54 protein-coding genes and 3 tRNA genes (2 of these 57 only partly in view) are annotated in these 56,577 nt (G+C 66.6%); 43 read left to right on the forward strand and 14 right to left on the reverse strand.

Features of this window, described 5'->3' with window-relative positions; genetic code table 11:
• From I6J77_RS05250 to rpsB, 7 genes are all read right to left on the reverse strand, one after another.
• A protein-coding gene (locus I6J77_RS05250; protein WP_204110819.1) for a 1-deoxy-D-xylulose-5-phosphate reductoisomerase crosses the window boundary here: on the reverse strand, positions 1–37 show its 5' end (the start). Its footprint begins 1,139 nt before the window's first position; the window shows 37 of its 1,176 coding nt (coding positions 1–37); the start codon lies at positions 35–37; its stop codon lies beyond the left edge, outside the window.
• 1 nt (position 38) lies between these two features.
• Complete coding sequence (locus tag I6J77_RS05255; protein WP_204110820.1) at positions 39–857, reverse strand: phosphatidate cytidylyltransferase; 819 nt, start codon at positions 855–857, stop codon at positions 39–41.
• A 9-nt stretch (positions 858–866) separates the two neighbouring features.
• The gene (gene uppS, locus I6J77_RS05260) at positions 867–1,607 is read right to left on the reverse strand and encodes a polyprenyl diphosphate synthase (protein WP_204110821.1); all 741 of its coding nucleotides are present in this window, start codon (positions 1,605–1,607) and stop codon (positions 867–869) included.
• Positions 1,608–1,624: 17 nt separating this feature from the next.
• On the reverse strand, positions 1,625–2,182 hold the full coding sequence (frr, locus tag I6J77_RS05265) for a ribosome recycling factor (RefSeq protein WP_007804466.1): 558 nt from the start codon (positions 2,180–2,182) through the stop codon (positions 1,625–1,627).
• Positions 2,183–2,254: 72 nt separating this feature from the next.
• Positions 2,255–2,977 carry a UMP kinase gene (pyrH, locus tag I6J77_RS05270; RefSeq protein ID WP_007804467.1) on the reverse strand — a complete coding sequence of 241 codons (723 nt, stop codon included), beginning with the start codon at positions 2,975–2,977 and terminating at the stop codon, positions 2,255–2,257.
• A gap of 189 nt (positions 2,978–3,166) precedes the next feature.
• Complete coding sequence (gene tsf / locus I6J77_RS05275; RefSeq protein WP_056717954.1) at positions 3,167–4,045, reverse strand: translation elongation factor Ts; 879 nt, start codon at positions 4,043–4,045, stop codon at positions 3,167–3,169.
• Positions 4,046–4,147: 102 nt separating this feature from the next.
• On the reverse strand, positions 4,148–5,011 hold the full coding sequence (rpsB, locus tag I6J77_RS05280) for a 30S ribosomal protein S2 (protein ID WP_204110822.1): 864 nt from the start codon (positions 5,009–5,011) through the stop codon (positions 4,148–4,150).
• Positions 5,012–5,326: 315 nt separating this feature from the next.
• On the opposite strand from rpsB, the gene map reads away from it, so the two are divergent.
• The 3 genes from map to I6J77_RS05295 all read left to right on the forward strand — a co-directional run bounded on the left by map (position 5,327) and on the right by I6J77_RS05295 (position 9,319).
• Positions 5,327–6,091, forward strand: coding sequence for a type I methionyl aminopeptidase (gene map, locus I6J77_RS05285; RefSeq protein WP_056764248.1), 765 nt, complete (start codon positions 5,327–5,329; stop codon positions 6,089–6,091).
• Positions 6,092–6,175: 84 nt separating this feature from the next.
• Complete coding sequence (glnD, locus tag I6J77_RS05290) at positions 6,176–8,809, forward strand: [protein-PII] uridylyltransferase (protein WP_204110823.1); 2,634 nt, start codon at positions 6,176–6,178, stop codon at positions 8,807–8,809.
• Positions 8,810–8,869: 60 nt separating this feature from the next.
• Positions 8,870–9,319: a CopD family protein gene (locus tag I6J77_RS05295; protein ID WP_204110824.1), complete on the forward strand. Its 450-nt coding sequence runs from the start codon at positions 8,870–8,872 to the stop codon at positions 9,317–9,319.
• A 74-nt stretch (positions 9,320–9,393) separates the two neighbouring features.
• On the opposite strand, the gene I6J77_RS05300 is transcribed toward I6J77_RS05295, so the two are convergent.
• Positions 9,394–10,410, reverse strand: coding sequence for an NAD-dependent epimerase (locus tag I6J77_RS05300; protein ID WP_056764251.1), 1,017 nt, complete (start codon positions 10,408–10,410; stop codon positions 9,394–9,396).
• A gap of 247 nt (positions 10,411–10,657) precedes the next feature.
• Here I6J77_RS05300 and thrS point away from each other — a divergent pair, with 247 nt between their 5' ends.
• The 9 genes from thrS (at position 10,658) to I6J77_RS05345 (ending at position 18,592) form a co-directional block, all read left to right on the forward strand.
• Complete coding sequence (gene thrS / locus I6J77_RS05305) at positions 10,658–12,559, forward strand: threonine--tRNA ligase (RefSeq protein WP_204110825.1); 1,902 nt, start codon at positions 10,658–10,660, stop codon at positions 12,557–12,559.
• A 55-nt stretch (positions 12,560–12,614) separates the two neighbouring features.
• On the forward strand, positions 12,615–13,139 hold the full coding sequence (infC, locus tag I6J77_RS05310; protein WP_304437728.1) for a translation initiation factor IF-3: 525 nt from the start codon (positions 12,615–12,617) through the stop codon (positions 13,137–13,139).
• A gap of 312 nt (positions 13,140–13,451) precedes the next feature.
• On the forward strand, positions 13,452–13,649 hold the full coding sequence (gene rpmI / locus I6J77_RS05315) for a 50S ribosomal protein L35 (protein WP_007512063.1): 198 nt from the start codon (positions 13,452–13,454) through the stop codon (positions 13,647–13,649).
• An 11-nt stretch (positions 13,650–13,660) separates the two neighbouring features.
• Positions 13,661–14,020: a 50S ribosomal protein L20 gene (gene rplT / locus I6J77_RS05320; protein WP_007804486.1), complete on the forward strand. Its 360-nt coding sequence runs from the start codon at positions 13,661–13,663 to the stop codon at positions 14,018–14,020.
• Between the two features lie 283 nt (positions 14,021–14,303).
• Positions 14,304–15,299 carry a phenylalanine--tRNA ligase subunit alpha gene (pheS, locus tag I6J77_RS05325; RefSeq protein WP_204110826.1) on the forward strand — a complete coding sequence of 332 codons (996 nt, stop codon included), beginning with the start codon at positions 14,304–14,306 and terminating at the stop codon, positions 15,297–15,299.
• Between the two features lie 95 nt (positions 15,300–15,394).
• Positions 15,395–17,824 (forward strand): phenylalanine--tRNA ligase subunit beta, encoded by a 2,430-nt coding sequence (gene pheT / locus I6J77_RS05330; RefSeq protein WP_204110827.1) that lies wholly within the window; start codon positions 15,395–15,397, stop codon positions 17,822–17,824.
• 1 nt (position 17,825) lies between these two features.
• A complete protein-coding gene (gene ihfA / locus I6J77_RS05335; protein ID WP_007804491.1) occupies positions 17,826–18,125 on the forward strand; it encodes an integration host factor subunit alpha in 300 nt (99 codons plus the stop codon).
• The gene (locus I6J77_RS05340) at positions 18,106–18,462 is read left to right on the forward strand and encodes a MerR family transcriptional regulator (RefSeq protein WP_007804493.1); all 357 of its coding nucleotides are present in this window, start codon (positions 18,106–18,108) and stop codon (positions 18,460–18,462) included. Before ihfA ends, I6J77_RS05340 begins: the two co-directional genes overlap by 20 nt.
• Positions 18,463–18,515: 53 nt before the next feature.
• Positions 18,516–18,592, forward strand: a tRNA-Pro gene (locus tag I6J77_RS05345).
• Positions 18,593–18,701: 109 nt separating this feature from the next.
• Here I6J77_RS05345 and serA read toward each other — a convergent pair.
• A complete protein-coding gene (gene serA, locus I6J77_RS05350) occupies positions 18,702–19,934 on the reverse strand; it encodes a phosphoglycerate dehydrogenase (RefSeq protein ID WP_204110828.1) in 1,233 nt (410 codons plus the stop codon).
• Between the two features lie 119 nt (positions 19,935–20,053).
• Between serA and I6J77_RS05355 the strand changes: the two genes are divergently transcribed.
• A complete protein-coding gene (locus tag I6J77_RS05355) occupies positions 20,054–21,448 on the forward strand; it encodes an FAD-binding oxidoreductase (protein WP_204110829.1) in 1,395 nt (464 codons plus the stop codon).
• 88 nt (positions 21,449–21,536) lie between these two features.
• Positions 21,537–22,505, forward strand: coding sequence for a prolyl aminopeptidase (gene pip / locus I6J77_RS05360; RefSeq protein WP_204110830.1), 969 nt, complete (start codon positions 21,537–21,539; stop codon positions 22,503–22,505).
• Between the two features lie 127 nt (positions 22,506–22,632).
• Here the strand turns inward: pip and upp are convergent, their stop codons facing one another.
• The 3 genes from upp to I6J77_RS05375 all read right to left on the reverse strand — a co-directional run bounded on the left by upp (position 22,633) and on the right by I6J77_RS05375 (position 25,462).
• Complete coding sequence (gene upp, locus I6J77_RS05365; protein ID WP_056764263.1) at positions 22,633–23,277, reverse strand: uracil phosphoribosyltransferase; 645 nt, start codon at positions 23,275–23,277, stop codon at positions 22,633–22,635.
• 103 nt (positions 23,278–23,380) lie between these two features.
• Entirely contained in the window at positions 23,381–23,740 is a 360-nt protein-coding gene (locus I6J77_RS05370; protein WP_204110831.1) for a PsiF family protein, read from the reverse strand.
• A 225-nt stretch (positions 23,741–23,965) separates the two neighbouring features.
• Positions 23,966–25,462 (reverse strand): aminotransferase class III-fold pyridoxal phosphate-dependent enzyme, encoded by a 1,497-nt coding sequence (locus tag I6J77_RS05375; protein WP_204110832.1) that lies wholly within the window; start codon positions 25,460–25,462, stop codon positions 23,966–23,968.
• A 283-nt stretch (positions 25,463–25,745) separates the two neighbouring features.
• On the opposite strand from I6J77_RS05375, the gene I6J77_RS05380 reads away from it, so the two are divergent.
• The 13 genes from I6J77_RS05380 to secF all read left to right on the forward strand — a co-directional run bounded on the left by I6J77_RS05380 (position 25,746) and on the right by secF (position 38,788).
• A complete protein-coding gene (locus I6J77_RS05380; RefSeq protein WP_204110833.1) occupies positions 25,746–26,675 on the forward strand; it encodes an ABC transporter ATP-binding protein in 930 nt (309 codons plus the stop codon).
• Positions 26,676–26,688: 13 nt separating this feature from the next.
• Positions 26,689–27,468, forward strand: coding sequence for an ABC transporter permease (locus tag I6J77_RS05385; RefSeq protein ID WP_239309198.1), 780 nt, complete (start codon positions 26,689–26,691; stop codon positions 27,466–27,468).
• A gap of 44 nt (positions 27,469–27,512) precedes the next feature.
• Positions 27,513–28,730, forward strand: a complete 1,218-nt coding sequence (locus I6J77_RS05390) for a sensor histidine kinase (RefSeq protein WP_204110835.1) — start codon at positions 27,513–27,515, stop codon at positions 28,728–28,730.
• A gap of 45 nt (positions 28,731–28,775) precedes the next feature.
• On the forward strand, positions 28,776–29,378 hold the full coding sequence (locus tag I6J77_RS05395; RefSeq protein ID WP_204110836.1) for a response regulator transcription factor: 603 nt from the start codon (positions 28,776–28,778) through the stop codon (positions 29,376–29,378).
• A 632-nt stretch (positions 29,379–30,010) separates the two neighbouring features.
• A tRNA-OTHER gene (locus tag I6J77_RS05400) sits at positions 30,011–30,080 on the forward strand.
• Positions 30,081–30,150, forward strand: a tRNA-Met gene (locus I6J77_RS05405). It abuts the tRNA gene before it with no gap.
• Between the two features lie 414 nt (positions 30,151–30,564).
• Complete coding sequence (locus tag I6J77_RS05410) at positions 30,565–31,689, forward strand: slipin family protein (RefSeq protein WP_204110837.1); 1,125 nt, start codon at positions 30,565–30,567, stop codon at positions 31,687–31,689.
• A gap of 138 nt (positions 31,690–31,827) precedes the next feature.
• Positions 31,828–33,051: an RtcB family protein gene (locus I6J77_RS05415; RefSeq protein WP_204111403.1), complete on the forward strand. Its 1,224-nt coding sequence runs from the start codon at positions 31,828–31,830 to the stop codon at positions 33,049–33,051.
• A 105-nt stretch (positions 33,052–33,156) separates the two neighbouring features.
• The gene (queA, locus tag I6J77_RS05420; protein WP_204111404.1) at positions 33,157–34,188 is read left to right on the forward strand and encodes a tRNA preQ1(34) S-adenosylmethionine ribosyltransferase-isomerase QueA; all 1,032 of its coding nucleotides are present in this window, start codon (positions 33,157–33,159) and stop codon (positions 34,186–34,188) included.
• A gap of 18 nt (positions 34,189–34,206) precedes the next feature.
• A complete protein-coding gene (gene tgt, locus I6J77_RS05425) occupies positions 34,207–35,361 on the forward strand; it encodes a tRNA guanosine(34) transglycosylase Tgt (protein ID WP_204110838.1) in 1,155 nt (384 codons plus the stop codon).
• A 130-nt stretch (positions 35,362–35,491) separates the two neighbouring features.
• A complete protein-coding gene (gene yajC / locus I6J77_RS05430; RefSeq protein WP_007804525.1) occupies positions 35,492–35,824 on the forward strand; it encodes a preprotein translocase subunit YajC in 333 nt (110 codons plus the stop codon).
• A 108-nt stretch (positions 35,825–35,932) separates the two neighbouring features.
• Entirely contained in the window at positions 35,933–37,816 is a 1,884-nt protein-coding gene (gene secD / locus I6J77_RS05435; RefSeq protein ID WP_056764278.1) for a protein translocase subunit SecD, read from the forward strand.
• 9 nt (positions 37,817–37,825) lie between these two features.
• Positions 37,826–38,788 (forward strand): protein translocase subunit SecF, encoded by a 963-nt coding sequence (gene secF, locus I6J77_RS05440; RefSeq protein ID WP_204110839.1) that lies wholly within the window; start codon positions 37,826–37,828, stop codon positions 38,786–38,788.
• Between the two features lie 191 nt (positions 38,789–38,979).
• Here the strand turns inward: secF and murU are convergent, their stop codons facing one another.
• The gene (murU, locus tag I6J77_RS05445) at positions 38,980–39,684 is read right to left on the reverse strand and encodes an N-acetylmuramate alpha-1-phosphate uridylyltransferase MurU (protein WP_204110840.1); all 705 of its coding nucleotides are present in this window, start codon (positions 39,682–39,684) and stop codon (positions 38,980–38,982) included.
• The gene (locus I6J77_RS05450; RefSeq protein ID WP_204110841.1) at positions 39,681–40,694 is read right to left on the reverse strand and encodes an aminoglycoside phosphotransferase family protein; all 1,014 of its coding nucleotides are present in this window, start codon (positions 40,692–40,694) and stop codon (positions 39,681–39,683) included. The genes murU and I6J77_RS05450 overlap by 4 nt, the downstream gene beginning before the upstream one ends.
• A gap of 134 nt (positions 40,695–40,828) precedes the next feature.
• On the opposite strand from I6J77_RS05450, the gene I6J77_RS05455 reads away from it, so the two are divergent.
• The 16 genes from I6J77_RS05455 to I6J77_RS05530 form a co-directional block, all read left to right on the forward strand.
• On the forward strand, positions 40,829–41,317 hold the full coding sequence (locus I6J77_RS05455) for an SUF system Fe-S cluster assembly regulator (protein ID WP_007804535.1): 489 nt from the start codon (positions 40,829–40,831) through the stop codon (positions 41,315–41,317).
• Positions 41,318–41,325: 8 nt separating this feature from the next.
• Positions 41,326–42,792 carry a Fe-S cluster assembly protein SufB gene (sufB, locus tag I6J77_RS05460; RefSeq protein WP_200946058.1) on the forward strand — a complete coding sequence of 489 codons (1,467 nt, stop codon included), beginning with the start codon at positions 41,326–41,328 and terminating at the stop codon, positions 42,790–42,792.
• A 134-nt stretch (positions 42,793–42,926) separates the two neighbouring features.
• Positions 42,927–43,679 carry a Fe-S cluster assembly ATPase SufC gene (gene sufC, locus I6J77_RS05465; RefSeq protein WP_056764284.1) on the forward strand — a complete coding sequence of 251 codons (753 nt, stop codon included), beginning with the start codon at positions 42,927–42,929 and terminating at the stop codon, positions 43,677–43,679.
• Entirely contained in the window at positions 43,676–44,995 is a 1,320-nt protein-coding gene (gene sufD / locus I6J77_RS05470) for a Fe-S cluster assembly protein SufD (protein WP_204110842.1), read from the forward strand. The genes sufC and sufD overlap by 4 nt, the downstream gene beginning before the upstream one ends.
• Before the next feature lie 123 nt (positions 44,996–45,118).
• A complete protein-coding gene (locus I6J77_RS05475; RefSeq protein ID WP_204110843.1) occupies positions 45,119–46,363 on the forward strand; it encodes an aminotransferase class V-fold PLP-dependent enzyme in 1,245 nt (414 codons plus the stop codon).
• Between the two features lie 87 nt (positions 46,364–46,450).
• Positions 46,451–47,365, forward strand: coding sequence for an acyltransferase (locus I6J77_RS05480; protein ID WP_204110844.1), 915 nt, complete (start codon positions 46,451–46,453; stop codon positions 47,363–47,365).
• 1 nt (position 47,366) lies between these two features.
• Positions 47,367–48,296: a 2-dehydropantoate 2-reductase gene (panE, locus tag I6J77_RS05485; RefSeq protein ID WP_204110845.1), complete on the forward strand. Its 930-nt coding sequence runs from the start codon at positions 47,367–47,369 to the stop codon at positions 48,294–48,296.
• A 64-nt stretch (positions 48,297–48,360) separates the two neighbouring features.
• Positions 48,361–48,909 carry a GNAT family N-acetyltransferase gene (locus I6J77_RS05490; RefSeq protein WP_204110846.1) on the forward strand — a complete coding sequence of 183 codons (549 nt, stop codon included), beginning with the start codon at positions 48,361–48,363 and terminating at the stop codon, positions 48,907–48,909.
• A complete protein-coding gene (locus I6J77_RS05495) occupies positions 48,906–49,220 on the forward strand; it encodes a non-heme iron oxygenase ferredoxin subunit (RefSeq protein WP_204110847.1) in 315 nt (104 codons plus the stop codon). The genes I6J77_RS05490 and I6J77_RS05495 overlap by 4 nt, the downstream gene beginning before the upstream one ends.
• Positions 49,221–49,388: 168 nt before the next feature.
• Positions 49,389–50,030 (forward strand): PepSY-associated TM helix domain-containing protein, encoded by a 642-nt coding sequence (locus I6J77_RS05500; protein ID WP_204110848.1) that lies wholly within the window; start codon positions 49,389–49,391, stop codon positions 50,028–50,030.
• 14 nt (positions 50,031–50,044) lie between these two features.
• Positions 50,045–50,560 (forward strand): DUF2271 domain-containing protein, encoded by a 516-nt coding sequence (locus tag I6J77_RS05505; RefSeq protein ID WP_204110849.1) that lies wholly within the window; start codon positions 50,045–50,047, stop codon positions 50,558–50,560.
• Between the two features lie 29 nt (positions 50,561–50,589).
• Positions 50,590–51,402 (forward strand): DUF4198 domain-containing protein, encoded by an 813-nt coding sequence (locus I6J77_RS05510; protein ID WP_056717971.1) that lies wholly within the window; start codon positions 50,590–50,592, stop codon positions 51,400–51,402.
• Positions 51,403–51,407: 5 nt separating this feature from the next.
• On the forward strand, positions 51,408–52,430 hold the full coding sequence (locus tag I6J77_RS05515; RefSeq protein ID WP_204110850.1) for an FAD:protein FMN transferase: 1,023 nt from the start codon (positions 51,408–51,410) through the stop codon (positions 52,428–52,430).
• Positions 52,427–54,118, forward strand: a complete 1,692-nt coding sequence (locus tag I6J77_RS05520) for a sulfite reductase flavoprotein subunit alpha (RefSeq protein ID WP_204110851.1) — start codon at positions 52,427–52,429, stop codon at positions 54,116–54,118. Before I6J77_RS05515 ends, I6J77_RS05520 begins: the two co-directional genes overlap by 4 nt.
• Before the next feature lie 184 nt (positions 54,119–54,302).
• Entirely contained in the window at positions 54,303–56,483 is a 2,181-nt protein-coding gene (locus I6J77_RS05525) for a M1 family metallopeptidase (RefSeq protein WP_204110852.1), read from the forward strand.
• Positions 56,483–56,577, forward strand: the 5' portion of a protein-coding gene (locus tag I6J77_RS05530) for a hypothetical protein (protein WP_204110853.1). The gene runs 823 nt beyond the window's last position; only the first 95 of its 918 coding nucleotides appear in the window; it begins with the start codon at positions 56,483–56,485; the stop codon falls past the right edge of the window. The genes I6J77_RS05525 and I6J77_RS05530 overlap by 1 nt, the downstream gene beginning before the upstream one ends.

The raw sequence follows: 56,577 nt of genomic DNA on the forward strand, positions 1-56,577 counted from the left end.
TCGAGCCGGTGGCGCCGAGTACGGCAATGTCCTGCATGTCAGATGTCCAGCAACAGCAGGCCGGCGGCGAACACCGGCAGCGCGGCGAATACGCTGTCCAGTCGATCCATCAGGCCGCCGTGGCCGGGAAAGATGCTGCCCGAATCCTTTACCTGGGCGTGCCGCTTCATCAGGCTTTCCAGCAGGTCGCCCACGATCGATATCGCCACCGTGGCAGCGGCCAGCACCGCCAGCGCAAGCAGCGAGCTCCCGCGCACGCCGAGCAGCCAGCCACCCACATCGGCGACCAGCACGCCGGCGACCATCGCGCCGTATGCACCGGCCCAGGTCTTGCCGGGACTGATCTGCGGCGCCAGCTTGCGCTTGCCGAAGGTGCGGCCGCTGAAATACGCGCCGATGTCCGAGGCCCACACGATCACCAGGGCCAGCAGGGTCCACCAGTGACCGTGCGGCAGGCGGCCGTGGATGCTGGTGAGTGCGACCCAGGTGGGGAAGATCACGAAGACGCCGGCGATCAGCTTCAAGGTCAGGTTCTCGCGCGTGGGCGCGGCGCCGAACGTGAAATGGCGCAGCCACAGGCAGGCCACCACCCACCAGGCCACGCCGACGGCGAGCAGCCACGGTGTCCATGCGCTGCCCCGGGCAAGCCAGAGCAGGATGAAGACGCCGGCAGCCGCGAGCAGCAGCACGATCCGCGCCGAACGGTTCTTCAGTCCGCTCAGCTGGGCCCATTCCCACCAGGCGGCGAGGAAGGCCAGCGCGACGATCGCACCGAAGATGCCGGTGGACGGCAGCAGGATGATCAGGATCGCCAGCGGCGCGAGCACCAGGGCGGTGAGAATGCGCTGAAGCAGCATGGGAATCCTCTAGGAAACTGGGGTGACCTGCTCGCCGGTACGGCCAAAACGGCGCTCCCGGCGGGCATAGTCTTCGATGGCCCGGCGCAGGCAAGCCTGGTCGAAATCGGGCCACAAGGTATCGGTAAAGTACAGCTCGGCGTACGCGACCTGCCACAACAGGAAGTTGCTGATGCGGCATTCGCCGCCGGTGCGGATGAACAGGTCCAGCGGCGGCAGTTCGGCCAGGCTCATCCACCGGCCAAGTCGGGCCTCATCGATGTCGTCCGCGCGCAATTCGCCGCGAGCCACCGCGGCGGCGGCTTGGCGGCTGGCCTGCACGATGTCCCAGCGGCCGCCGTAGCTCACCGCGATGTTCACCTGCAGCCGGTCGTTGCCGGCGGTGCGCGCCATCGCCGCCTGCATCCGCTCGCGCAGGTTCGCCTCGAAGGCGTCGAGATTGCCGATGAAGCGCAGCCGCACGCCGTGGCCGTGCAGTTCGTCCACTTCCTTGTCCAGTGCCCGCACGAACAGCCCCATCAGCGCGCCCACTTCTTCCTGCGGGCGTTGCCAGTTTTCGCTGGAGAACGCGAACAGGGTCAGCGCCTTCACGCCTTCGCGCAGGCAGGCCTCGATCACTTCGCGCACGGCCTTGCGGCCGGCGTTGTGGCCGAAGCTGCGGGGGCGATGCCGTGCTTTCGCCCAGCGCCCGTTGCCATCCATCACGATGGCGATGTGGCGCGGCACCTGGGCGACGTCGGCGCCGGGCATGATGGGGGCGATGACGCTCAGAGCGCCATCAGCTCCTCTTCCTTGGCCTTGACCACGACATCGACGTCCTTCACCGCGCGATCGGTGAGCTTCTGGATCTCGTCGTCGACACGGCGGTCCTCGTCCTCGGTGATCAGCTTTTCCTTGAGCAGGTCCTTGACCTGCTGCAGGGCGTCGCGGCGGACGTTGCGGATCGCGATCTTGGCGTTCTCGCCTTCGTGGCCAACCAGCTTGGCCAGCTCGCGGCGGCGCTCCTCGGTCAGCGCGGGCATGTTGAGGCGGATCACGGTGCCGGCGGTGGTCGGCGTGATGCCCAGGTCCGAAGCCATCAGGGCCTTCTCGATCGGCGCCACCATGTTCTTTTCCCATGGCGTGATCAGGATGGTGCGCGCATCGGACAGCGACACCGAGGCGACCTGCGCCAGCGGCATGTCCGAGCCGTAATAGGACACCTTGATGCCGTCCACCAGCGAGGTGCTGGCGCGGCCGGTGCGGATGCGGGTGAGGTCGTGCCTGAGCGAGTCGATGCTCTTGCCCATGCGGGTCTGCGCATCGTTCTTGATGTCATTGAGCATGTCGTGCTTCCCGGTGAATCGTGCAACGCGTGATTATAGCAGTGGCCGCCGTGGCGGCTTGTTGCGGCGCGGTCAGCCGCCGTCGACCAGGGTGCCGATCGACTCGCCGCGCATGATCCGCATCAGGTTGCCGGCCACGGTCATGTCGTAGATGCGCAGCGGCATCTGCTGGTCGCGGCACAGGGCGATCGCGGCGGTGTCCATCACCGCCAGCTTGCGCTCGATCACGTCGTCGTAGCCGAGCCGGTCATAACGGGTCGCGTCGGCATGCTTGGCCGGGTCGGCGGTGTACACGCCATCGACCTTGGTCGCCTTCAGCAGCAGGTCCGCGCCGATCTCCACCGCGCGCAGGGCGGCCGCGGAATCGGTGGTGAAGAACGGATTGCCGGTGCCGGCGGCGAACAGCACGATGCGGCCCTTCTCGATGTGGCGAATGGCGCGGCGGCGGATGTAATCCTCGGCCACGTCGTGGATCTGGATCGCGCTGGTGACTCGCGCGTAGCCGCCGCGCTTCTCGATCGCGTCCTGCATCGCCAGCGCGTTCATCACGGTGGCCAGCATGCCCATGTGGTCGCCGGTGACCCGGTCCATGCCGGCGGCGGCGAGGCCGGCGCCGCGGAAGATGTTGCCGCCGCCGATCACGATGCCGATCTGCACGCCGGTCTTCTGCACCTCGATGATTTCATCGGCCAGCCGGCCGATCACCTTGGGATCGATGCCGTAGTCGGCATCGCCCATCAGGGCTTCACCGGAGAGCTTGAGCAGGATGCGGCGGTACTTGGGCTGGTCGCTCATGGGGGCTCCGGATTGTGTGGGGTAAACCGGCTTATTGTAGCGGCAGCGGCCCGTGGTCGGGGCGTTCGCCGTGGCCATCCGCGAAATTTTCCGCGAATCGGGAAGCGGGGCCATGGTTTCAGGCGCCAGGGAATGAAAAAGGCCGCGATTGCTCGCGGCCTTTTCGTTGTGCAACGACTTGCCGGGGGTTCAGCCCTGCATCGCCTTGGCCACTTCGGCCAGATAGTCTTCCTGCACCTTCTCGATGCCTTCGCCAACCGCCAGGCGAGCCACCGAGATGACGTCGGCGCCTTCCTTCTTCAGCGCGTCGGCCACGGTGACGTTGGTGTCCAGCACATAAGGCTGGCCCAGCAGGGTCACTTCGGAGACGATCTTCTGCACCTTGCCGGAGATGATCTTCTCGAGGATGTCGGCCGGCTTGGCCTTTTCCTTGTCGGACATCAGGCTCAGCGCGATCTCCTTTTCCTTGGCCAGGAATTCGGCCGGGACGTCCTCGGCGCGGATGTGCGCCGGGTTCATCGCCGCCACGTGCATGGCGATGCCCTTGGCCAGCTCTTCGGAGCCACCCTTGAGCGCCACCAGCACGCCGATGCGGCCGCCGTGGGTGTAGCTGCCGATCACGCCGTCATTCTTGACGACCGCCATGCGGCGCACGTCGATCTTTTCGCCGATGGTGGCGATCAGGCTCTTGGCGGCTTCCTCGACATTGCTGGCGCCCGGGTAGGCGGCGGCCTTCAGTGCGTCGATGTCGGCGGCGCCGGAGTTCAGCGCGACGTCGGCGACGGTGTCGCTGAACTTCAGGAAGCTCGCGTCCTTGCCCACGAAATCGGTTTCGCAGTTGATCTCGACCAGCACGGCCTTGCCGGCGCTCTGGGCGGCCACGATGCGACCTTCGGCAGCGATGCGGCTGGCCTTCTTGTCAGCCTTGGCCAGGCCGGACTTGCGCAGCCATTCCATCGCGGTTTCGATGTCGGCGTTGTTCTCGACCAGGGCCTTCTTGCATTCCATCATGCCGGCGCCGGACCGCTCGCGCAGCTCCTTGACCAGTTGTGCGGAAATATTGCTCATCGTCAATCCTCTAATGCTTGGATGGCGCGGTGGCGAACGGACGCCAACGCGCGGTGATCTCGGGCAGGGCCTGACGGCGGCCGGTGACCGCCGTCGGCGCGCTTACCTGGCGTCGTTGCGCGAACCACGACCGCCGTCACGGCCACCATCACGACCGCCTTCGCGGCGCGGGGCGGACTTGCGCGGGGCAGCCTCGCGGCGCGGACGATCGACCTTGGCGACCGGGTTGCCTTCCTCGTCCAGCTCGACGAAGTCGTTGCCGTCGCCCTGGGCGGCGGCCGGCGCGGCGGCCTTGCCTTCCAGGATCGAGTCGGCAGCGGCGCGGGCGTACAGCTGGATCGCACGGATCGCGTCGTCGTTGCCCGGGATGGCGTAGTCGACCAGTTCCGGGTTGTAGTTGGTGTCGACCACGGCGATCACCGGGATGCCCAGCTTCTTGGCTTCCTGCACGGCGATGTCTTCGTGGCCGATGTCGATCACGAACAGCGCGTCGGGCAGGCGGTTCATGTCCTTGATGCCGCCCAGCGAGGCCTGCAGCTTGTCGCGCTCACGGCGACGGGCCAGCACTTCGTGCTTGACCAGCTTGTCGAACGAACCGTCGGTCTCGGCCGCTTCCAGTTCCTTCAGGCGCGAAACGGACTGCTTCACGGTGCGGAAGTTGGTCAGCATGCCGCCGAGCCAGCGCGAGGTGACGAACGGCATGCCGGCGCGTGCGGCCTCTTCGGCGAGCGGTTCACGGGCCGAACGCTTGGTGCCGACGAACAGGATGGTGCCGCGCTTCTGCGCCAGGCCCGACAGGAAATTCATCGCGTCGGTGAACAGCGGCAGGGTCTTTTCGAGATTGATGATGTGGATCTTGCCGCGGGCGCCGAAGATGTACGGGGCCATCTTGGGGTTCCAGTAACGGGTCTGGTGACCGAAATGGACGCCGGCTTCCAGCATCTGACGCATGGTGACTTGTGCCATGGGGTGTCGCTCCGATTGTCGGTTCCCTCGAGAAGGAACCTGGGGGTTGGGACCTCCACGCATCCCCGGCTTCGACCGCGACTTGCCCGATTTTGTGGGTGGGCATGGCGCGGCACCCCGAAGGCGGTGCCGATGCGTGTGTGGCGTTGGTTTGGGAGTTGTCCCGCGGAGGGTTACAATTCCCGTTCGCTTTGCGCTGGCTGCTCCAGATATCGAGCTGCAGGGCCTGCAAAACTCCGAAATTGTAGCCGGTACGCCGGCGGTGCGGCAAGTCGCTGGATTTATTTGGCTTTTGCCGCCACATGAGTGGAACCGATGGCCATTACCCTGAAATCCCCCGAAGACCTCGAAGGCATGCGTGTTGCCGGCCGGCTGGCTGCCGAAGTGCTGGCCATGCTCAAGGACCACGTCAAGCCCGGCGTCACCACCGAGGAGCTCGACCGGCTCGCCTACGAGCACATCGTCAACGTGCAGAAGGCGATCCCCGCCAACGTCGGCTACCACGGATTTCCCAAGACCCTGTGCACCTCGGTCAACCATGTGATCTGCCATGGCATCCCGAACGAGGGCAAGGTGCTCAAGGACGGCGACATCGTCAACCTCGACGTCACCGTGATCAAGGATGGCTGGCACGGCGACACCAGCCGCATGTATGTCGCCGGCACGCCGTCGGTGCTGGCCAAGCGGTTGATGGACACCACCTTCGAGGCGATGATGCGCGGCATCCAGGCCGTGCGCCCCGGCGCGACGCTGGGCGACGTCGGCCATGCGATCCAGCAGCACGCCGAGGCGGCCGGCTTCTCGGTGGTGCGCGAGTATTGCGGTCACGGCATCGGCAAGGTCTATCACGACGAGCCGCAGGTTTTGCACTACGGCAAGCCCGGCACCGGGATCGAGCTGAAGAAGGGCATGACGTTCACCGTCGAGCCGATGGTCAACGCCGGCAAGCCGCAGACGCGGCAATTGCCGGACGGCTGGACCGTGGTGACCCGCGATCACTCGCTGTCGGCGCAGTGGGAACACACCATCGCGGTGACCGACGACGGCTTCGAGATCCTCACCGCCTGGCCGGATGCCTGAGAAGCCGGGATGCGGGATACGGAGCGGGCCGTCGCGGCATGGCAGACTGCCCCTCTCACTCCTTGCCATTTGCTTCCGGCTCCAATGAATCCAACGCTTCCCCCGTTGCCGCGCCTGCCCGTGGCCGTGCCGCGCTCCGGCGTTTCGGCCGAGGCGCGGCGGGCGTTGCGGCAACTGCTGGGCGACGTCGACCGGGCGCTGGCCACGGCGTTTCGCGACGGCGCCGACGCCAGTGCGCTGGCGCGCCGTCGCGGCGAATCGGTGGCGCGGGTCGTGGCGCACGTGTGGATGGCCTGCCTGGGTGAGGTCGGCGGCACCGCGTTGTTCGCGGTCGGCGGCTTCGGCCGCGGCCTGTTGTTTCCCTGCTCCGACGTGGATCTGCTGGCCCTGACCGGGGCGTCGGAGCCGGCGCGCCTGCGTGCCCTCGAACAGTGCTTCGCCACCTTGTGGGACATCGGCCTCAAGGTCGGCCATGCGGTGCGTGATCCGGCCCAGTGCCGCGCACTCGCCGCCCGGGACGCCAGCGTGTTCACCAGCCTGCTGGATGCGCGTCGGCTGGCGGGCGATCCGGAAATGGAAGGTGTGCTGCGCGCGATCGTCGACGATCCGGCGCTGTGGCCGCCACGCGAGTACCTGGCCGCGCGGCTGGCCGAACGCAATGCGCGCCACGCCCGTTACGACGACACCGCCTACAACCTCGAGCCGAATCTGAAGGATGGCCCGGGTGGCCTGCGCACGCTCGACTCGCTGCGCTGGATGGGCCTGCGGCTGGCGCACGCCAACGATCTTGCCGACATGGTCACCGAAGGCCTGCTCGACCCGGCGGAGCAGTCGGTGCTGGAGGAGTCCGAGGCGACCCTGCGCCGCTATCGCTATGCGCTGCATCTGGAGGCCGGACGCGCCGAGGAGCGGCTGCTGTTCGACTACCAGCGGGCACTGGCCGAGCGCCTGGGCTTCGAGGACGAGCACGCCAAGAACCTGGGCGTCGAGCAATTCATGCAGGGCTACTACCGCGCCGCCAGCCAGGTGGAGCGGCTGGGCGTGCAGGTGGCCGAACGGTTCGAGGAAATGCTGGAATCGCCCGGCGAGGCCTTGCCGGTGGGGGAGGCGTTCGTGCGTTACGGATCGCGCCTGGCGGCGATCGATCCGCAGCTGTTCATGCGCCGCCCGGCCGCGCTGGTGGAGATCTTCATCGCCCGGCTGGACCAGCCGGGCGTGGTCGGCTTCACCGCCGACTCCATGCGCCGCATCCACCAGGCCACCGCCGTGCATGGCGATGCACTGGCCGATGATCGCGAGGTGCTGGCCGCCTTCCTGCGACTGCTGCGTCGCGGTGCGCCGGCGGTGGAGGCGTTGTGGCGGATGAACCGGCACGGCCTGCTGGCGGCGATCCTGCCCGCGTTCGGCAAGGTGTTCGGGCGCATGCAGTACGACCTGTTCCATGTCTACACGGTCGACGAACACACCTTGCGCGTGCTGCGCAACCTGGCGCGGTTCGCCGACCCCGCGGCGCAACGCGAGTTCGCGCTGGGCTGCGAGATATGGGCCAGCCTGCCCACGCCCGAGGTGCTGCTGCTGGCCGGCCTGTTCCACGACATCGCGAAGGGGCGCGGCGGCGATCACTCGCTGCTGGGCGAGGAGGATGCGCGGACCTTCTGCAGCCGCCTCGGGCTGCCGCCCGCCGATGTGGAGCGCGTCGCCTGGCTGGTGCGCCACCATCTGCTGATGAGCACCACGGCGCAGCGTCAGGACATCACCGACCCGGACGTGGTGCACCGTTTCGCCGAGGTGGTCGACAACCGCGAGCAACTGGGCCAGCTCTACCTGCTCACCGTGGCGGACATCATCGGCACCAGCCCGCGCCTGTGGAACGGCTGGAAGGATCGCCTGCTGGCCGATCTCTACACCGGCACCCGCTATGCGCTGCGCAGCGACGTCGAGCTGCCGCGCGACATCGGCCAGCGCGTGCGCGACTGTTCCGAATACGCACTGGCGCTGCTGCTGGACCAGGGGTTTGCCGAGGCCGACGTGATCCGCGTATGGGCCGACTTCCCCCAACTCAGTTTCCTGCGTCATCGGCCCGAGCAGATCGCGTGGCAGACTGCGGCCATCCTGCAGGCCGATGGAGCGGTGCCGCTGGTGGCGGTGCATCCGCTTTCAGTGCGCGGCAGTACCGAACTGTTCGTCTGCACGCCCGACCGGGATGGCCTGTTCGCCACGGTGACCGCCGTGCTGGATCGCCTGCGTTTCTCGGTGATGGAGGCGCGCATCCTCAGCTCGTCGACCGGCATGGCGCTGGACACCTTCCTGCTGCTCGATGCGGACAGCCAGCAGCCGGTCAGCGCAGCACGTGCCCAGGAATTGCAGCAGCGGCTGCAACGCGCACTGGCGCAGTCGGCGGGCGTGCAACCGAGCAAGCGCGGCATGTCGCGCCATCAGAAACATTTCCAGATGACCCCCAAGATCAGCTTCCACGCCGCCGGCGACCGGACCCAACTGGCGCTGGTCGGCACCGATCGGCCAGGCCTGCTGGCCGCGGTGGCCCAGGTGATGTCGAGCACCGGGGTGCGCGTGCACGACGCCCGCATCGCCACGTTCGGCGAACGCGTCGAGGACTTCTTCCAGCTCACCGACCGGCATGACGCACCGCTCGATGCAGGCATCCAGCAGCGGCTGCTGCAGGCCCTGCTGGAGCGCATGGGTCCCGCATCGGCCTGAGCGGCGGCGCCGCGTTATCATCCCCTTCGCTGCATGCCGCAGCGGCCATCCGTTTCCGTCATGACCTATCTGTTGATCAAGTCGCTGCACCTGTTGTTCGTGATGGCCTGGATGGCCACGGTGTTCTATCTGCCACGGATCCTGGTGAACCTGGCCGAAAGCGCTGGCGAACCCGTGGTGCAGGCGCGATTGCAGCTGATGGGGCGGCGCCTGTACAAATTCGGCCACAACATGTTCGGCCTCGCCTTCGTGTTCGGCCTGACCCTGTGGCAGGGCTGGCGGGTGTTTCCGCAGAGCTTGCCGAACGTCGCCTCGGGCATGCACTGGATCGACGCCAAGCTGACCCTGGTGGCGCTGCTGCTGGCGTATTTCATCTGGGCTGGCCGCATGCTCAAGAACAACGCGAAGGGCGCGGCGCTGCCGTCATCGAAGGCCCTGCGCTGGCTCAATGAACTGCCGGTGCTGCTGCTGCTGGGCGTGATCTGGCTGGTGCTCGCCAAGCCGTTCTGAGCAGGAGTTGAGTGGAGAGGAGTGAGAAGTGAGAGTTGCTTCGATCCGGCTCTTCTCTCACTCCTCACTCCTCTTCACTCACTCCTCGCGCCCTGGTATTCCCGATACCACTCGACGAACTTCGCCACGCCATCCTCGATCGAGGTGCTCGGCGCATAGCCCACGTCGCGGCGCAGCGCCGACACGTCGGCCCAGGTGTCGGGCACGTCGCCGGGCTGCATCGGCAGCAGGCGTTTTTCCACGCTGCGCCCCAGGTTCTGTTCCAGCAGTTCGATGAAGCGCAGCAGCTGCACCGGCTGGTCGTTGCCGATGTTGTAGACGCGATAGGGCGCGTTCGACGTGCCCGGATTCGGCAGCTCGGCGTCGTAGGCGGGGTCGGGCGTGGCCGGCTGATCCAGCGTGCGGATCACGCCTTCGACGATGTCGTCGACATAGGTGAAGTCGCGGCTGTGGTGGCCATGGTTGAACACGTCGATCGGCTCGCCGCGGCTGATCCGGTCGGCGAACAGGATCGGCGACATGTCCGGCCGACCCCACGGGCCATACACGGTGAAGAAGCGCAGGCCGGTGGTCGGGATGCCGTATAGATGGCTATACGTGTGCGCCATCAGCTCGTTCGCCTTCTTGCTGGCGGCATACAGGCTGACCGGGTGGTCGACCGCATCCTCCACCGCGAACGGCAGTTTGCGGTTGGCGCCGTAGACCGAACTGGAGGAGGCGTAGACCAGGTGCTCGACGCCGCCGTGGCGGCAGCCTTCGAGAATGTTGACGAAGCCGGCCAGGTTGCTCTGCACGTACGCGCGCGGGTTGCTGATCGAATAGCGCACGCCGGCCTGGGCGGCCAGGTTCACCACGCGCTGCGGCTTGAAGTCGGCAAACGCCTGATCCACCGCCTCGGCATCGGCCAGGTCGGCGCGCTGGTGGCTGTAGTTGGGGTGGTCGATGAAACGGGCCAGGCGTGCTTCCTTCAGCGCCGGGTCGTAGTAACTGTTGTGGTTGTCGAAGCCGCGGACCACGTCGCCGCGTGCCAGCAGGCGCTGGGCCAGGGCGGCGCCAATGAAGCCGGCGGTGCCGGTAACCAGGATGCGCATGGAAAGTCCTCGCAGGATCGGGCTGCATTCTATCGCGCACCTCGTGCATACCGCCCTGAAAGCGGAGGATTGACAGCCGATTTGGGCTAAACTAGCGTTTCTGCAATCCACAAGATCAAGGTGGCCCGCGTCACGCCGGCCGAGTGTGCGACATGGCAACTACCCGCTGCTCCTGCTGACCCCACCACGCCTTGTGCTTTTTGAAGAAGGGCGGATGCCCTTTTTTGCTTTTCAGAGAACGCTTCCCATGATCGAGATCACGCTACCCGACGGCAGCAAGCGGCCGTTCGACCATCCCGTCACCGTGCAGGACGTGGCCGCCTCGATTGGCGCCGGCCTGGCCAAGGCGACCCTGGCCGGCAAGGTCGACGGCAAGCTGGTCGATGCCAGCTTCCCGATCGAACACGACGCCAGCCTGCAGATCGTCACCGAGAAAAGTCCGGAGGCGCTGGAGATCCTGCGCCACTCCACCGCGCACTTGATGGGGCAGGCGGTGCAGCGGCTGTTCCCGGGCGCGCAGGTCACCATCGGCCCGGTGATCGACAACGGCTTCTACTACGACTTCGCCTATGAGCGCCCGTTCACGCCGGACGATCTGCCGAAGATCGAGGCGGAGATGCACAAGCTCGTCGCCGAGCAGCTGCCGGTCACGCGCAGCGTGAAGTCGCGCGACGAGGCGGTGGCGTTCTTCCGCGGTCTCGGCGAGAACTACAAGGCCGAGATCATCGAAGGCATTCCGGCCGACCAGGACCTGTCGCTGTATTCGCAGGGCGAGTTCACCGACCTGTGCCGCGGCCCGCACGTGCCGAACACCGGCAAGCTGCACTCGTTCAAGCTGATGAAGGTGGCCGGCGCGTACTGGCGTGGCGATTCCAACAACGCGATGCTCAGCCGCATCTACGGCACTGCGTGGCTCAACGACAAGGACCTGAAGGCGTACCTGTTCCAGCTGGAAGAGGCCGAGAAGCGTGACCATCGCAAGATCGGCAAGCAGCTCGACCTGTTCCACCAGCAGGAAGAAAGCCCCGGCATGGTGTTCTGGCACCCGAACGGCTGGGCGATCTGGCAGCAGGTCGAGCAGTACATGCGCGCCGTGTACAGGAAGAGCGGCTACCAGGAAGTGCGTTGCCCGATGGTGCTGGACGTGTCGCTGTGGAAGCGCTCGGGCCATTGGGACAACTACGCCGAGAACATGTTCTTCACCGAGTCGGAGAAGCACACGTTCGCGCTGAAGCCGATGAACTGCCCCGGCCACGTTCAGGTGTACAACACCGGCCTGCACAGCTATCGCGAACTGCCGATCCGTTACGGCGAGTTCGGCGGTTGCCACCGCAACGAGCCGTCCGGCGCGCTGCACGGCATCATGCGCGTGCGCGCGTTCACCCAGGACGACGGCCACATCTTCTGCACGCCCGAGCAGGTCGAGGCGGAGGTCACCGCGTTCCATCTTCAGGCGATGAAGGTGTATGCCGACTTCGGCTTCACCGACCTGGCGATCAAGCTGGCGCTGCGCCCCGAAAAGCGCATCGGCTCGGACGAATTCTGGGATCGCACCGAGGAAATGCTGCGCAATGCGCTGCGTGCCGCCGGCGTGGCGTGGGAGGAACTGCCGGGCGAGGGTGCGTTCTACGCGCCGAAGATCGAGTACCACCTGAAGGACTCGATCGGTCGCGCCTGGCAGGTCGGCACCATGCAGGTCGACTTCATGATGCCCGAGCGCCTGGACGCCGAATACGTCGACGAACACTCGCAGAAGCGGCATCCGGTGATGCTGCACCGGGCCATCGTGGGCTCGATGGAGCGTTTCATCGGCATCCTGATCGAGCACCATGCCGGCCTGCTGCCGGCCTGGCTGGCCCCGGTGCAGGCGGTGGCGTTCAATATCACCGACGCCCAGGCCGAATATGTCCGCGAAGTGACGCAAACCCTTGTCGACAAAGGTTTCCGGGTACAATCGGATTTGCGCAACGAGAAAGTCGGCTATAAAATCCGCGAACATACGATGCAGAAAGTGCCGTACCTGCTCGTGGTCGGTGACCGCGAGAAAGAGACGGGGACGGTTTCTGTGCGTACCCGTTCCGGTGAAGACCTGGGCAGCATGAAGCTGGCCGATTTCATCGAGCGACTGGAGACCGAAACCCGGCGCTGAGCGAAAACGCTCAGCCTGGCGGTCAGTGACATTACTTCTTCTGGAGGATCGTGGTATCGCAACCACCGACAACAAGGGCAATCGTCGTAACCTGGAAATCCGTGTGCCGCGGGTGCGTGTCATTGGCGCCGATGCGGAACAGCTCGGCATCCTGACCCGTGACGAGGCGCTGGCACTGGCGCAGGAAGCCGGCATGGATCTGGTCGAGATCCAGCCCAACGGCGACCCGCCGGTCTGCCGCATCATGGATTACGGCAAGTTCAAGTTCGAAGCCCAGAAGAAGGCGCAAGCCGCCAAGAAGAAGCAGAAGCAGGTCGAGATCAAGGAAGTGAAGTTCCGTCCGGTCACGGACGTGGGCGACTACCAGATCAAGCTGCGCAACATGCTCCGCTTCCTCGAAGAGGGCGACAAGGTCAAGGTCACCATCCGTTTCCGCGGTCGCGAGATGTCGCACCAGGATCTGGGCCAGAACCTGGCCAAGAAGATCCAGGAAGACATCGGCGAGAACGGCCAGGTCGAGTCCTTCCCGCGCCTGGAAGGCCGCCAGATGGTCATGATGATCGGGCCCAAGAAGAAATAGGCTGCTTGCCTTTGTGGGAGTTCGCTGGCGGGCGATGATCTTCGTGTCGCTGGGCTTACAGGCGTCGTTTCCATGAACTGCGGGCGAACTCCGCACCCTCACCTCAATCCTCTCCCGAAGGGAGAGGAGGCCATGGTCAGCACTTCGTGCTGGTATTTGGCTTTTTGAACCCGTATGATCACGGGTTCGACCCGCCTGGATGGGTCGTGCACCGATCATGGCAGGACGGAAAGCGTGGCTCTCGGGGTCACCGCCAGATCAGTCAGAAACCGGGACGTCCACATCGGAGTCGTCCCACTCAAGGAGCATTCCATGCCCAAGATCAAGACCAACCGGGCGGCTGCGAAGCGTTTTCGCAAGACCGCATCGGGCAAGATCAAGTGCGGTCACGCGTTCAAGTCGCACATCCTGACCAAGAAGTCGACCAAGCAGAAGCGTGGTCTCCGTGCACCGAACCACCTGAAGGCGTGTGATGCGCCCGGCGTGGCTCGCATGCTGCCCTACTTGTAAGGAGATAGACCATGGCTCGTGTAAAGCGTGGCGTCACCGCCCGTCGTCGTCACAAGAAAATCATCGGCCGCGCGAAGGGTTACTACAATGCCCGTCGCAAGGTCTTCCGCGTAGCCAACCAGGCCGTCATCAAGGCTGGTCAGTACGCGTACATCGGCCGCAAGCAGCGCAAGCGCCAGTTCCGTGCCCTGTGGATCGTGCGTATCAACGCCGCCGCTCGCATGTTCGGCCTGTCCTACAGCCGCCTCATCAATGGCCTCTCCAAGGCCGGCATCACGGTGGACCGCAAGGTTCTCGCCGATATCGCCGTGCACGACATCAAGGCTTTTGGTGTGATCGCCGAGAAAGCAAAGGCCAGTCTGGCTGCTTGATCGTCGGGCGCTCCTGCGTCAGCACGATATGATGTAAAGCAAGCGGGGAGGAGGCCACAGCCTTCTCCCCGCTTTCGTTTGGATAAAGGCTTTTTGCGATTGCCTCCTCTCCCTTCTGGCGACCAACGGGAGTCCCCTTGCGGGTGAGAGGATTGAGATGAGGGTACGGGATGTGCCCGGACTTCAACCGGAGCGTGCTTCGGTCAGGCAACAACGCAAGAGTGGCCCCTCAACCCACCCTCTCCCCCGAAAGGGGGAGGGAAGTAGCGAGAAGTGCATCACTATGGACGATCTGGACACCCGCGCGGCACAGGCACTGGCCGATATCGACAAGGCTGACACGCTGGATGCGCTCGAGGCGCTGCGCGTGGGCCTGCTGGGCAAGAGCGGCATCGTTACCGCCGCGCTGAAGACGCTCGGTGCACTGGCGCCGGACGAGCGCAAGGCGCGCGGCGCCGAGGTGAACCGGGTCAAGGAGCAGCTGGCCGATGCGCTGGCCGCGCGCAAGCAGGTGCTGGAACAGGCCGAGCTGGAACGTCGCCTCGCCTCCGAGAAGCTCGACATCAGCCTGCCCGGGCGCGACGGCGAACGCGGCGGCATCCATCCGATCACCCGCGCGCTGGAACGCATCAGCGCGATCTTCGCGCGACTGGGCTACCAGCGTGCCGACGGTCCGGAGATCGAGGACGACTGGCACAACTTCGAGGCGCTGAACTTCCCGCCGCACCATCCGGCGCGCGCCATGCACGACACCTTCTATTTCGGCGACGGCCGCCTGCTGCGCACGCACACTTCGCCGGTGCAGATCCGTTCGATGGCCGGTCGCCAGCCGCCGATCCGGATCATTGCGCCGGGCAAGGTCTATCGCAGCGATTCGGACCAGACCCATTCGCCGATGTTCCACCAGATCGAGGGGCTGCTGATCGACGAAACCTCCAGTTTCGCCGACCTGAAGGGCACGCTGGCCGAATTCATCCGTGCATTCTTCGAACGCGATTTCGAGATGCGCTTCCGTCCCAGCTACTTCCCGTTCACCGAGCCGTCGGCCGAGGTGGACATCCGCTGGGACGCCGAGGATGGCTCGACGCGCTGGCTGGAAGTGCTGGGCTGCGGCATGGTCCACCCGAACGTGCTGAAGAACTGCGGCATCGATCCGGAGCGTTATACCGGCTTCGCCTTCGGCCTCGGCGTGGAGCGTTTCGCAATGCTGCGCTACGGCGTTTCCGACCTGCGCGCATTCTTCGAGAACGATCTGCGGTTCCTCAGGCAGTTTGCCTGAGAAGTGAATCGGGAATGGGGAATAGGGAATAGTAAAGGCAGCAGCCTGCGATCTTCCGATTCCCCATTCCCTACTCCCCATTCCGGACTTCAAACATGAAATTCTCCGAAAACTGGCTGCGCGAACTGGTGGATGTGCAGGCTGACCGTGCCGAACTGGCCCATGCACTGACCATGGCCGGTCTGGAAGTGGAAGAGCTCACCCCGCTGGGCGACAACCTGGCGGGCGTGGTGGTGGCCGAAATCATCGCGGCGGAAAAGCATCCCGAAGCGGATCGCCTGCAGGTCTGCAAGGTGGATGCCGGGCAGGGCGAACCGCTGCAGATCGTCTGCGGTGCGCCGAATGCGCGGGTGGGCATCAAGGTGCCGCTGGCGATGGTCGGTGCGAAGCTGCCCGGCGACATTTCCATCAAGGCGGCCAAACTGCGTGGCGTCGAATCGTCCGGCATGCTGTGCTCGGCGAAGGAGCTGGGCATCGATGCCGATGCGTCGGGCTTGCTGGAGCTGCCGCTGGACGCACCGGTTGGCCAGCCATTGGCGGATTACCTGGGATTGCCTGACGCCAGCTTCGAGCTGAAGCTCACCCCGAACCGTCCGGACTGCCTCGGCCTGGTCGGCCTGGCCCATGACGTGGCCGCTCTTTTCGGGAGCGCCGTGAAGGTGCCGGCTCAGCTCAGCGTGCCGGTCACCAGCGCCGCGCGCCGCGGCATCCGCCTGGAAGCCGGCAAGGATACGCCGCGCTACCTCGGTCGCATCATCGAGGGCATCGACCCGGCCGCGCGCACGCCGCTGTGGCTGGCCGAGCGCCTGCGCCGTGCCGGCCTGCGTCCGATCAGCGCGGTGGTCGACGTCACCAACTACGTGATGCTGGAGCTGGGCCAGCCGATGCACGCGTTCGACAACGACACGCTCGAAGGCGACATCGTGGTGCGCCATGCCCGCGCCGGCGAGACGCTGAAAATCCTCGACGGCAGCGAGGCGAAACTCGATCCGGGTTTCGTGCTGATCGCCGACGAGGCGAAGGGTCTGGCGGTGGCTGGCGTGATGGGCGGCCACGACTCGCGCGTCACCGACGCCACCGGCAACATTTTCCTGGAATCCGCGCACTTCGCGCCGGCCGCCATCATGGGCCGCGCGCGCAAGCTGGGCCTGCACACGGATGCCTCGCATCGCTTCGAGCGCGGCGTCGACCCGGAGTTGCCGCGGCGTGCGCTGGAACGCGCCAGCGAACTGCTGCTGGCGATCGCCGGCGGCAAGGCCGGGCCGGTGCTGGTGGCGGAGAACCTGGCCGACCTGCCGACGCCGGCGGCGGTGACCTTGCGCCGCGCGCGCCTGCAACGCGTGCTCGGTGTCGGGGTGGCCGATGCCGAGGTTGCGCGCATCTTCACCGCCCTGGGCATGCAGGTAGTGGCGGTTGCCGATGGCTGGCAGGTCACCGCACCGAGCAGCCGCTTCGACATCGAGCGCGAGGAGGATCTGATCGAGGAGGTCGCCCGCATTTTCGGCTACGACAACATCCCCACGGCCACGCCGGCCGGCGCGCTGACCCTGGCGGTCGAGCCGGAGGCGCGGATCAACGAGCTGGCCTTGCGCGAGCAACTGGCCGCGCGTGGCTATCACGAAGCGGTCAACCTGTCCTTCGTGGCGGCCGAGCTGCTGGCGAGCTGGGGTTTCCGCGAGAACCTGGTGTCGCTGGCCAACCCGCTGTCCGCCGACCTGGCGGTGATGCGGCCCTCGCTGCTGCCCGGACTGATCGAGGCCTTGCGTCACAACCGCGCACGCCAGCAGGAGCGGGTGCGCCTGTTCGAGGTGGCGCGGGTGTTTGAGTCGTGCGAGTCCCTTCGCAAAGAACCGGCCATCCCTGGCCGGACTCCTGAACAAGGCGATCCCCCGCTGGAAACCCCAAGCCTCGCGATCGTGGCCTGCGGCAGCGCCCGTGCCGAGCAGTGGGGCGAGCCGTCTCGCGTGCTGGATTTCCACGACCTCAAGGGCGACCTGGATGCCCTGATCGCCTGGGGCGGCGAGCCGCAGCGCTGGTCGGTGCATGCCGACGGCCTGCCGGGCTGGCTGCATCCCGGGCGGGGCGCCCGGGTGGCCCGCGACGGCGAGACGGTGGGATATCTCGGCGCGTTGCACCCGCAACTGGCCAAAACGCTGGATCTGGGCGCCGACGTACACGTGCTGGAACTGGCGCTGGAGCCCGTGCTGCAACGCCGCGTGCCGCAGGCGCGTGCGGTGCCACGCTTCCCGCTGGTGCGTCGCGACATCGCGATCGACGTGCCGGAAACGGCGGCCTGGTCACAGATCGGGCAGGTGGTTCGCAGCACGCTGGGCGAGCGGCTGAAGGAACTGCGGCTGTTTGACCGCTACAGCGGCAAGGGGGTCGAAGCAGGCCGAAAAAGTCTCGCTATGGGCTTGATTTTGCAGGACGCTTCACGCACCCTTACTGACGACGACGCGGACCGTTGCGTACGAGAAGCGATAGCTGCGTTGGAGCAAACATGCAAGGCGAAGTTGCGAGGATGAGATGGCGCTGACCAAGGCGGAAATGGCCGAGCGGCTATTCCTCGATGTGGGCCTCAACAAGCGTGAGGCGAAGGAATTCGTGGACGCCTACTTCGAGGTCGTTCGCGGAGCGCTGGAAAACGGCGAGCAGGTGAAGTTGTCCGGTTTCGGCAATTTCGACCTGCGCCTGAAGAACCAGCGGCCAGGGCGCAATCCCAAGACCGGCGAGGAGATTCCGATCTCTGCCCGCCGCGTGGTGACGTTCCGACCGGGACAGAAACTCAAGGTAAGAGTCGAGGGCTATGCTGGATCAAGGGAATAACACCGAACTGCCTGCCATCCCGGCCAAGCGCTACTTCACCATCGGTGAAGTCGGCGAGTTGTGCGGTGTGAAGCCCCACGTCCTGCGCTACTGGGAGCAGGAGTTTCCGGCCCTCAACCCGGTCAAGCGCCGCGGCAATCGTCGCTACTACCAGCGTCACGACGTGCTGATGATCCGCCAGATCCGCTCGCTGCTGTACGACGAGGGTTTCACCATCACCGGCGCGCGCGCGCGGCTGGAAGGCCCGCAGGCCCGGATGGAGGCGAGCATGTCGCATCAGATCGTGCGTCAGGTGCGGATGGAACTGGAAGAAGTTCTGACCCTGCTGCGTCGCTGAAGGCTTCCGGACATGCCGTGCAAGCTGCTAGACTTGCCAGCTTGCCGTTTCGTCGGGGCGTAGCGCAGCCTGGTAGCGCATCTGCCTGGGGGGCAGAGGGTCGTCGGTTCGAATCCGGCCGCCCCGACCAATTGGCAAGAAATTAAAAAAGCGCCCTTGGGCGCTTTTTTGTTGGGAACGGGGAACGGGGAACGGCAGAGCATCGCCGCCTCGCATCTGTTCCCCGTTCCCCGCCTCACTCAATACAGCACCCGGCTGCGCAACGTGCCCGGAATCGCGGCCAATTGCGACTTCAGCTCGTTGGCTTGCGCCTCGTCGGCGCTGACGTCGATCACCACGTAGCCCACTTCGCTGTCGGTCTGCAGGAACTGGGCGTCGATGTTGATGTTGCCGGCCGAGAACAGTTCGTTGATCCGCGACAGCGTGCCCGGCACGTTGCGGTGGATGTGCAGCAGGCGGCGGCTGTGCGGGTGCTCGGGCAGGGTGACTTCGGGGAAGTTCACCGCCGACAGGGTCGAGCCGTTGTCGCTGTAGCGGACCAGCTTGCTGGCCACCTCGATGCCGATGTTGTCCTGTGCCTCCAGCGTGCTGCCGCCGATGTGCGGGGTCAGGATCACGTTGTCCATGCCCAGCAGCGGCGACACGAACGGGTCGTCGTTGCCCTTCGGCTCGGCCGGGAACACGTCCACCGCGGCGCCGGCCAGGTGGCCGTCGCGCAGCGCCGCGGCCAGCGCGTCGATATCCACCACGCTGCCCCGCGAGGCGTTGATCAGCATTGCGCCCGCGCGCATCTTCGCCAGTTGTTCCTGGCGGATCATCAGCTGCGTGGCCGGGGTTTCCGGCACGTGCAGGGTGACCACGTCGGAACGCTCGAGCAGTTCGTCCAGGCTGGATACCGCGCGGGCGTTGCCCAGCGACAGCTTGGTCTCGATGTCGTGGAAGATCACCCGCATGCCCAGGCTTTCGGCCAGCACGCCGACCTGGGTGCCGATGTGGCCGTAGCCGACGATGCCGAGCACCTTGTCGCGCGTCTCGTAGCTGCCGCTGGCCGACTTGGCCCAGCCGCCGCGATGGCACTGCGCGTTCTTCTGCGGAATGCCGCGCAGCAACATGATGGCTTCGGCGATCACCAGTTCGGCCACGCTGCGGGTATTGGAGTAGGGCGCATTGAACACCGGCACGCCGGCCCTGCGCGCGGCGCCCAGGTTCACCTGGTTGGTGCCGATGCAGAAGCAGCCCACGGCGATCAGTCGCTTGGCGTGGCCCAGCATCTCGTCGGTCAGCTGGGTGCGCGAGCGGATGCCGACGATATGCGCGTCGCTGATGCATCGCCTCAGCTCGTCTTCCGGCAGCGACTTCGCATGCAGCTCGACCTGGCTGTAGCCGGCCCGATGAAACACGTCGACCGCACTGGCGCTGACCCCTTCCAGCAGCAATACCTTGATGTCCTGGCGGGGGTAGGAAGTCTGCATGGGTCGTTCCCTGTGAGTGAGAGGCGGGTCAGGCCAGAGTAGGCGAGGATTTGCGGCGCTGCAACACTGGACTCGCCATCGTGCGGCTGGCAGTCTGTGCGGACACCTGGAGCCGAAGCATGTCCGATCCCCGTCTTGCCGACCTGTCATGTCGTCTGCCCGAGCTGCGCCTGCTCACGGCCGCGGGCGACCTCGAACACTACGGACGCGACTGGACCCGCCGCTGGACTCCCGCCCCCCTGGCGATCGCCTTGCCGGCCACGGTGGACGAGGTGCAGGCGATCGTGCGCTGGGCGAACGAGCATGCCGTGGCGGTGGTGCCTTCGGGCGGGCGCACCGGTCTTTCCGGTGGCGCGGTGGCGGCGAACGGGGAGCTGGTGCTGAGCATGGAACGGATGAACCGGGTGCTGGATTTCAACGCGGTCGATCGCACGCTGACCGTGCAGGGGGGCATGATCCTGCAGCAGGTGCAGGAGGCGGCGCAGGGGCACGGCCTGTTGTATCCGGTCGATTTCGCCGCCCGTGGGTCGTGTTCGATCGGCGGCAACATCGCCACCAACGCCGGTGGCATCCGGGTGATCCGGCATGGCAACACCCGCGAGTGGATCGCCGGGTTGAAGGTGGTGACCGGCGGCGGCGACCTGCTCGAACTCAACCGCGGCCTGGTCAAGAATTCCAGCGGCTACGATTTTCGCCAGCTGTTGATCGGTTCGGAAGGCACCTTGGGCATCGTGGTGGAGGCGACGCTGAAGCTGACCGATCCGCCGCCGCCGTCACAGGTGATGCTGCTGGCGCTGCCGGACATGGATGCACTGATGGAAGTGTTCGCGCTGTTCCGCGCGCAGCTGTCCCTGCAGGCGTTCGAGTTCTTCACCGACCAGGCGCTGCGGCATGTGCTGGCGCATGGCGCGCAGCGGGCGATCGATGGCGACCACCCGTATTACGTGGTCACCGAGTTTGATGCCGCCGACGAAACGCAGCGCGAAGCGGCGCTGGCCGTGTTCGGGCAGGCGCTGGAGCAGGGCTGGGTCAGCGATGGCGTGATCGCCCAGAGCGAGGCCCAGGCGGCGGCGCTGTGGCGCCTGCGCGAGGGGATTACCGAAAGCCTGGCGCCGCGACGGCCGTACAAGAACGACGTGTCGGTGCGGATCAGCGCGGTACCGGGTTTCCTGTGCGAGATGCAGGCCTTGCTGGCGAACGAATACCCGGGCATCGAGGTGATCTGGTTCGGCCACATCGGCGACGGCAACCTGCACATCAACGTGCTGCGGCCACACGACCTGGACGAACCGGCCTTTCTTGCCCGCTGCGAGAAAGTCACCCGGCTGCTGGCGAACACCCTGCATTGCCACGGCGGCAGCATCTCGGCCGAACACGGCATCGGCCTGGTCAAGCGGGCCTACCTGGAAAGCACCCGGAGTGCGGTGGAAATCGTCCTGATGCGAGGTGTGCGCAAGGTGTTCGACCCGCGGGGCATCCTCAATCCCGGCAAGCTGTTCACCGAGAGCTCGTGAGTTTTCAGGCTCCCGCAGGCACCGGTTCAAGGCTCAAACTGCGGCCATGCTAATCTCAAGGGCTGTTTGTTGATCACGAGGAGCCCTCATGCCGTCGCCGCTGTTGCGTTCGCTGTATCCCGAAATCGAGCCGTTCGACAGCGGCATGCTACGGGTGTCGCCGCTGCACACCTTGTACTACGAGCAGAGCGGAAACCCGAGCGGCAAGCCGGTGGTGTTCCTGCATGGCGGCCCGGGCGGCGGCACGAATCCGAAATGCCGGCGCTTCTTCGATCCGGCGATCTACCGCATCGTGCTGTTCGACCAGCGCGGCTGCGGCAAGTCCACGCCGCATGCCGAGCTCACCGACAACACCACCTGGGATCTGGTCGCCGACATCGAGCGCGTGCGCGGGCACCTGGGCATCGATCGCTGGCAGGTGTTCGGCGGATCGTGGGGTTCGACCCTGGCGCTGGCCTACGCGCAGACGCATCCGGACAAGGTCACCGAACTGGTGCTGCGCGGCATCTTCATGCTGCGCCGTGCCGAGCTGGAATGGTTCTACCAGAAGGGCTGTGACGCGCTGTACCCGGACGCGTGGGAAACCTATCTCGCCGCGATACCCGAAGTCGAACGCGGCGACCTGATGAGCGCCTACCATCGCCGCCTGACCAGCGAGGACGCGAAAATCCGTACGGACGCGGCGCGTGCGTGGTCGGTATGGGAGGGCGCCACCAGCTTCCTGTGGCAGGACAAGTTGCACATCGAATCCAGTGCCGAGGACGAATTCGCACTGGCGTTCGCCCGCATCGAATGCCACTACTTCGTCAACGGCGGCTTCTTCGAGCACGACGACCAGCTGCTGCGCAATGTCGATCGCATCCGCAACATCCCGGCGGTGATCGTGCAGGGGCGCTACGACGTGGTCTGTCCGCTGCGCAGCGCCTGGGACCTGCACCGCGCCTGGCCGGAGGCCGAGCTGCACATCGTGCAGGACGCCGGCCATTCCGCCTTCGAGCCGGGCATCCTGCACGAACTGGTGGAGGCGACCGACCGCTTCGGCAGTCGGGCGGCATAGGCGCTCATCATTCGCTCTCCCCACCGGGGAGAGGGCAGGGTGAGGGGTTGGGCTGGCGAAAAGTTGATCGAAGTTCTCTTGGCGACCAAAAGTCGGCGGGCGGTGCCCGCCCCACCGGGCGGGCGGATCAATCGTTCGCCGGCAACTGCTTGGTGCCGAAGATCTTGTCCCCGGCGTCGCCAAGGCCGGGCAGGATGTAGCCGTTCTCGTTGAGGCGCTGGTCGATCGAGGCGGTGTAGATCTCGATGTCGGGATGGGCCGCGGTGATGCGGTCCAGGCCTTCCGGCGCGGCGACCAGGAACAGCCCCTTGATGCGCTTGCAGCCGGCGGCTTTCAGCATGTCGACGGTGGCGACCAGGGTGCCGGCGGTGGCCAGCATCGGGTCGACGATCAGCGCGATGCGCTCGTCCATGCGGCCGGTGAGCTTCTCGTAATAGGTGACCGGTTTCAGTGTCTGTTCGTCGCGTTGCAGGCCGACCACGCTGACCTTGGCCGCGGGGATCAGGTCGAGCACGCCCGGCAACATGCCCAGGCCGGCGCGCAGGATCGGCACGATGGTGATCTTGCGGCCCTTGATCCGGTGAACCTTGATCGGCCCGGCCCAGCCCTCGATCTCTTCCTCGACGGTTTCCAGGTCCTTGGTGGCCTCATAGGTCAGCAAGGCGGCGACTTCTGAGGCCAGCTCGCGGAATTCCTTGGTGCTGATGCCGGCGCGGCGCATCAGGCCCAGCTTGTGCTGGATCAGCGGGTGGCGGACTTCGACGATCTTCATGGGCAAAGGCTTCAATGCCAGGCGCGTGGCGCAACAACCAGTGAGCTTAACGAAGCGCCGCTGCCCACGCACGCATGCTGCGTGGACAGCGGCGGGGCAGACTTCAATGCGTGGAAGGGGCGGCGTCGCTCTTCAGGCAGCTGCTCATGAACGTCTTGCGCTCGGCACCCTTGAGCGCCTTGGTCTTTGCGTCGGCGTTGCAGGTCTTCATCTTTTCCTGCTGGGCGGCCTTGGCCGACGGTGCTGCCGCCGCGCTGTGACCTTTCAGGCAGGAGCTCATGAACGCCTTGCGGTCGTCGCCCTTCTTGCCGGTGGCCTGCTTGTTGCAGTCCGCCATGCGCTGCTGTTGCGCGGTGCGCGGCTTGGCCGGCGCAGCGGTGCCCGCTTGCGGCGTGGCGGCGAAGGTGGCGCCGGCGAAGGCGAAGGCAGCACTGATTGCGAGCAGACGTAGTGACATCGACATCGTTGAGTCCTCCCTGGGTAACCGGCGGCTGCCGGCTCGGGCAGTCTAGGCAGGGAATCTCCCTCGCGTCTGCAGGCAAGATCTTGCGTGCATGAAGTATTCAGCTGAAGCGCCTTGTCGTGCCTAGCCGGCGCCAGCGTGGGCGGATGGCTGAGCCCGTCCGCCAAAAAGACGAGGCCGCGCCGGACTAGCCGGCGCGGCCTCGAAGTTCCACGGAAAGTACGCTCAGGCGGCTTCGGCCTTGGCCTTGCGCGGTCCTTCCAGCAGTGCCTTGCGCACGTGGGACACGATCAGGTCGATCTCCGCGCTGGTCACCTTGAAGTGCGGGGTGAAGCGCAGCGAGTTGGTGCCGCCGTGGATCACGCCGACGCCGTGCTCGCGCATGTATTCCTCGGTCGAGTCGGCGCCGTAGCACTTGTACTCGGGCGCCAGCTCGCAGGAGAACAGCAGGCCGGTGCCCTGCACCTTGGTGATCAGGCCGCCCAGCTCGTTCTTCAGCGCGTTGAGCTTGTCGACGAATTCCTTGCCGCGCTCGCGGATGTTGCTGCGCACCTCGTCGCTGAGCTCGCCCAGGGTGGCCAGCGCCACGTCCAGCGCGCGCGGGTTGGCGGTCATGGTGTTGCCGTAGATGCCCTTGCGGTACAGCCCGGCGGTGTGTTCGGTGACGGCCAGCACCGACAGCGGATACTGCCCGGCGTTGAGCGCCTTGGAGAAGGTTTCCATGTCCGGCGGCGGCAGACCCTCGAAGCCGGGGTAGTCGACGAAGGACAGCACGCCATGGGCGCGCAGGCCGGCCTGGATCGAGTCGATCAGCAGCAGGCTGCCGTGGGCGGAGGTGAGTTCGCGCGCTGCCTTGTAGAACTCGGCGGTCACCGCGCGGCCGGGGTCGCCTTCGCCCATCACCGGCTCCAGGAACATCGCCTCGATGAACCAGCCGTGCTTGTCCGCGTCGGCGAAGGCAGCTTCAAGCTGGGCCACGTCGTACGGCGCCACCGTGATCACGCTGTCCTCGTGGCGGTAGCTGGCCAGGTTCTGCTGGTAGGCCTTGCGGCTGGAATCGGAGTACAGCGCCGGCTTTTCGGTGCGGCCGTGGAAGGCGCCCTTCACCGCCAGGCGCTTGATCGTGCGGCCGGCATAACGACCGCCTTCGTCGGTCATCGCCTTGGCGTTGACGTCCGCGATGCGGCAGGCCAGGGTGACCGACTCGGAACCGGAATTGAGGCACATGTAGCTGGTGTACGGGCTGCCGCCGCGGCTGCGGCCGAGTTCCTTGTCCAGCGCCCTGGTGAACTGCAACTGCGCCACGCTGGGCGACATCACGTTGGCCATCACCTGGGGGCGGCCCAGCGCTGCGAGAATCGCCGCGTCGTTGTGGCCGAAACCGAGCATGCCGTAGCCGCCGTTGTCGTGCACCACGGCACCCTTCAGGGTGACGATCCACGGGCCACGCGCCGCGGCCGGCAGGTACGGGTTGATCGCGTCATCGGGATAGAAGTTGACGAAGCCCGCCTGCGCCTGGGCCAGCTGTTCGGCTTCGTCGAGCTTGAGGAAGTCCGCCAGCTCGGCACGCAGTTCATGATGGCGGGCGACCGCTTCGGCGATCGCCTGGACCAGCAGCGGATCGTTCGCCGCCATGCGCTCGATGCTGGCGTCGTCCAGGCCGGTGGTACGCGGCTTGCCGCCGAAATCGCGCAGTTCGCGCAGCTGGTTGATCACACCCATGATGAATCCTCCGTAGCTCTGCCAGGCGGCACGCATGGCCGGATGGCAGATTGGTGAATGCGTGGCGAAAAACGCGAGCGTCTGCGTTTTTCCAATGACTTCAGTCGTTTGAGATCGCCGCACGGGGGCTTTCAGGGCGGCCTTATCCCTCACAGGATACCTTGGCCGCCCAGCCGCCGTAACCCCCGGGGCCGGGTGACGGCTGTCATCCCGGATGGCTGACGAGGGCGACTGCCGCCAGCCAGCGGGGGCGTGCAGCATGCACGGCACTGGAGGATTTCCCATGCCGCATGCCGAAAAACCGATCGCCCGCCTCGCCGGCGCCGTCAAACGTTATGGCTCGCTCACCGCGCTGGACGGCGCCGAGCTGCAGGTCCACCCGGGCGAGCTGCTGGCCCTGCTTGGCCCCAATGGCGCCGGCAAGACCACCGCCATCGCCTTGCTGCTGGGCCTGATCCGCGTCGATGCCGGCAGCGTGCAACTGTTCGGCGGGGACCCGCAGGCGATCGAGCCGCGCCGCCGCATCGGCGTGATGCTGCAGCACGCCGAGCTGCCGCCGACGCTGCGCGTGGGCGAGCTGCTGCGACTTGCCGCCAGCTACTACCCGAACCCCCGCTCGCTGCAGGAATCGGCTGCGCTGGCAGGCATCGGCGACCTGCTCAGGCGTCCTTACGCGAAACTTTCCGGCGGCCAGCAGCGGCGCGTGCAGTTCGCGCTGGCGCTGTGCGGCCGACCCGAGCTGCTGTTCCTGGACGAGCCCACCGTGGGCATGGACATCGATGCGCGGCAGAAGCTGTGGGCGGCGATCCGCCAGCTGATCGATGAAGGCTGCGCGGTGCTGCTGACCACGCATTACCTGGAGGAAGCCGAGGCGCTGGCCGACCGGGTCTGCGTGATGTCACACGGCAAGGTCATCCACGAGGGCACGGTGGAAACGCTGCGCGCCCGGGTGGCGCAGAAGCGCATCCGTTGCCGCACCACGCTGCCGGCCGAGCTGATCCGCGACTGGCCCGGGATCGGCGAGGTCCGCCAGGAAAATGGACGCACCTACATCGTCACCGCCGAAGCGGAGCCGCTGGTGCGGCGCCTGCTGGAAGCCGATCCGCAGCTGGACGAGCTGGAAGTGCAACGCGCCGGCCTGGCCGAGGCGTTCACCGAACTGACCCGCGATGCCGACGAGGCATCGACCAATCCGCAGCGCGAGGCCGCCTGAGATGGACATCGTGATGACTGACGCACCTGTTTCGTTCCCCCCGACCATGTCGCGCCGCCGCGTGTTCGGCGCCTACCTGGAGGAGGCGCGCAGCGAATGCCTGCGCTACATGCGCAACCCCAGTTTCATGCTGCCGATCATGCTGTTCCCGGCGATGTTCTACCTGCTGTTCGGCGTGCTGATGGCGAGGTCCAATGGTGCCGATGCGGCTCGCTATCTGCTGGCCAGCTATGGCGTGTTCGGCGTGATGAGCCCGGGCCTGTTCGGCTTCGGCGTGTCGCTGGCACTGGAACGCGACAGCGGCCTGCTGACCTTCAAGCGTGCGCTGCCGATGCCGCCCGGTGCCTACCTGATCGGCAAGATGATCATGGCGATGGCCGCCGCCGCCGGGGTGGTCATGTTGTTGCTGACGATGGCCCTCACCCTGGGTCACGTGACGCTGGCCGCGTCGCAGGCCGCCGCCCTGCTGCTGGTTGGCGTGCTCGGCGTGCTGCCGTTCTGCGCGCTGGGCATGTTCGTGGGCACGTTGTTCAAGGGGCAGGGCGCGCCGGGCGTGCTGCAGCTGATCTACCTGCCGATGTCGTTCATGTCCGGCCTGTGGTTCCCGCTGCCGATGCTGCCGAAGTTCCTGCAGCAGATCGCGCCGATCTGGCCGAGCTATCACCTGGACATGCTGGCCCTGGCCGCCGTGGGCATGAACACGCAGCCGCTGCTGGGCCACGTGCTGGTTTTGCTGGTGTTCGCCGCGGGCTTCCTGCTGCTGGCGGCGCGGCGCCTGCGCCGGCACGGTTGAAGTAGCATGCAACGCAGCCCGTCATTCCAGCGAAACGACACGCCATGATCCCCGCCTTCATTGCCCGATGGTTCGTTCCGGCCCCGGATTCCGCCGTGGCCGACGACCTGCGACGAGGCAAGTCGCCGTGGACCGACAGCGTGCACCTGCTGTGGTCGCTGTGGATCTTCATCACGCCGATGTTCGATAACGGCCTGCGCGGCTACACGCTGACCTGGCTGCTGTTCACGCTGGCTTCGTATCCGGTGTTCCTGCTGCTGTTCGCCAAGCTGCGGCTGGCTTCGCGGCGTAGTGCCCATCTCTACGCCTGGGGCATGGCGGTGCTGTGTTTCGCCCTGTTGCGCTGGTATCCCAGCGGCCTGAGCTACTTCGTCTACGCCTGCGTGATGCTCAGCCACTGCGACCGGCGCAGCTTCCGCAACTACGTGCTGCAGGTGTTGGCGGTCAACATCATCTACGTGGTGCTGGCATGGCAAATCGGTTTCCCGACGGCCTTGCTGGTGATCATGCCGGTCACCGTGTTCGTGATCTGCATCATCGTCACCGTCGAGCAGCTCCACAAGGAAAAGGATGCCGCGCTCAGTCTTTCCCATGACGAGGTGCGCCGGCTTGCGGCCACCGCGGAGCGCGAGCGGATCGGTCGCGACCTGCACGACCTGCTGGGCCACACGCTGTCGCTGATCACGCTGAAGCTGGAGTTGTCGCGCAAGCTGTTCGACCGCGACGTCGAGGCGGCCAGGCGGGAAGTGGAGGAGGCCGAGAAAGTCGCCAGGCACGCGCTGGCCGAAGTGCGCAGCGCCGTCACCGGCATCCGTGCCACTGACCTGGCGGCGGAACTCGCCTCGGCGCGACTGCTGCTGGAATCGTCGCGCGTGCACCTGGAGTACAACGCCCCGTCGATCGACATGCCGGCCGAGATCGAGCGCGGCCTCTCGCTGCTGCTGCGCGAGGCGGTGACCAATATTGCCCGGCATGCGGCAGCCAGCTGCGTGCAGATCGAGCTGCGACGCGAACACGCGGCCGTCTGCATGCAGGTCAGCGACAACGGTCGCGGTGGCATCGCCGCCGATGGCAACGGCATCAGCGGCATGCGCGAGCGCGTGCGCGCCCTGGGTGGAACCCTGGAGGTGCAATCGCCGCTCGGCGGCGGCACGCAGTTGCGGGTGGTCGTGCCGGTGCCCGTGCTGCGTCTGGTCGAGCCGCCGCGCGCGCCACCGGCGGCCACGCCGGCGCAGACCAGCTCAGGTTATCCTGCGGCCTGATCGGCCACCGCGCCGGTTTTCCCTTTCGTACAGACAGGCAAACCCATGATTCGTGTGTTGCTGGCCGAAGACCAGGCGATGGTGCGCGGCGCGCTTTCGGCCCTGCTCAAGCTGGAGGCGGATATCGACGTGCTCGGTTCGGCGGCGGACGGCGAGGCGGCCTGGCGCGACATCCAGAAGCACAAGCCCGACGTGCTGGTCACCGACATCGAGATGCCCGGCCTGACCGGACTGGAGCTGGCCCAGCGCATCCAGCGGCAGGAGTTGCCGATCAAGGTGGTCATCGTCACCACCTTCGCCCGTCCCGGTTTCCTGCGCCGCGCGCTGGACGCCGGCGTGTCCGGTTATCTGCTGAAGGATGCGCCGGCCGAGAACCTGGCCGAAGCACTGCGCACCGTGCATCGCGGCGGTCGCGCGATCGACCCGCAACTGGCATTGGAAGCATGGTCGGAAGCCGATCCGTTGAACGATCGCGAGCGCCAGGTATTGCGCCTGGCCGGCGAAGGGCAGTCGGCCGGCGACATCGCCGCGCAATTGAATCTGTCGCATGGCACCGTGCGCAATTATCTTTCCGAGGCGATCGGCAAACTCGGCGTGGCCAATCGCATCGAGGCTTATCGACTGGCACGGCAAAAAGGCTGGTTATAGGAATTATTCGGATATTCGACAAAATCGCTTGCGCTTCAAAAATAATCCGCGTATTGTTCGCGTCCTTCGCCGCCGTGGCGATAATCCGATGAAGAAACTTTCCATGTCATTCCGTCTCGTTCCCACAAACAAGCCATGCATGTCGCGCGACTATCGCGACGCGGGTTTGTTTGCGCGCGATGAAAGGCACGACCTGGCAACCGCTTTCCGATAATCGACTGATCCCTTCGCGGAGATCGGTCACCCCGATCTCCCGAGGCAACGCGAACGCCCTCGGGTCGCCATACCCGGGGGCGTTTTGTTTTTGGCGTTCGCCGGGGATGCGCATGCATCGAACCACCTTGCAGGAATCCGCTACGCCCTGAAGCATCCGGCTCGTGCAGCCGAGGCAGGGGCACGGCTGCAGACCGGCGCATGTGCGCTGCGTCCCGATGCTTCGGCGCGGGCTGTGTGCGGATCGGATTCCACACGAACAGGGTCTTCACGACCCGTACGAATGCCCGGTTGGCGACAGCCGGGCATACGGAACATCAGCCACAAGGGCTTTCAGCGGCGCGGGTTCCCAAGACCCGCCCGGTGCGCGCGGCTCTGCCGGCAGCGTATGCCGGGGCCTGCGGGGAGATGTTCCGCGATGACGTTGGCTCAGTGGTAGAGCGGCAGCGAAAGCTGCAGGTCGCCGGTTCGAATCCGGCACGTCAGCCACTGGATAGCTCAGATGGGTAGAGCATCGGTCTCATAAACCGACTGTCGCGGGTTCGACTCCCGCTCCAAAACCATGACCTGTCACGTCATGACACCAGGAACGAAAGTTCCGACCAGGAAACGCCTCGTGTGGAACGCGGCACGCCCGTCAGGGATGAGGGTGGATCGAATGACGCAGCGAGGATCGAGCCGGGCCGGCCCCCTGAAGGCGGACGGTCGGTCGTCGAACGACATCGCGGCAAGGCATCGCCGTGACCAGCCGATGACCGACTCTCTTCCGAAGCGTGCGGGCTTCGCTGGATCAATCGTCAAGAGGCGTTTCCGCCTTTTTCAATAAAGCTTGCGGTTATTGAAGATAATCGCGTGTTTATCCCGGAAGGGAGGGGTGATTGCACCCCGAAGTAAATCACGGACCGCAACGATCCGGCGGCCCTGATTCATTCAATGCGGATCGAAACCAGGAATATCGACAAGGAGTATCGCCATGTTCTGGCTCAAGCAAATCGTGATCGGCGACGGCGAGCGCGGTCTGCTGTATCGCAACCGTCGTTTCGAGCGCGTGCTGTCGCCGGGCGTCCATCGCCTGTTCGACCCGCGCAAGCGCATCGCCGTGACAGTGCACAACCTCACCCGCCCGGAATACGCCGGCAGCGATGCCGAGGTGTTGATGGCGCAGATGGACGGCCCGCTGGCCGAGTGCTTCCTGGTGGCCGACATCGGCACCGACCAGGTCGGCCTGGTGCTGAAGAACGGCAAGCTGGAAGACGTGCTGGCGCCGGGTACGCGCAAGCTGTACTGGAAGGGCATCGTGCCGGTCGAGGTGCAGGCGGTCTCGCTGGTGGAAACGCTGGAGATCGATGCGCACGTGGCCAGCCGTCTGCTTCAGCTGGGCGTGCTCGGCAAGGTGGCGGTGACGGTGGACGTGCCGGTGGAATCGACGGGCCTGCTGTTCGTCGACAACAAGCTGGTGCGCACGCTGGCGCCGGGCGCCTGGGCGTTCTGGAATTTCCGGAAGAACGTGGCGGCGGAGGTGATCGAGCTGCGCGTGCAGTCGCTGGAAGTGTCGGGCCAGGAACTGCTGACCCGCGACAAGGTGAGCCTGCGGGTGAACCTGGCCGCCAGCCTGCGCGTGACCGATCCGGTCGCCGCGCGCACGAAGGTGACCAAGTACGGCGACTACCTCTATCGCGAGCTGCAGTACGGCCTGCGCAAGGCGGTCTCCGGCAAGACGCTGGACGAGCTGCTGGGCGACAAGGCTTCGCTGGATGCGGACATCTTCGCCTACGTGCGTGGCCGTGTCGTCGAGCTGGGCATCGAGGTGCTCGGCGTGGGCGTCAAGGACGTGATCCTGCCGGGCGAGATGAAGGACATCCTCAACAGCGTGGTGCAGGCGGAGAAGGCGGCCCAGGCCAACGTGATCCGCCGGCGCGAGGAGGCGAACGCCACCCGTTCGCTGCTCAACACCGCGCGGCTGATCGAGGAGAGCCCGGTGCTGATGCGTCTGAAGGAGCTGGAGGCCTTGGAAAAGGTCACCGAGAAGATCGACAAGCTGACCGTGTTCGGCGGCCTGGACGGCGTGCTGAACCAGTTGGTGAGTTTGAAGGCATAAATTCGTGCGAAGCATCCCGCTCTTTCGCTGGTCATCCCGGCGCAGGCCGGGAGCCGGCGACTCAAGGCACTGGATTCCAGCTTGCGCTGGAATGACGGTGAGGGGCGGCGATGCTTTCGCACCATTCAAAGGCAAGGAATCATGAGCAACCAACAGTACGAACTGCTGCACGCCGAAGGCAGCGCCACGCCGATCAAGGGCTGGGTGCACGGCGTGCCGCTGGAGGATTCGGCGAAGCAGCAACTGCGCAACATCGCCACGCTGCCGTTCGTCGGCCCGTGGGTCGCGGTGATGCCGGACGTGCATCTGGGCAAGGGCGCCACGGTGGGTTCGGTGGTACCGACCCGGGGCGCGATCATCCCGGCCGCAGTCGGCGTGGACATCGGCTGCGGCATGGCCGCGGTGCGGACCACGCTGCGCGCCAGCGACCTGCCGGACAACCTGGCCCAACTGCGTTCCAGCATCGAGCGCGGCGTGCCGGTCGGCAACGGCCGTGGCGGCGAGCATGGCAAGCCGTCGGACAGCATCCACACGATGCTGGTCGAATCCCGGCTGGCCGAGCGGCTGGAGGCGATCAAGGCGAAGCACCACAAGATCCGCACCGACAAGGTCGACCGGCAGCTCGGCACGCTCGGCGGCGGCAACCACTTCATCGAGGTCTGCCTGGACGAATCGGGCGCGGTGTGGGTGATGCTGCACTCCGGTTCGCGCGGCACCGGCAACCTGATCGGCAGCTACTTCATCCAGCGGGCGCGCGAGGAGCTGGCGCAGCGCGTGCTGGGCTTTGACCTGCCGGACAAGGACCTCGCGTTCTTCATGGAAGGCGAACCGCTGTTCGACGACTACGTCGAAGCGGTGTCCTGGGCGCAGGATTACGCCCGGGCCAACCGCGAGGCGATGATGGCGCGGGTGCTGGCCGAGATGCGCCACCGGCTGCCGAAGTTCCAGCTGGAACAGATGGCGGTGAACTGCCACCACAACTACGTGCAGAAGGAGACGCACGGTGGCGAGGAACTGCTGGTGACCCGCAAGGGCGCGGTGAGCGCCCGTGCCGGCGAGCTCGGCATCATCCCGGGCAGCATGGGCACGTGCAGCTACATCGTGCGTGGCAAGGGCAGTCCGGACAGCTTCCACAGCTGCAGCCACGGCGCGGGCCGGGTGATGAGCCGTACCGCGGCGCGCCAGCAGATCACCCTGGCCCAGCATCGGGAAGCCACCGCCCACGTCGAATGCCGCAAGGACGCAGCGGTGATCGACGAGTCGCCGGCGGCGTACAAGTCGATCGACGCGGTGATGGCCGCGCAGACCGACCTGGTCGAGGTGGTGCACACGTTGCGCCAGGTGCTGTGCGTGAAGGGATGAGCCTGGGCGCCGCTCCGCGAGGAGCGGCGTTTTTTTTTTGCAGGCGTGCCCCGGCGCGTCCGCTGCGGGATAATGCTCCGTTTCCCGATGCCGGCCACACCTGCCTTGAAGAAGTCCGATTTCGATTTTGAGCTGCCGCCCGAGCTGATCGCCCAAGCCCCGCTACCCGAGCGATCGGCCAGCCGGATGCTGCTGCTCGACGTCGCGGCGCAGTCGCGGGAAGACCGCATGTTCCGCGAACTGCCGGACTTCCTGCGGCCGGGCGACCTGCTGGTGTTCAACGACACCCGCGTGCTGCCGGCGCGGCTGTACGGGCGCAAGGACAGCGGCGGCGCGGTGGAGATCCTGATCGAGCGGGTCACCGGTGCGCACGAGGCCACGGTGCAGCTCGGCGTCAGCAAGAAACCGAAAGAGGGCGGCCGGATCGAACTGGCCGACGGCAGCCATGCGGTGGTGCTGGGCCGCGACGAGGGCTTCTTCCGGCTGCGTTTCGAGGCGCCGGAGCCGCTGGAAAAATTGCTGTTGAAACTGGGCGAGATGCCGCTGCCGCCGTACATCGAGCGGCACGCCGACGCCAGCGACATGGAGCGCTACCAGACCGTGTTCGCCCGCGAGCCCGGCGCGGTGGCGGCGCCGACCGCGGGCCTGCACTTCGACGATGCGACCCTGGCCCGGCTGCGCGAGCGGGGCGTCGAGTTCGGTTACGTCACCCTGCACGTGGGCGCGGGCACGTTCCAGCCGGTGCGTGCGGATGACCTGAAAGACCATCACATGCATACCGAGTGGCTCAACGTCGGGGCGCACCTGATCGGCCAGATCCGCCGCACCCGCGCGAATGGCGGGCGGGTGATCGCGGTGGGCACCACCGTGGTGCGCGCGCTGGAAAGCGCCAGCAAGGACGGCGAACTGCATCCGTTCGCCGGCGAGACGCAGATCTTCATCTTCCCCGGCTACCGCTTCAGCAGCATCGACGGCCTGCTCACCAACTTCCACCTGCCGCAGTCGACCCTGCTGATGCTGGTGTCGGCGCTGGCCGGGCGCGAGTACATGCTCGACGCGTATCGCCACGCGGTGGAGCAGCGGTATCGGTTCTTCTCGTATGGCGATTCGATGCTGATCCTGCCGAAGGGCGTCTAAACCCGCGATAATGGCCGGATGACTTCCCTCCAGTTCAACGTTCACGCCACTGACGGCGCCGCCCGCCGCGGCCGCCTGACGTTCGCCCGTGGCACCATCGAGACCCCGGCGTTCATGCCGGTGGGCACCTACGGTTCGGTCAAGGCGATGACTCCGCGCGACGTCACCGAGACCGGCGCCGAGATCATCCTGGGCAACACGTTCCACCTGTTCCTGCGGCCCGGGCTGGAGATCGTCGAGAAGTTCGGCGGGCTGCACCGCTTCATCGGCTGGGACAAGCCGATCCTCACCGACTCCGGCGGCTTCCAGGTGTTCTCGCTGGCGCACAAGCGCAAGATCACCGAGGAGGGCGTGACGTTCGCCTCGCCGGTGGACGGTTCGAAGGTGTTCCTGTCGCCGGAAGTGTCGATGCAGATCCAGAAGACCCTGGATTCGGACATCGCGATGATCTTCGACGAGTGCACGCCGTATCCGGCCACCGAGAAGGTGGCGTCCGACTCGATGGAGCTCTCGCTGCGCTGGGCCGCGCGTTCGCGCCGCGCCTTCGATGACTTGAAGAACCCCAACTCGCTGTTCGGCATCGTGCAGGGCAGCGTCTACGAGAACCTGCGCCGGCGCTCGGCGGCGGGCCTGATCGACATCGGCTTCGACGGTTACGCGGTCGGCGGCCTGGCGGTGGGCGAGCCGGAGGCCGAACGCAACCACGCGCTGGATTTCACCGTGCCGCTGCTGCCGATGGACAAGCCGCGCTATCTGATGGGTGTGGGCCGGCCCGAGGACATCGTCGAGGCGGTGCGCCGCGGCATCGACATGTTCGATTGCGTGATGCCCACCCGCAACGCCCGCAACGGCTTCCTGTTCACCGCCGAGGGCACGCTGCGCATCCGCAACGCGAAGTACGCCACCGACACGGCGGTGATCGAGGAAGGCTGCGACTGCTACAGCTGCAGCAACGGCTTCAGCCGCGCCTACCTGCGCCATCTTGACCGCTGCAACGAGATCCTCGGCAGCCAGCTGGCCACCATGCACAACCTGCGCTATTACCAGCGGCTGATGGCCGGGCTGCGCGAGGCGATCGCCGGACAGGCTTTGCAAGCGTTCGTGGCGGAGTTCTACGCCCGTCGCCGGGTAGCCGGGACGGGGTCAGGGTCACTTTTCGCAGGCGAAAAGTGACTCTGACCCCTTGAAGGACCCCTCGCGGCCGCTGCCGTGCACGCTCCGGGGGTGCATGGCATAATCGGGAATCTTTTCCCAGGCGTTCTGTCGAAAACCTCGACAACGCCCAGACTTGCGAGACAGACCCATGAGTTTTCCGATCTCCCCCGTGCTGGCCCAGGCCGCGGCTCCGCAGCCCGCCGGCGGCGGCATGTCCATGATCATCATGATGGTGGTGCTGTTCGGCCTGATGTATTTCATGATGATCCGTCCGCAGGCGAAGCGGCAGAAGGAGCATCGTGCACTGATCGCCGGCCTGGCCAAGGGCGACGAAGTGGTCACCAACGGCGGCATCGCCGGACGGGTGGACGAAGTGGGCGAGACCTTCATCACCGTCGAGATCGCCAGCAACGTCAAGGTGAAGGTGCAGAAGGGCGCGGTGCAGCAGGTGTTGCCCAAGGGCTCGCTGAAATCCGTCTGAAGAAGTACCGGACGCCGCCAGGGGGCCTGGGCGGCGACTTGCAACGTGGCCATTCCCGATTGTTGCTACCGCCGCGGCCTGGTGCCGCGGCTTTGATGGATGCAAGGCATGAGTGATTTTCCTCGCTGGAAGTACGCGCTGGTCGCGCTGGTGATGTTGTGCGGCGTGATCTACGCGCTGCCGAACGCCTTCCCGCCGGTGCCGGCGGTACAGGTCACCGCGAACCGCGATGCGCCGCCGATCAACACCGCCTTCCAGCAGAAGGTGGAAGCCGGGCTGAGGGCGAAGAAGATCGCCGTGAACGAGGTCTTCGTGGAAGGCGACCACCTGCTGGTGACGTTCGCCAACTCCGACGTGCAGAAGACCGGCTCCGACGAGATCAAGGCGCTGGTGGGCGACGGCTACACGGTCGCGTTCAAGCTGCAGTCCAACGTGCCGCACTGGCTGGGCGTGATCGGTGCCCGCTCGATGCCGCTGGGCCTGGACTTGCAGGGTGGCGTGCACTTCCTGATGCAGGTCGACCAGAAGGACGTCATCGAGAAGCAGGAAAACAGCTACGCCGATGACGTGCGCAGCCTGTTGCGCCAGAAGAACATCCGCTACGAGTCGGTCACCCGCAGCGCGGTCAATGGCCAGGGCATCTCGGTGATCCTGCGCTCGGCCGACGACCGCAAGACCGCGTCCGACGCGATCGCCAACGAATACACCGACCTCAACGTGTCCGACGGCGCCAGCACCGGCGACCGCTTCATGCTGAAGGTGACGGTCAAGCCGGAAAAGCTGCGCGAACTGGCCCGCGGTGCGATCACCCAGAACCTGGGCACGCTGCGCAACCGCATCAACGCGCTGGGCGTGTCCGAGCCGCTGATCCAGCAGCAGGGCGACAGCCGCATCGTGGTCGAGCTGGCCGGCGTGCAGGATCCGACCGAGGCGAAGAAGCTGATCGGCGCGGTGGCCACCCTGCAGTACCGCCCCGGCATCGGCCAGCCCGGCGATGCGCGTGCGGTGGAAGCGGCGCGCACCGGCAACATCCCGCCGGATGCCAACCTGTATTACATGCGTGGCGACAACCGGCCGGTGCTGGTCAGCAAGCAGATCATCGTGACCGGCAACCAGCTGATCGACGCCTCTTCCGGCATCGACCAGAACAGCGGCACGCCGAAGGTCGACGTGACCCTGAACGCCGCTGGCGCCCGCAAGATGGGCGACTTCACCAACGCCAACGTCGGCAAGCCGATGGCGGTGGTGTACGTGGAGCAGGTCTACGAGACCAAGGTCGTCGACGGCAAGGAAGTGCGCGTGCCCAAGATCACCGAGACGGTGATCAACGACGCGACCATCCAGGGCGCCTTCAGCAAGCAGTTCCAGACCAGCGGCCTGGGCAGTCCGAAAGAGGCATCCGACCTGGCCCTGCTGCTCAAGGGCGGCGCGCTGGCCGCACCGATGGACATCGTCGAGGAAGGCGTGATCGGTGCCAGCCTCGGCCAGGACAACATCGACAAGGGCTTCAAGGCGGTGCTGCTGGGCCTGGCGCTGGTGCTGCTGGCCGCGGCGATCTACTACAAGCTGTTCGGCCTGGTGGCGGACATCGCGCTGTTCTTCAACCTGGTGATCCTGGTGGCAGTGATGTCGCTGATCGGCGTCACCCTGACCATGCCTGGCGTGGCCGGCATCGTGCTGACCCTGGGCATGGCGATCGATGCGAACGTGCTGATCTGCGAACGCGTGCGTGAGGAATTGCGCAACGGCTCCAGTCCGCATGCCTCGATCCGCGCCGGTTACGAGAAGGCCTGGTCGACCATTCTGGATGCGAACGTCACCCACCTGATCGCGGCGCTGGCACTGACCACGATGGGTACCGGTGCGATCAAGGGCTTCGGCGTGACCCTGCTGATCGGCATCCTGACTTCGCTGTTCACCTCGGTGACGTTGACGCACGCGTTCACCGCGGCGATCCACGGCCATCGCAAGCTCAAGACGCTGTCGGTCTAAGGAATCCCCATGGAAATTTTCAATCACGACAGCAATATCCACTTCCTGGGGATGCGCAAGTACACCGTGGCCATCGCCATCTTCCTGATGGTGGCCTCGATTGGCCTGATCGCGTTCAAGGGTCTCAACTACGGCCTGGACTTCACCGGCGGCGTATCGATGGTCGTCGACTATGAAAAGTCGGTGGAAATCGCCGACGTGCGTGGCGCGCTGGAGAAGGGCGGCATCCACAATGCGATGGTGCAGAGCCTGGGCGGTACCCGTGAGGTGTCGATCCGCCTGCAGCCCAAGGACGATCCCGGCGCCGTCGATGCCGCCGGCAAGTTCAACCTCGACAAGATCGCCGCCGACGTGCTCAAGGTGCTGCACGTGGCACGCCCGGACGCGAAGCTGAAGAGCCGCGACTACGTCAGCGCCCAGGTCGGCCAGGAACTGCGCAGCGACGGCACGGTGGCCGCCGTGTTCGTGATCCTCGGCATCATGGCCTACCTGTGGATCCGCTTCGAGCGTCGCTTCGCGATTGCGGCGGTGGCCACCGAAGTCCATGACACCCTGGTCACCCTGGGCATCCTGGCGCTGGTCCAGCGCGAGTTCGACATGACCGTGCTGGCCTCGGTGCTGGCGGTGATCGGCTACTCGATCAACGACAAGGTGGTGGTGTTCGACCGCATCCGCGAACTGTTCCGCCTGGCGCGCAAGGCCGAGCCGGAGGAAATCCTCAACCGCTCGATCAACAACACGCTGTCGCGCACCATCATCACCTCGCTGTTCACCGGCATCACCATGGGTGCGCTGTACTTCTTCGGTGGCACCGCGGTGCATGGCTTCGCCGTCACCATGCTGATCGGCATCGTGGTCGGCACGCTGTCCTCGATCTTTGTCGCCAGCCCGATCCTGCTGTGGCTGGGCGTGTCGAAGAAGGACCTGATGCCGGTGACCAAGGAAAACCCCGAGCTGGCGCGGCGCCCCTGAAGCAACCATCGCTCGCTTCGCGAGCGATTCCAAATGGTCTTCCCCTGCATGCAGGGGAAGATGCCCGCAGGGCAGATGGGGTAGCTCCCAGTCGAAGCGAGATCCGCTTTCTTCACGTGCCCGCAGGGCAGCCGAACGAAAACGGCCCGGTGCAATCCGGGCCGTTTTTTTTGCATGAGACGCGCCTCACCTTACCCCCGTAACCCGTCCTCCAGCTCCGCCAGCCGCTGCGGCGTGCCTACATCGGTCCACGCGCCCCGATGGTGCGTACCGGCGATCTGCCCCCGCGCCATCGCCGCCTCCAGCAGCGGCCGCAGCTTGAACCGTGGCGGCTTCGCGTCGGCGCCCGCTGCGGCGCCGACCGCCCCGGCCCAGTCGTCCAGCAACTCGCGGCGGAACACGCCGATGCCGCTGTAGGTCAGCCGGGGTTCGCCGTCGCCGTGCACTTGTCCCGTCGCATCCAGCCGGAAGTCGCCGCCGGGATGATGGGCGGGGTTGTCGGTCAACAGCAGGTGCACAAGGCCGCGAGGCTCGGCGGGCAGACGGCCGAAATCGGCGTCGCACCACACGTCGCCACTCACCACCAGGAACGGCTCGTTGCCCAGCAGCGGCAGCGCGTTCAGCATGCCGCCACCGGTTTCCAGCGGTATCGGCCCTTCGTAGGCGTAGCGGATGCGCAGGCCCCAGCGCGAGCCGTCGCCCAGTGCCTCGGGAAACTGTTCGGCGAGATGCGAGGTGTTGATCACCACGTAGTTCACGCCGGCGGCGGCAAGCTTCTCCAGATGCCACGCGATCAGCGGCTTGCCGCCGATATGGAGCAGCGGCTTGGGCGTGTGATCGGTCGACGGGCGCATGCGCTCGCCGAGGCCGGCGGCAAAGATCAGCGCGTGCCTCATGCCGCTGCGGCCTGGCACAGGTCGCGTGCGCCGATCTGGCGTTGCAGGAAGGCCACGAAGTCGGCCAGCTCGGGGTAACGTGCCGCCACGTCGATCACGTAGTCGTACACGCGGGGCAGGTCGTCGAGATAGCCGGACTTGCCGTCGCGGTAGTACAACCGGCAGAAGATGCCCAGCACCTTGATGTGCCGCTGCAGGCCGATCAGGTCGAACCAGCGCAAAAAGCGTTCGCGACTGACCGCCGGTTCGATCAGGCCGGCGCCGAGCAGGCGCAGGCGATGGCCTTCGGCCCAGGCCTCGACCCGCGCGCGATCCCACACGATGTAGCAGTCGCGCAGCAGCGAGGCGAGGTCGTAGGTGATGGGCCCGTGCAGCGCGCCCTGGAAGTCGATGATGCCCGGGTTGTCGTGCGCGGTGATCAGCAGGTTGCGGCTGTGGTAGTCGCGATGCACGAAGCAGCGCGGCTGTTCCAGTGCGCTTTTCAGCAGCACGGTGAAGGCCGATTCCAGCACGTCCCATTCCTCGCATTCGGGCGTGCAGCCGAGGTGCCGGCGCAGGAACCACTCCGGCATGATCTCCAGTTCGCGTTGCAGGAAGGCATGGTCGTACGCAGGCAGGCCGTTCGTGTCCGCCTCGCGCTGCATGCGCAGCAAAGCTTCCAGCGCGTCGCCGTACAGCGCGTCCACCGTGCCCTCGTTCAACGCGGGCAGGTAGAGCCGCGAGCCGAGATCCTCGATCAACAGCAGGCCCTGTTCGAGATCGTGCGCCCGCACCTGTGGCACGTGCAGCCCGGCGGCGGACAGGCGGGCGCCGATTTCCAGCCACGGGCGCGGGTCCTCCTGCGCCGGCGGCGAGTCCATCACGATCCAGCTCTGGCCGGCATGCCGGGTGCGCCAGTAGCTGCGGAAGCTGGCGTCGGCCGAGGCGGGTTCGAGGGTCAGCGAGGCATCGTCGAGGACGCTTCGGGTCCAGGCAAGGCGGGTGGTGGCGCGGTCGGCAATCGGGGTCATGGCAACGCTGGGCTACAAGAGAATTCCAGCTTAGCGATCCGCTGCCGTCATGACGAGGCGGCAGGGCTTTATTGACCGCGAGGGCTCTAATCAGTACCATTTCAGTCCTGATTCAAACCCGTTCCGAGCGCCCCATGCTCCGCGTCAGCCGACTGACCGATTACGCCACCGTGGTGATGACCTGCATCGCTGCGCACCCGACCGAAGTGCTGAGCGCGGTGCAGATCGCCGACGAGACGCGGCTGGAGCTGCCCACCGTGAGCAAGTTGCTGAAGGCGCTGGGCCACGCCGCCCTGGTCGAGTCGTTCCGCGGCGTCAATGGCGGCTACCGGCTGGCGCGTGCCGCCGCCGACATTTCGCTGGTCGAGATCGTCGAGGCGATCGAGGGTCCGATCGGCATGACCGAGTGCAGCATGGCCGAAGGCCAGTGCGATCGCGAGGCGCAGTGCGGCGTGCGCGGCAGCTGGCAACTGGTCAACAACGTGCTGGACAACGCGCTGCGCGCGGTCAGCCTGGCCGACATGCTGAAGCCGCAACCGCCGCGGCCGTCGCGACGGATCGCTGCCGTGGCCATCAGCGACATCGCGATGCCGGCCAAATCCCGCCGGGTCACCACCGAATGAACGAGATCATGAACGAGCAGAGCAGCACCGCCACCGCGTTGCGCGACAACGCCGCCGTTGCCGAGGCACTGGGCCGCAGCTACAGCGCCGGCTTCGTCACCCAGATCGAGATGACCGGCCTGCCGCCCGGCCTGGACGAGGACACCGTGCGCGCGATCTCGGCGGTCAAGGGCGAACCGGAGTGGATGACAAACTGGCGGCTGGACGCCTTTCGCCATTGGCTGACCATGCCCAAGCCCGACTGGGCCAAGCTCAACATCGATCCGATCGACTACCAGGCGATCAGCTACTACGCCGCGCCCAAGAAGCAGCCCAAGTCGCTGGACGAAGTCGATCCGGCCCTGCTGGAAACCTACGAGAAGCTGGGCATTCCCCTGCACGAACGCGCCGCGCTGGCCGGCGTGGCGGTGGATGCGGTGTTCGACTCGGTCTCGGTCGGCACCACCTTCCGCAAGCAGCTGGCCGACGCCGGCGTGCTGTTCTGCTCGATGAGCGAGGCGATCCGCGAGTATCCCGGGATCGTGCAGAAATACCTGGGCAGCGTGGTGCCCACCGGCGACAACTTCTTCGCGGCGCTGAACTCGGCGGTGTTCTCCGATGGCAGCTTCGTGTTCATTCCGAAAGGCGTGCGCTGCCCGATGGAACTGAGCACGTATTTCCGCATCAACGCGCAGAACACCGGCCAGTTCGAGCGCACCCTGATCGTGGCCGAGGAGGGCGCCCACGTGTCCTACCTCGAAGGCTGCACCGCACCGAAGCGCGACGAGAACCAGCTGCACGCGGCGGTGGTCGAGCTGGTGGCGCTGGAGAAGGCGCAGATCAAGTATTCCACCGTGCAGAACTGGTACCCCGGCGACGAGAACGGCGTGGGCGGCATCTACAACTTCGTGACCAAGCGCGGCGACTGCCGCGGCGACGATTCGAAGATCAGCTGGACCCAGGTCGAAACCGGTTCGGCGATCACCTGGAAATACCCGTCCGTGGTGCTGCGCGGCGATCGTTCGGTGGGCGAGTTCTACTCCGTCGCGCTGACCCATCACTTCCAGCAGGCCGACACCGGCACCAAGATGATCCACCTCGGCAAGCACACCAAGTCGAAGATCGTCTCCAAGGGCATCAGCGCCGGGCGCAGCTCGAACAGCTACCGTGGCCTGGTGAAGATGGAGAAGGGCGCCGAGGGCGCGCGCAACTACACCCAGTGCGACAGCCTGCTGATTGGCAAGCAGTGCGGCGCCCACACCTTCCCGTACATGGAAGTGAAGAATCCCAGCGCCATCGTCGAGCACGAGGCGACCACCTCGAAGATCTCCGACGAGCAGATGTTCTACTGCCGCAGTCGCGGCATCGCCGAGGAAGACGCCGTGTCGATGATCGTCGACGGCTTCTGCAAGCAGGTCTTCCGTGAACTGCCGATGGAGTTCGCGGTGGAAGCGAAGAAGCTGCTTGAGGTGTCGCTGGAAGGTGCGGTGGGCTGAGTTCGTGACACGACCTTCCCACGGGCGTCATTCCCGCGACAGCGGGAATCCATTTTGACTTTGTCGCAAGAATGCCCATGGATTCCCGCGTTCGCGGGAATGACGGCAGTCGAAGCAGTAAAAGGTACGAGACCATGCTGAAAATCGAAAACCTGCACGCCCGCGTCGAGGGCAAGGAAATCCTCAAGGGGCTCAGCCTCACCGTGAACGCGGGCGAGGTGCACGCGATCATGGGGCCGAACGGCGCGGGCAAATCCACCCTGGGCAACGTGCTGTCCGGCCGCGACGGCTACGAGGTGACGGCGGGCACGGTGAGCTACAACGGCATCGACCTGCTGGCGCTGGAACCGGAAGCGCGGGCGGCGGCCGGCGTGTTCCTGGCGTTCCAGTACCCGGTGGAGATTCCTGGCGTCAACAACACCTATTTCCTGCGCGCGGCACTCAATGCGCAGCGCAAGCAGCGCGGCGAGAAGGAACTCGATTCGATGGCCTTCCTCAAGCTGGTGCGCGAGAAGCTGAAGGTGATGCAGATCTCCGACGAGCTGCTGCACCGTGCCGTCAACGAAGGTTTCTCCGGCGGCGAGAAGAAGCGCAACGAGATCTTCCAGATGGCCGTGCTGGAGCCGCAGCTGGCGATCCTCGACGAGACCGACTCGGGCCTGGACATCGACGCGCTGAAGCAGGTGGCGCAGGGCGTCAACACGCTGCGCTCGCCCGAGCGCGCGTTCCTGATGATCACCCACTATCAGCGCCTGCTCGACTACGTGGTGCCGGATTTCGTGCACGTGCTGGCCGACGGCCGCATCGTCGAGAGCGGTGACAAGTCGCTGGCCCTGCGGCTGGAAGAACAGGGCTATGCCGGCGTGAGGCACGGAGCGGTGGCATGACCCAGTCGGCCACCTTGCCCCTGGTCGAGTCGCTGCTCGATGCGCCGCTGCCGGCCAGCGGCATTGCCTGGTTGGATGCTGCGCGGCAGGAAAGTCGCGACGCGTTCGCCAGCACCGGCCTGCCCGATACCCGGATCGAGGCGTGGAAGTACACCGCCTTGCGCGGCCTGGCCCAGCGCCGCTTCGCCCACGGCGACGCGGCCGCGTCCGGCCGCGCCGTCGCTTCTTCGCTGCTGGCCCTGCCCGGCGTCGAGGGCGCGCGACTGGTCTTCGTCAACGGCGTGTTCCGGGCCGATTTGTCGACGCTGGACGCGCTGCCCGACGGACTCACCCTGCAGCCGCTGTCGCGCGTGTTGAAGGACGACGCCGAGCCGTTGCGCTTCGGCTGGTCGCGATCCGCTACCCGTGCCGAGGCGCACGGTGCCGCCGATGCCTTCGCGCGGATCAACGCCGCCAGCGCCGCCGACGGCGTGGTGCTGCGCGTGGCCGCCCGCGCCACGATCGCGGCGCCGGTGCAGCTGGTCTTCTTCGGTGCGGACGGCGAGGCGGAACTGGCCTGGCATGCGCGCAACCTGATCGAGCTGGGCGAGGGCGCGTCGCTCACCCTGGTCGAGCAGCACCTTGGCGACGGCGGTCAGGCGCAACTGGCCACCTTCGTCAGCGACATCCATGTGGGCGCGGGCGCAAAGCTGCATCACGTCATGCTGCAGAACGCGGCGTCGGCGGCGAACCTGATCCGGCACAGCCACCTGCGCCTGCAGGCGCGCAGCGAAGCGACCCTGCACGTGGTCGAGCTGGGCGGCGCCCTGGTGCGCCACGACCTGCAGGTCGAACTGCTGGGCGACGAGGCGAAGCTGCACACGCGCGGCGTGTTCATGCCGCACGGGCGCCAGCACATCGACACTCAGCTGGCGATCCGCCACCAGGCGCTGAACACCGCTTCCAGCTCGAACTGGCGCGGCGTGGCCAACGATCGTGCCCGTGGCGTGTTCCGCGGCGCCATCGTGGTGGCGCCCGGTGCCGACGGCAGCGACGCCAGCCTCAGCAACAAGAACCTGCTGCTGTCGGCGGGTGCCGAGATCGACACCAAGCCCGAGCTGGAAATCTACGCCGACGAAGTGCAGGCCGCCCACGGCGCCACGGTCGGCCAACTCGACGAGCGTTCGCTGTTCTACCTGCGCTCGCGCGGCATCCCGCTGGCCGAGGCGCGCGCGCTGCTGACCGCCGCGTTCTGCCGCGCGGTGCTGGATGACCTGCCGAACCCCGAACTGCGCGAACACCTGGCCAGCCTGCTGATCGCACAATTGCCGGAATGATGTTTATCTCCTCCCCTTGCCTGCAGGGGGAGGCTGGGAGGGGGTAGTGCTCTCGCGGCAAAGAGCGACCCCACCCCAACCCTCCCCTGCAGGCAGGGGAGGGAGCCAACCGGATTCCCTTGAATGAACACCACAGCCAGCCCCGCCACCGTCTTCGACATCCAGCGCATCCGCGCGGACTTCCCGCTGCTGTCGCGCACGGTGCATGGCAAGCCGCTGGTGTATTTCGACAACGCGAACACCAGCCAGAAACCGTTGCCGGTGATCGAGGCGATGAACGAGCACTACCGCGAGCACAACGCCAACGTGTCGCGCGCGGTGCACCAGTTGGGCGAGGAAGCCACCGCGGCGTACGAAGGCGCGCGCGACAAGCTGGCGCGCTTCATCAACGCGCCGTCGCGCAACGAGGTGGTCCTTACCTCCGGCACCACCCAGGCCACCAACCTGGTGGCCTACAGTCATGCCCTGCCGCGGCTGCAGCCGGGCGACGCGATCCTCACCACGGTGATGGAGCACCACGCCAACATCGTGCCGTGGCAGCTGGTCGCCCAGCGCAGCGGCGCCACGCTGAAGGCTGCGCCGATCGACCAGCGCGGCGAGCTGATCCTCGAGCAGTACATCGCGATGCTGACGCCGGAAGTGAAGCTGGCCTGCGTCACCCAGGTTTCCAACGTGCTGGGCACGGTCAACCCGGTGCGCGAGATCGCCCGCGAGTGCAGGAAGCGGGGCATCGCGCTGCTGGTGGACGGTTCGCAGGCGGTACCGCACCGGCCGGTCGACGTGCAGGCGCTGGGTTGCGACTTCTATGCGTTGACCGGGCACAAGATGCTCGGCCCCACCGGCACCGGCGCGCTGTGGGCCAGGCGCGAGCATCTCGATGCGATGCCGCCGTTCTTCGGTGGCGGCGAGATGATCCGCGAGGTGCGTTTCGACGGCACCAGCTTCGCCGAGGCGCCGCACAAGTTCGAGGCGGGCACGCCGAACATCGCCGGCTTCGTGGGCCTGTCCGCCGCGATCGACTACTACGAGTCGGTGGGCTTCGAGGCAATTCATGCGTGGGAACAGCAGTTGCTGGCCTACGCCACCGAACGCCTGCGCGAGATTCCCGGCCTGCGCATCATCGGCGAGGCGGCCGAGAAGGAACCGGTGATCTCGTTCCTGATCGACGGCACCCAGGCGACCGACCTGGCCACCTTGCTGGACCTGCAGGGGGTGGCGGTGCGCTCCGGCCATCACTGCGCGCATCCGCTGATGCAGTTCTTCGGCGTGCCGTCCACCTTGCGTGCCTCGCTGGCGTTCTACAACACGCGCGAGGAAGTCGATGCCTTCATCGTGGCCCTGCTCAAGGTGCGCAAGCTGCTGATGTGAAGCGGCCAGCTTTTCGTGGTCGCAAGCATGGCTCTTCCGGCCCGCGCAAGGCATCATGGTCGGCAGCTTTCCCTGTGTAGTCCACCCATGCTTGCCTTCCTGCCTTCCGTGCTGCGCATCCCGCTGGCGATGCTGCTGCTCCTGCTGAATATCCTGTTGCACGTGCTGCCGCTGTTCGCCCTTGCGCTGCTCAAGGTGGTCATTCCGCTTGGCTTCGTGCGCCGCCCGCTTTCGCGCGCGCTGGTGCTGATCGCGGAAAGCTGGATCGGCGTCAACAACGTCCTGTTCGGCGTGTTCACCTGCATCCGCTGGCAAGTCGAGGGGCTGGAAGGGCTGCACCACGACCGGAGCTACCTGGTGCTGAGCAACCACCAGAGCTGGGTCGACATTCCGGTGCTGCAGAAGGTGTTCAACCGGCGCATTCCGTTCATGCGCTTCTTCCTGAAGCAGGAACTGATATGGGTGCCGCTGCTGGGCCAGGCGTGGTGGGCGCTGGATTTCCCTTTCATGAAACGCTACTCGCGGCAGACCCTGCTGCGTCATCCCGAATTGCAGGGCAAGGATCGCGAGGCGACCCGCAAGGCCTGCGAGAAATTCCGGCACATGCCGGTGTCGGTGATGAATTTTGCCGAGGGCACGCGCTTCACGCCGGCCAAGCACGACGCGCAGTCGTCCCCTTATCAGTATCTGCTGCGGCCCAAGGCCGGCGGCGTGGCCTTCGTGCTCGACGCGATGGGCGAGGCCCTGCAAGCGATCGTCGACGTCACCATCGTCTACCCGGAAGGCCCGTGCACGATGATGGACCTGATCGCCGGGCGCGTGCACGACATTCGCGTGCATGTGCGCGAGCGTGCGATCGATGCCGGGCTGCTCGGCAGCTACGACGAGGACGCGGCCTTCCGTGGCCGGGTCAAGGCGTGGATGAATGGCCTGTGGAGCGACAAGGACGCCCAGGCCGCTCGCATGCAATCGGCCGCCGCCGGCACGACCAAGGGAGACTGACATGCGCATCCTGATCGTGGGTGCCGGCGCCACCGGCGGCTACTTCGGCGGACGCCTGCTGCAGCACGGACGCGACGTGACCTTCCTGGTTCGCGAAGCCCGGGCGCGGCAGCTGGCGCAGCACGGCCTGGTGATCCGCAGCGCCACCGGTGACGCCGAGCTGCCGGCGCCGCCCACGCTGACCACCGGCGAGCTGCGCGATCCGTTCGACCTGATCGTGCTCGGCTGCAAGGCGTACGGGCTGGAACAGGCGATGACCGACATCGCCCCGGCGGTCGGGCCGCGGACGGCGATCCTGCCGCTGCTCAACGGCATGCGCCAACTGGATCTGCTGGACGCGAAATTCGGCGCCGAGCACGTGCTGGGCGGCCAGTGCGTGATCTCCGCCACGCTCGATGCGCACGGCGCGGTGCAGCACCTCAACACGCTGCACGGGCTCACCTTCGGCGAGCGCGACGGCAGCGCCTCGCCGCGGATGCAGGCGATTGTCGAGGCCTTCGCCGACGCGGGGTTCGACTCGCGCCCCAGCAGCAACGTGGTGCAGGAGATGTGGGACAAGTGGATCTTTCTCGCCACGCTGGCCGGCATCACCTGCCTGCTGCGCGGCGCGGTCGGCGAGATCGTCGCCGCTCCCGGCGGCCGCGCGGCGACGCTGGCCCTGCTGGAGGAATGCCGCGCGGTGGCGGAGCGGGCGGGACATGCACCCGGCGAGCGCGTGCTCGAGCGTGCCCGCGCTGCGCTCACCGAGCCGGGCTCGGCGCTGGCCGCCTCGATGCTGCGCGACCTGCAGCACGGCTATCCGATCGAGGCCGACCATGTGATCGGCGACATGCTGGCGCGTTCCGGCCGTCCTGCCGACGAGGTTTCGCTGCTCGCCACTGTCTACGCCCACCTGAAGATCTACGAAGCGGGACGCAAGCCAGGCGCGTGAGCCTGGGCAGCAAGGCTGTTTCAGGTCATGGTGGAAGCGGCAGACCACGCATTATGATTCGCGCATGACCGAACCGACTCTCCCCGTTTTCCGTCCGGCATCGAGTGCCGATGTCGATGCCATCGTGGCCCTGGTCGAATCGGCCTACCGTGGCGAGTCCGGCCTGCGCGGCTGGACCACCGAGTCGCACCTGCTCGACGGCCGCCGCACCGATGCGGCCGACGTCGGCGCGCTGATCGGACGTCCCGACAGCCGCATCCTGATCGCCGAATGCGATGGCCGGATTAAGGCCAGCTGCCACATCGAGCGCCAGGGCGACGCCGGCTATTTCGGCATGTTCGCGGTCGACCCGAGCGGGCAGGGCAGCGGCCTGGGCAAGCAGGTGCTGGCGGAGGCCGAGCGGATCGCGCGCGAGGAGTGGCGCTGCCGTGCGATGCGCATGACGGTGATCGTGCAGCGCGAGGAACTGATCGCCTGGTACGGCCGTCGCGGTTACCGCCGCACCGGCGAATACCAGCCGTTCCCCTATGGCGACGAGCGCTTCGGCATTCCCCGTCGCGACGACTTGCGCTTCGAGGTGCTGCGCAAGGATTTCGACGAGGTGGCGGCATGAACGGCTGGGTGAAAGTCGGCACCCGCAGCGACTTCCTGCCTGGCGAATACAAGGTGGTGTGGGACGGCGACACGCCGATCGCGGTGTACAACATCGACGGCGCGCTCTACGCGGTCGAGGACACCTGCACCCACGACGGCGGCGACCTGGCCGGCGGCGAAGTGTACGACTTCGAGGTGGAATGCCCGCGCCACGGCGCCCGCTTCGACCTGCGCACCGGCGCCGTGACCAAGCCACCGGCGTACGAGCCGATCGCCAGCTTCCCGGTGCGCGAGGAAGACGGCGCCATCTGGACCCGCGACGACCGCTGACGGGCCGTGCCAGGTGGAAAAAGCACGTCAGTTGTTGAGATTGATTCTTGTTTACTGTCTAATGGCGGCATCCGCGCGGCCGGCTCGCCGCCGCCGCGCATCGCATGAATGGCCCTTGCCTGTCGCCGCATCCGCGCGGCGTGGCAGGGGTGCGAGCCACGGACACCGATGGGACAGTCGCCAGCACAATTCGAATCCGCCACACCGCAACGCCGCGCGTTCTGGATGCGGCAACTGCACCAGTGGCACTGGATCAGTTCGGCGCTGTGCCTGATCGGCCTGTTGTTGTTCGCACTGACCGGGATCACGCTGAACCATGCGCGGCAGATCGAGGCCACGCCGCAGGTGACCCATCGCAACCTCGTGTTGCCCACGGAGCTGCGTGTTGCGGTCGGCGGCGATGATGCGCGCAAGGCCGCGCTGCCGACGGCGGTAGGCGCGTGGCTCGACGATCAGTTGCAGGCGCACGTAGCCGGCCGCGTGGCTGAGTGGTCGGCGGACGAGGTCTACCTGTCGCTGCCGCGCCCCGGCGGCGACGGCTGGCTCAGCATCGACCGCGCCAGCGGCGCCGTCGAATACGAGCTGACCCGGCGCGGCGCGATCGCCTATCTCAACGACCTGCACAAGGGTCGCAACGCGGGCGCGGCATGGAGCTGGTTCCTCGACGTGTTCGCGCTGGCCTGCCTGGTGTTCGCGATCACCGGCTTGTTCCTGCTGAAACTCCACGCCGCGCGGCGCACCTCCACCTGGCCGCTGGTGAGCCTGGGCCTGGTGCTGCCGGTGGTGCTGGCGCTGCTCTTCATCCATTGAACGGAATTCCCGCGATGCGTCGTCTGCTGCTTTCCTGTTTCGCCCTGGCCCTGGCCACGCCGCTGGCCGCGGCCGAGCTGAACCTCACCGTGCAGATTCCCGAGCAGAAGGTGGCCGAATACCACCGGCCGTACACCGCGATCTGGATCGAGCGCGCCGACCGCAGCGTGGCTGCCCAGCTGGCCGTTTGGTACGCACAGAAGGACAGCAAGGAGGGTGCCGGCAACAAGTGGCTGCTCGACCTGCGCCAGTGGTGGCGCCGCGGGGGTCGCGAGCTGGCGTTGCCCGTGGATGGCGTCTCCGGCGCCACCCGGCCCGCCGGGCAGCACCGGTTGAACTTCGTCGACGGCCAGGCGCCGCTAGGCACCCTGGCCGCGGGTGACTACGTGCTGGTCGTGGAGGCGGCCCGCGAAGTCGGCGGGCGCGAAGTGGTGCGTGTGCCGTTCACCTGGCCGGGTGCCACCACGCAGCACCTGACCGCACGGGGCAGCAGCGAACTCGGCGCGGTCAGCCTCGACATCAACCCCTGAATCCCGTTACCGAACTGCCCGGAGTGAACATGCACAAGCGCACCCTGAAATGGATCGTCCTGGCTGCGGCGATCGCCGCACCGCTGGCGGCGCAGGCGCACAAGATGTGGCTGCTGCCGTCGGCCACCAATGTCGCCGGCGCCGATCCGTGGGTCACCGTGGATGCGGCGATCTCGAACGACCTGTTCCATCCCGACCATCACGCGGCGTCGCTGGAGCAGCTGGTGATCACCGCGCCGGACGGCCAGACGGCCAAACCGGCGAATGAGGCCGTCGGCAAATATCGCAGCGTGTTCGACCTGCAACTGAACCAGCAGGGCACGTACAAGCTGGCGCTGGTCAGCAGCGGCCTGTCTGCCAGCTACGAGCTGGACGGCCAGAAAAAGCGCTGGCGGGGCAAGGCCGACGAACTGCGCTCGGCCATCCCCAGCGCGGCGAAGAACGTGCAGGTGACGGCGTCCAGCAATCGGGTGGAAACCTTCATCAGCAACGGCAAGCCGAACGAAACCGCGCTGAAACCCACCGGGCAGGGCCTGGAACTGGTGCCGGTCACCCGCGTCACCGACCTGGTCGCCGGCGAACCGGCCACATTCCAGCTGTTGCTGGACGGCAAGCCGGCCGGCGACCTCCGGGTCAGCGCGATCGCCGGCGCCACCCGCTACCGCAACGCACAGGACGAGATCACCGCGCAGACCGGCAGGGACGGCAAGTTCCAGCTGACCTGGCCGCATGCGGGGATGTACTGGATCAACGCCGCGACGCAGGACGGCAACAGCGGCAGCAAGCTCGCCAGCAAGCGCCGCCTGTCGTATACGGCGACGCTCGAAGTGCTGCCCGAGTAAGCAGGATGTCGTTGCTGCGTCTGGCCGTCTGTTTGATCTTCTTGACCGTCGCCGCGCCGGTGGCGGCGCAGCTGCAGCGTCTGGACGGCCAGACCATGGGCACCACCTGGTCGGTGCAACTGGTGCTGCCGTCCGCGCAATCGGCGGAACAGGTGCGGCGGGGCATCCAGGCCGAACTGGATCGCGTGGACGGCCAGATGAGCACGTACCGGCCGCAGTCGGAGCTGTCGCGTTTCAATCGTGCGCCGGCCGGCAGCTGGCAGGCCTTGCCGCCGGAGTTCTTCGAGGTCTTGCAGCATGCATTGCAGCTGGCGAAAGACAGTGAGGGCGCGTACGACCCGACCGTGGGACCGCTGGTGAATCTGTGGGGCTTCGGCCCCGACCAGCGGCCGCGGCAACCGCCGACGGCAGCGGCGATCGAGCAGGCGAAGGCGCGCGTCGGCTGGTGGAAGCTGAAGCTCGATCCGGTCGCTCATCGTGCATGGCAGCCGGGCGGGGTCTGCGTGGACCTGTCCGCGGTGGCCAAGGGTTACGGCGTCGACCAGGTCGGCCGCTACCTGCAGCGGATCGGTGCGACGACGTGGCTGGTCGAGGTCGGTGGCGAACTGAAGGCGCACGGCCGCAAGCCGGATGGCATGCCGTGGCGGGTCGGCATTGAGCGGCCCGATGCGGCAGCCGGCGCGGTGAACGCCGCCGACGAACTGGTACGCACGATCGAACTGGACGAGCGCGCGATCGCCACCTCGGGCGACTATCGTCACGTGTTCGAGGACAACGGACGGTTCTATTCGCACCACATCGATCCGCGCAACGGCTGGCCGGTGCCCCACCAAGTGGCCTCGGTCAGCGTGCTGGCCGACGACGCCATGCAGGCTGACCCGCTGGGCACCACGCTCAGCGTGCTCGGCGCCGAGCGCGGCATGGCCTACGCGCGCCGACACGGTCTGGCCGTGCTGATGATCGTGCGCACCGCGCAGGGTTTCGAGCAGCGGATGTCGCCGGCGTTCGCGGCGGAGCTGCGCCGATGAAACCGGTCGACGCGGTCACGGCACGGCGCACGCTGCTCGGCAACGCGATCCTGCTGGGCGGCTTCGGCCTGCTCTCGGCGCTGCTGCTGTTGCTGCATGCGGAGGACCTGCACTGGCGCAACCCGGGCGGCGAGCGCTGGCTCGATGCCGCACTGGTGCTGCTGGCATGGCTGGGCCTGCTCGGCTGGCTGCGTCATCGGCAAGCGGTGGCGCCGCGCAAGCCCACGAAGATGCTGGACATGGCGGCCGGCCGACCAACTGCGGTGGCGGATCGCGCCGCCGTCACCCCGCAGGCGGCGGCGGACACCACGGTGCGCGTGATCTACGCCAGCCAGACCGGCTTCGCCGAACAACTGGCGCGGCAGACCCTGCAAAGCCTGCAGGCGGCCGGCATGGCGGTGCGCCTGGACGGCATCGACGGGGTCACCGTCGACGACCTGCGCCGCGCCAGCCGCGTGCTGTTCGTGGTCAGCACCACCGGCGATGGCGAACCGCCCGACATGGCGCTGGTGTTCAATCGGCAGGCCATGTCGCAAGCGCAGACGCTGGCCGGCCTGCGCTACGGCCTGCTGGCGCTGGGTGACAGTGACTACGAGGATTTCTGCGGCTTCGGTCGGCAGCTGCAGCGCTGGTTGCAGGCCAGCGGCGCACAGGCCTTGTTCGATCCGGTCGAAGTGGACAGCGAGGACGAGGGCAGCCTGCGCCACTGGCAGCATCACTTGGCGACGCTGTCCGGCGTCAACGATCTGCCCGACTGGCAGGCGCCGAAGTACCAGCGCTGGCGACTGGTCGAGCGCCGCCTGCTGAATCCCGGCAGCGTGGGCGATCCCTGTTTCCACCTGGCATTGCAGCCGCTGCAGGGCGCTGCCAGCTGGCAGGCTGGTGACCTGGTCGAGATCGGCCCCTGCCATCCGGCCGAACGGGTGGCGGCATGGTTGTCGGCACGGTCGCTGGATGGCCGCGTGCCGGTGTCGTACCGCAAGCAGCGGCAGCCGCTGGCCGAACTGCTGGCGCGTTGCCGCCTGCCCGAAGCGGACGAAGTCGACGGGCTGGATGAAGAGGCGGTGGCGACATTGCTGCAGTGGCTGCCGCATCGCGAGTATTCGATCGCCTCGCTGCCGGACGATGGCGCGATCCACCTGCTGGTGCGCCAGATGCGCGGCCGCGGTGGTTACCTCGGGCTCGGTTCGGGCTGGCTGACCGGGCATGCGCCGATCGGTGCCGAGATTGCCTTGCGCGTGCGCGGCAACAGCAACTTCCATGCGCCGCGGGATGGGCGGCCGATGATCCTGATCGGCAACGGCACCGGGCTGGCGGCACTGCGCGCCTTGCTGAAGGCGCGCATCGGTGCCGGGCACCCGCGCAACTGGCTGCTGTTCGGCGAACGGCAGCAGGCGCACGACTTCCTCTACCGCGAAGAGATCGAACGCTGGCTCGCGGCGGGCTGGATCGAGCGTGCCGATTTCGCCTGGTCGCGCGACCAGGTCGAGCGCATCCACGTGCAGCAGCGACTGCGCGAGGCGGCCGATGACTTGCTGGCATGGGTCGACGCGGGTGCGGCGATCTACGTCTGCGGCAGCCTCGACGGTCTCGCGCCCGGTGTCGACGCGGTACTGAACGAGGTGCTGGGCGTGGCGCGGGTCGACCAGTTGCGCCAGCACGGTCGTTACCGGCGCGACGTCTACTGACGCGCCGGCCTCCCACCACCGGCAGGAACTTTCGCTCGCCACGCATGACCTATGGCCTATGCCCCGTTTCCCTGACGGGCGCAATCTGTGGGGATTGTCCAGGGGAGTGACAAACATGCGGCGAATTGCACGCAAGTGGGGGTATTTGTGTGCCGTGACCTTGTCGGTCGCGGCATGTCCGGTCATGGCGCAGACGCCTGCGTCCGCCAGCACGACGGCCAGCGCACCGGCTGGCCAGGTGATGGCTCCGGCCAGTGCCGGCGCGGTCGCCGCCGACATTCCGTTCGTCTCGCCGGATGCGGCGAATTTCCAGGTGCCCAGCGCGCCCGACGCGTGGGGTGGCCCGCGCGGCGAGCACCCGGCCACGCTGTCCGATCAGGTGGTGAGCTACACCATCCAGGCCACGCTGGACCCGGCCACGCACACGGTCGACGCCAAACAGACGATGACCTGGCGCAACCGCAGCAACCAGCCGGTCAGCAAGATCTACCTGCACCTGTACCTCAACGCGTTCGAAGGCCCGGGCAGCACGTTCTTCACCGAGCGGCGCCTGTTCTCCGGCAGCGGCCACTCGCGCGGCAACGCCGACCTGAAGAAGGGCGAGTGGGGCTACATCGAGTTGAACAAGGTGCAGCAGGGTGGCCAGAACGTGAGCTGGCGTTTCGTGCAGCCCGACGGCGGCCCGAAGACCGACAAGACCGTGGTCGAGCTCGACCTGCCGCAGGCGGTGCCGGCGCAGGGCACGCTGAGCCTGGACATCGACTTCCACGACCAGCTGCCGCGCGTGGTCGAGCGCACCGGCTGGTTCGGTGACTTCCATCTGGTCGGCCAGTGGTTTCCGAAGATCGCGGTGCTGGAATTGCCCGGCGAGCGCGGTGCCACGGCGCCGCGCTGGAACGCGCACGAGTTCCATTTCCACAGCGAGTTCTATGCCGACTACGGCAACTACGACGTCAAGCTGACCGTGCCGAAGGGTTACACCGTGGGCTCGGTAGGCGAGGAGCAGGGCGCGCCGGTCGAGAGCGGCGACAAGGTCACCCACCACTTCGTGCAGACCGATGTGGAGGACTTCGCCTGGGTCGCCGCGCCGGGCTACAAGGTGCAGCGCACCAGCTGGACCGGGCCGGGCAGCCCCAAGGTCGACGTGCAGGTGATCTACCCGCCCGAGTACGAGGCGAGCGCGCAGCCGGTGCTGAAGGCCACCACCGATTCGCTGACCTATTTTTCCGACACGCTGGGCCCGTATCCGTACAGGACGATCACCGCCGTGGTGCCGCCGTACAACGCGGGCGAGGCGGGCGGCATGGAATACCCGACCTTCTTCACCGCCGAGGGCTACGACAAGGTCACGCCCGACACGCTGACCCAGTACGCGATCGACTTCGTCACCATCCACGAGTTCGGCCATGGCTATTTCATGGGCCTGCTCGGCTCGAACGAATTCGAGGAGCCGATGCTCGACGAGGGCATGAACCAGTACTGGGACGATCGCATGCTGGTCGATCGCAAGCAGGACATCTGGGTCACCACGCCGCTGCTGAGCAAGCTGGGTTTTGCGCCGCGGCTGACCCCGTTCGAAGGCGAGCGGCTGTCCGGCGTCGTCGGCATCGGCGTGCCGGCCGATTCGCTCGACTCCAACTCATGGGACCGCATGTCCAGCAACAGCTACGGGTCGGTGTACGCGCGTACCGCGGCGACCATGCGCACGCTGGAAAACCTGCTCGGTCACGAGGTGATGGGCAAGGCAATGAAGCTGTACTACGAGCGCTGGAAGTTCCGCCACCCCGACGCCGCCGACCTGCGCGATGCGCTGGCCGAGGGTTCGGGCCAGCCCGAACTGGTGCATGCGATCTTCGCCTCGCAGGTCTACGGCACCGACAAGGTCGACGCCAGCGTGGTCTCGATCGACAACGAGGAGCAGGTGCCGCGCGCCGGTACCGTGATCCGCGACGGCAAGCGCGTCACGCTCTCCGCGAAGGACGTCGACAAGCAGATCGACGACGCCCGCGCGGCCTGGGACAAGGCCCACAAGGACGCCAGGCACGGCGGTCCGTATCCGTGGCTGTCGACGATCACGGTGCGCCGCACCGGTGCGGCGGTGCCGCGCACGGTATTGGTGAAGTTCGCCGACGACAGCAGCGAGACGGTGAAGTGGGATGACGCCAGTCGCTGGAAGCGGATCAGCTTCACCAGGCCAGTCAAGGCGGTGTCGGCCACGGTGGACCCCGACCGGAAGATCGTGCTGGATGCCAATTCGCTCAATGACAGTCGGACGATCAAGGCCGATGGCGCAGCCTCGCGCCGCTGGAGTGCGGATGTCGCCTCCTTCTTTCAGACTTTCTACGCCTTGATGGGGACGCTGTGATGAAGACCGGACGCATTTCACGCCGCGTGGATTCGGCCGCCCTGATGCGCGCGCCGTTCGCCGCCATGCAGTGGCGGTTGCTGCTGCTGTGGGT

The sequence above is a fragment of the Rhodanobacter sp. FDAARGOS 1247 genome, assembly GCF_016889805.1.
In the GTDB taxonomy this organism is placed as follows: Bacteria; Pseudomonadota; Gammaproteobacteria; order Xanthomonadales; family Rhodanobacteraceae; genus Rhodanobacter.

Coding starts and splice junctions, on each gene's coding strand:
- serA (WP_204110828.1), bottom strand. CDS start 19,934: ATGCAGACTTCCTACCCCCGCCAGGACATCAAGGTATTGCTGCTGGAA.
- I6J77_RS05390 (WP_204110835.1), top strand. CDS start 27,513: ATGATCCCCGCCTTCATTGCCCGATGGTTCGTTCCGGCCCCGGATTCC.
- I6J77_RS05475 (WP_204110843.1), top strand. CDS start 45,119: ATGAACACCACAGCCAGCCCCGCCACCGTCTTCGACATCCAGCGCATC.
- tsf (WP_056717954.1), bottom strand. CDS start 4,045: ATGAGCAATATTTCCGCACAACTGGTCAAGGAGCTGCGCGAGCGGTCC.
- map (WP_056764248.1), top strand. CDS start 5,327: ATGGCCATTACCCTGAAATCCCCCGAAGACCTCGAAGGCATGCGTGTT.
- I6J77_RS05515 (WP_204110850.1), top strand. CDS start 51,408: ATGTCGTTGCTGCGTCTGGCCGTCTGTTTGATCTTCTTGACCGTCGCC.
- I6J77_RS05490 (WP_204110846.1), top strand. CDS start 48,361: ATGACCGAACCGACTCTCCCCGTTTTCCGTCCGGCATCGAGTGCCGAT.
- ihfA (WP_007804491.1), top strand. CDS start 17,826: ATGGCGCTGACCAAGGCGGAAATGGCCGAGCGGCTATTCCTCGATGTG.
- I6J77_RS05395 (WP_204110836.1), top strand. CDS start 28,776: ATGATTCGTGTGTTGCTGGCCGAAGACCAGGCGATGGTGCGCGGCGCG.
- glnD (WP_204110823.1), top strand. CDS start 6,176: ATGAATCCAACGCTTCCCCCGTTGCCGCGCCTGCCCGTGGCCGTGCCG.
- frr (WP_007804466.1), bottom strand. CDS start 2,182: ATGCTCAATGACATCAAGAACGATGCGCAGACCCGCATGGGCAAGAGC.
- I6J77_RS05370 (WP_204110831.1), bottom strand. CDS start 23,740: ATGTCGATGTCACTACGTCTGCTCGCAATCAGTGCTGCCTTCGCCTTC.
- I6J77_RS05495 (WP_204110847.1), top strand. CDS start 48,906: ATGAACGGCTGGGTGAAAGTCGGCACCCGCAGCGACTTCCTGCCTGGC.
- secD (WP_056764278.1), top strand. CDS start 35,933: ATGAGTGATTTTCCTCGCTGGAAGTACGCGCTGGTCGCGCTGGTGATG.
- secF (WP_204110839.1), top strand. CDS start 37,826: ATGGAAATTTTCAATCACGACAGCAATATCCACTTCCTGGGGATGCGC.
- I6J77_RS05455 (WP_007804535.1), top strand. CDS start 40,829: ATGCTCCGCGTCAGCCGACTGACCGATTACGCCACCGTGGTGATGACC.
- I6J77_RS05340 (WP_007804493.1), top strand. CDS start 18,106: ATGCTGGATCAAGGGAATAACACCGAACTGCCTGCCATCCCGGCCAAG.
- I6J77_RS05450 (WP_204110841.1), bottom strand. CDS start 40,694: ATGACCCCGATTGCCGACCGCGCCACCACCCGCCTTGCCTGGACCCGA.
- I6J77_RS05295 (WP_204110824.1), top strand. CDS start 8,870: ATGACCTATCTGTTGATCAAGTCGCTGCACCTGTTGTTCGTGATGGCC.
- sufD (WP_204110842.1), top strand. CDS start 43,676: ATGACCCAGTCGGCCACCTTGCCCCTGGTCGAGTCGCTGCTCGATGCG.
- I6J77_RS05480 (WP_204110844.1), top strand. CDS start 46,451: ATGCTTGCCTTCCTGCCTTCCGTGCTGCGCATCCCGCTGGCGATGCTG.
- thrS (WP_204110825.1), top strand. CDS start 10,658: ATGATCGAGATCACGCTACCCGACGGCAGCAAGCGGCCGTTCGACCAT.
- I6J77_RS05525 (WP_204110852.1), top strand. CDS start 54,303: ATGGCGCAGACGCCTGCGTCCGCCAGCACGACGGCCAGCGCACCGGCT.
- rpsB (WP_204110822.1), bottom strand. CDS start 5,011: ATGGCACAAGTCACCATGCGTCAGATGCTGGAAGCCGGCGTCCATTTC.
- upp (WP_056764263.1), bottom strand. CDS start 23,277: ATGAAGATCGTCGAAGTCCGCCACCCGCTGATCCAGCACAAGCTGGGC.
- I6J77_RS05410 (WP_204110837.1), top strand. CDS start 30,565: ATGTTCTGGCTCAAGCAAATCGTGATCGGCGACGGCGAGCGCGGTCTG.
- sufB (WP_200946058.1), top strand. CDS start 41,326: ATGAACGAGCAGAGCAGCACCGCCACCGCGTTGCGCGACAACGCCGCC.
- pyrH (WP_007804467.1), bottom strand. CDS start 2,977: ATGAGCGACCAGCCCAAGTACCGCCGCATCCTGCTCAAGCTCTCCGGT.
- I6J77_RS05380 (WP_204110833.1), top strand. CDS start 25,746: ATGCCGCATGCCGAAAAACCGATCGCCCGCCTCGCCGGCGCCGTCAAA.
- I6J77_RS05255 (WP_204110820.1), bottom strand. CDS start 857: ATGCTGCTTCAGCGCATTCTCACCGCCCTGGTGCTCGCGCCGCTGGCG.
- yajC (WP_007804525.1), top strand. CDS start 35,492: ATGAGTTTTCCGATCTCCCCCGTGCTGGCCCAGGCCGCGGCTCCGCAG.
- rpmI (WP_007512063.1), top strand. CDS start 13,452: ATGCCCAAGATCAAGACCAACCGGGCGGCTGCGAAGCGTTTTCGCAAG.
- rplT (WP_007804486.1), top strand. CDS start 13,661: ATGGCTCGTGTAAAGCGTGGCGTCACCGCCCGTCGTCGTCACAAGAAA.
- uppS (WP_204110821.1), bottom strand. CDS start 1,607: ATGCCCGGCGCCGACGTCGCCCAGGTGCCGCGCCACATCGCCATCGTG.
- pheT (WP_204110827.1), top strand. CDS start 15,395: ATGAAATTCTCCGAAAACTGGCTGCGCGAACTGGTGGATGTGCAGGCT.
- I6J77_RS05505 (WP_204110849.1), top strand. CDS start 50,045: ATGCGTCGTCTGCTGCTTTCCTGTTTCGCCCTGGCCCTGGCCACGCCG.
- I6J77_RS05510 (WP_056717971.1), top strand. CDS start 50,590: ATGCACAAGCGCACCCTGAAATGGATCGTCCTGGCTGCGGCGATCGCC.
- I6J77_RS05300 (WP_056764251.1), bottom strand. CDS start 10,410: ATGCGCATCCTGGTTACCGGCACCGCCGGCTTCATTGGCGCCGCCCTG.
- I6J77_RS05355 (WP_204110829.1), top strand. CDS start 20,054: ATGTCCGATCCCCGTCTTGCCGACCTGTCATGTCGTCTGCCCGAGCTG.
- pheS (WP_204110826.1), top strand. CDS start 14,304: ATGGACGATCTGGACACCCGCGCGGCACAGGCACTGGCCGATATCGAC.
- panE (WP_204110845.1), top strand. CDS start 47,367: ATGCGCATCCTGATCGTGGGTGCCGGCGCCACCGGCGGCTACTTCGGC.
- murU (WP_204110840.1), bottom strand. CDS start 39,684: ATGAGGCACGCGCTGATCTTTGCCGCCGGCCTCGGCGAGCGCATGCGC.
- I6J77_RS05520 (WP_204110851.1), top strand. CDS start 52,427: ATGAAACCGGTCGACGCGGTCACGGCACGGCGCACGCTGCTCGGCAAC.
- pip (WP_204110830.1), top strand. CDS start 21,537: ATGCCGTCGCCGCTGTTGCGTTCGCTGTATCCCGAAATCGAGCCGTTC.
- I6J77_RS05385 (WP_239309198.1), top strand. CDS start 26,689: ATGACTGACGCACCTGTTTCGTTCCCCCCGACCATGTCGCGCCGCCGC.
- sufC (WP_056764284.1), top strand. CDS start 42,927: ATGCTGAAAATCGAAAACCTGCACGCCCGCGTCGAGGGCAAGGAAATC.
- I6J77_RS05500 (WP_204110848.1), top strand. CDS start 49,389: ATGGGACAGTCGCCAGCACAATTCGAATCCGCCACACCGCAACGCCGC.
- tgt (WP_204110838.1), top strand. CDS start 34,207: ATGACTTCCCTCCAGTTCAACGTTCACGCCACTGACGGCGCCGCCCGC.
- I6J77_RS05375 (WP_204110832.1), bottom strand. CDS start 25,462: ATGGGTGTGATCAACCAGCTGCGCGAACTGCGCGATTTCGGCGGCAAG.